The organism is Vogesella lacus (genome assembly GCF_979366295.1).
In genome coordinates this window covers 1-55154 of the sequence record NZ_CEETQT010000012.1, presented here as the reverse complement: position 1 = coordinate 55154, position 55154 = coordinate 1, and the positions used below count along the sequence as shown (strand labels likewise).

Sequence of the window (55154 nt, the reverse complement as noted above, 5' to 3'; positions counted from 1 at the left end):
AGACTGTCTCGACATAACCGAGATCCGCCGCCTGCGCGCGCGTGCGCTGCATGTAGTCGGCCACGCCCGGATATTTGCGGAAGTAGCTGTCGATATAAAGCTGCGCGGCGTCGTTGCTGATGCCCAGCTGCGAGGCGAGGCCGTATTTGCCCATGCCGTAGATCAGGCCGAAGTTGATAGCCTTGGCGGCGCGGCGCTGCTCGCCGGACACCTCGGCCAGTGGCGTGGCAAACACCTCGGCGGCGGTGGCCTTGTGGATATCTTCGCCGCTGGCAAAGGCGGCCAGCATGTTCTCGTCGGCCGACAGGTGCGCCATGATGCGCAGCTCGATCTGCGAGTAGTCGGCGCTCATGATCACAAAACCGGCTGGCGCGACAAAGGCTTCGCGCACGCGGCGACCTTCGGCGGTGCGCACCGGAATGTTTTGCAGGTTCGGATCATTACTCGCCAGGCGGCCGGTAATCGCCACAGCCTGTGCATAATTCGTGTGTACGCGGCCGGTCTGTGGATTAATCAGCGTCGGCAGCTTGTCGGTGTAGGTGGACTTGAGTTTGGCAAGGCCACGGTATTGCAGGATCAGCTTGGGCAGCGGGTAATCCAGCGCCAGTTTTTCCAGCACTTCTTCGTCGGTGGAGAAGCCACCGGAGGCGGTCTTCTTCACGCCCTTGGTCGGGATGCCGAGCTTGCCGAACAGGATTTCCTGCAACTGTTTGGGCGAATTGAGGTTGAACGGCTGACCGGCCAGCTCATAAGCCTGCTGCTCCAGCGCCAGCATCTGGCTGCCCAGCTCGTGGCTTTGTGCGGCCAAGCTGTCGCGGTCGATCAGCACGCCATTACGCTCCATGGCGAACAGCACCTCAGCCACCGGCAGCTCGATATCGCGATACACATGCGCCAGGCCATCGGTCAGTTGCGGCGCGAAAAACTGCGCGAGGCGCAGCGTGATGTCAGCATCTTCGGCCGCATAGTTGGCCGCAACCTCAACGGCCACTTCGTCAAAGCCGATCTGCTTCGCGCCCTTGCCGCAGATGTCTTCGTAGCTGACGGTGGCTTCGTTCAGATGGCGGCGCGCCATATCGTCCATGCCGTGCTTCATATGGCTTTCCACCACATAGGACGCCAGCAGCGTGTCATCGACCACCCCGCGCAGGGTGATGCCGTGATTGGCCAGCACGTGGCGGTCGTATTTGAGGTTCTGGCCGAGCTTCTTCGCGCTGGCGTCTTCCAGCCACGGCTTGAGTGCGGCCAAGGTGGCATCGTAGGGCAATTGTTCCGGTGCGTCCGGCCCGCGATGGGCGAGCGGCAGATAAGCGGCCACGCCCGGCTCGGTAGCGAAGCTCAGGCCGACAATGCGTGCCTGCATCGGGTCGAGGCTGGTGGTTTCGGTATCCACCGACACGACATCGGCTGCGGCCAACCTTTGCAGCCAGTCGGCCAGTTGCGCGTCGGTCAGGATGGTTTCGTAACGGCGCTCGACGGCGACCGGTGCGGGCGTTTCGACCACCGAGCTGGCCAGCCCCGCCGCGTCGGCCGAGGCGCTGTCCATGTCGCCAAACAGGTCGCCGCTGGTATGCATGGCAGGCTGATTATTGGCAGGCGCAAGGTTGGCCGCAGCGCCATCCAGTTTGTCGGTCACTTCGCGCAAGAAGGTGCGGAAGCCGCAGTCGCGGAACAGCACCGCCAGCTGCGCGTATTGCTTGCTGCCGTGGCGCAGGCTGTCCAGCCCTTGCGGCAGCTCGTGGTACAGCTCGACATCGCACTTGATGGTAATCAGCTCGCGGCCCTTAGGCAGCCAGTCGAGCACCGCGCGCAGATTCTCGCCCACTTTGCCGCCAACGCTGTCAGCCTGCTCGATGATGGCCGCCAGCGAGCCGTATTGCTCCAGCCATTTGACCGCGGTTTTCGGGCCGCATTTGTCCACGCCGGGCACGTTGTCCACCTTGTCGCCGATCAGCGTCAGGTAGTCGATGATCAATTCCGGCGGCACGCCGAATTTCTCTTTCACACCGGGGATGTCGAGCAGCTCGTTGGTCATGGTGTTGACCAGCGTGACATCGGGCGTCACCAGTTGCGCCATGTCCTTGTCGCCGGTGGAGATGATGACCTTCATGCCCGCCTCCGCCGCCTGACGTGCCAGCGTGCCGATCACGTCATCGGCCTCGACGCCTTCCACCATCAACAGCGGCCAGCCGCTGGCGCGCACCACGTCGTGCACGGTGGCAATCTGTGCGGCCAACTCGGCCGGCATCGACGGGCGGTTGGCCTTGTACTCGGGGTACAGGTCATCGCGGAAAGTCTTGCCCTTCGCGTCGAATATGCAGGCGCTATAATCGAACTGGACTTCTTTCTCCAGACGGGCCAGCATGTTCACCATGCCGTAAATGGCGCCGGTCGGCTCTCCGGTCGGCGAGCGCAAGTCGGGCATCGCGTGAAAGGCGCGATACAGATAAGAAGAACCATCGATCAGTAACAGGGTTTTCATTTTTCGATAAAAAGGGGGCAGAGATGGGCTTGTCCGATAAATTACCACCAAGCAGTGACCGCTACGCCAGCATGCAGCGTTTCCGCTCGCGCGAAGCCTGGCATGTGATGAAAATTCTGTCGGAATTCGTCGAATCGGCCGAGGAGCTGCAAAACATCAGCCCGGCCGTCAGTATCTTTGGCAGTGCGCGCACGCCGCGCGACCATCCGTATTATAAGCTCACCGAAGACGTCGCCCGCCTGCTGTCCGATGCCGGCTTTGCGGTGATTTCGGGCGGTGGCCCCGGCATCATGGAAGCGGCCAACAAGGGCGCGTTTTATGGCAAGAGCCCGTCTGTCGGGCTGAACATTGTATTGCCGCACGAGCAAAAGCCCAACGAGTATCAGGATCTGAGCATCAAGTTCGACCATTTCTTCAGCCGCAAGGTGATGTTCGTCAAGCATGCACTGGCCTATGTCGTGATGCCCGGCGGCTTTGGTACACTGGACGAAATGTTCGAGGCGCTCACCCTGATCCAGACCGGCAAGAGCCGCAAGATGCCTATCATCCTGTGCGGCAGCCACTTTTGGGGCGGTTTGCTGGACTGGGTGCGCGACAGGCTGGCCGGCGAAGGCATGATCAATCCGGCCGATATGGATCTTCTGCAAGTCATTGATGACCCTCAGGATATTGTCGAGACCATCTTCCGCTTCTACGAGACCCGCGGTTTTGAAGTCCTGCCCGAAGAGCGCGAGCAATTGCTGAACCTGTAAACCCCTACGGGCAGCCGCCAGGCTGCCCCGCACAAGGACAATCAATGTATCGCCTGACCCTGGCCCTGTTGGCCTGCCTGTCTCTTCCTGCGCTGGCAGAAACCCCTGCCACCGTCTTGCCGCCTCCGCCGACCATCGCCGATCAGGGCCTGCCGGAACCGGAAGTGCGCATTACCCGGGATGGCGACAACACCGTGGAAGAATACCGCCTCAACGGCCGTGTCTACATGCTGAAAGTGACGCCAAAGAACGCCCCTGCCTACTACCTGATGGACAAGGAAGGCAATGGCCAGATGCAACGTATCGACCCCGCGCAGCGCCTCGTGGTGCCGCAGTGGGTGTTGCTGAAGTTCTAGGAGCAGGCATGTCGGTTTATACCTCCGTCAGTCAGGCAGATTTGTCGGCCTGGCTGCAGCGTTATGCACTCGGTGATCTGGTCGAGCTCAAAGGCATCGCTGCCGGCATTACCAATACCAATTACTTTGTCACCACCACTCACGGCCGCTATGTGCTGACCTTGTTTGAAGTGCTGCAGCTGGAAGAGCTGCCGTATTTCCTCGAGCTCAAGAGCCATCTGGCGCGTCATGGTGTGGCTTGCCCATCCCCGATCGCCGACAACACCGACAGCTTTGCCTCGCTGCTGGCCGGCAAGCCGGCCTGCCTCGTCAGCTGTCTGGATGGTGCCGATACGGCGACGCCGAACGCCGCGCAATGCCAGGCCGTCGGCGAGATGCTGGCGCAAATGCACAAGGCAGGCAGCACCTTTGCCCGCCGCATGGACAATCCGCGTGGCCCGGCCTGGTGGAGTCGCACTGCGGCCAACCTTTACGACAAGCTGGATGCCGCCGAGGCCGCCAGCCTGCGCGAGGAAGTAGCCTTCCAGGACAGTCACCGCTTCGACCACCTGCCGCATGGCGTGATTCATGCCGATCTGTTCCGCGACAATGTGTTGTTGAAGGGCGATGCGATTGCCGGCTTCATCGACTTCTACTACGCCTGCAACGACGTGCTGCTGTACGACGTGGCGATTGCGGTCAATGACTGGGCGCGCACGGCTGACGACGATATCGATGCCGATCTGGCACGGGCTTTCCTCGCCGGCTATCAGCATGTCCGGCCGCTGTCCGATGGCGAGATTGCCGCCTGGCCGCTGATGTTGCGGGCCGGTGCCTTGCGTTTCTGGGTGTCGCGCCTGCTGGATCTGCATCAGCCGGCCAGTGGCGAGCTGACCTTCACCAAGGACCCGGGCGTGTTCGGCCGTCTGCTGCAAAAGCATCGCAGCCGTCATGACTTCTGGATTTAAGCCATGCGTGTTACATTCCCTCGCAATGAAAACCGATTCGCATAAAGCTTGGGAGTTAGCACAAATGAAACGAGTCCTGATCAGTGGCCTGTTGCTGGCCAGCAGCGTGGCGCTGGCCAATGGCAGCAGCGACGAATATCTGGGTGCCAGCCTGGATGTGGTGCAGCATGGCCTGAAACTGGGTGACAGCAGCTACCCGAGCAAGGGTGAAGACAAGCGTGATACCGGCTACAGCGTCAAGGCCGGTTATTACAGCAGCCCCAACCTCGCCTGGGAGCTTGAATACGCCGACAGCGGCAAGGGCACACGCAATTACGATCGCCCCGGCAGCCCGGATGACAAGCTCGAAGCCCACGTCAAATCCTTCAGCATCAGTGCCAAGGCGCAGCTGCCGATCAATGACAAGCTGAGCGTTTACGGCAAGGCCGGTGTTGCGCGACTGGCTGGTCGCCAGACCTTCCGCTCGGCCGTCTTGCCGGAAGAAGTGCTGGTACAGAAGGCCAACAAGCTGGTGCCGGTATTCGGTATCGGGGCCGAGCTGAAGCTGGATGACAATCTGCGCGCCTTCCTCGAGCTCAGCCAGACCGGCAAGCTCAAGTACGACGCCAACGGAGCCCTGCCTGCCGATACCCAGCAGCTGCGCCGCCTGGGTGCCGGCTTCAGCTATCATTACTGAGCCGCGTACTCATCGCACAAAACGGCAGCCACTAAGGCTGCCGTTTTGTTTGCCCGCGCAGCACACGCCGTCGGCAAAACAAAATTGCTACAATGCCCACCCCGCCCACCACACAGGACACCACCATGAGCCACCCTCACGCCAATGAAGTCAAAGCCTTTTTGCTGGCGCTGCAAGACCGCATCTGCCAGGCGCTGGAACAGGCTGATGGCAGCGCCCGTTTTGTCGAGGATGCCTGGCAGCGTGGCGAAGACAAGGGTGGCGGCATCAGCCGGGTATTGAGTGCCGGCAAGGTATTCGAGCAGGCTGGCGTCAATTTTTCGCATGTGCGCGGCGACTCGCTGCCGGCCTCGGCTACGGCGCATCGCCCCGAGCTGGTTGGCCGCAGCTTCGAGGCCATGGGCGTCTCGCTGGTGATCCACCCGGAAAACCCCTACATCCCGACCAGCCATGCCAATGTGCGCTTTTTCATTGCCGAAAAAGAAGGCGAAGCGCCGGTCTGGTGGTTTGGCGGCGGCTTTGACCTGACGCCTTACTACGGCAATACCGAAGACGTAGTTCACTGGCACCGCGTGGCGCGAGACTTGTGCCAGCCGTTTGGCGAAGCGGTTTACCCGAAATACAAAAAGTGGTGCGACGAGTACTTCTATCTCAAGCATCGCAATGAAGCGCGCGGGGTCGGCGGCCTGTTCTTTGACGACCTGAACGCCCCGGATTTCGCCACCAGCTTTGCCTTCATGCAGGCCGTGGGCAACGGTTTTACCGATGCCTACCTGCCTATCGTCGAGCGCCGCAAAGCCACTGTCTGGGGCGAGCGCGAACGCCAGTTCCAGCTGTATCGCCGTGGCCGCTATGTCGAATTCAATCTGGTGTGGGACCGCGGCACGCTGTTCGGTCTACAGACGGGCGGCCGTACCGAATCCATCCTGATGTCGATGCCGCCGCTGGTGCGCTGGGAGTACGGCTACGAGCCTGAAGCCGACAGTGCCGAAGCCGCGCTTTATCGTGATTTCCTGCCGCCGCGAGACTGGCTGCAGCACTAAACCCCAATGGCCGCGCTCGCGGCCATTTTGTTATCGAAACGCCATCCCCCGGCAGCGTCGCGAAAAGGCAACGCTGTCGCCTCCGGACATCCGTTCTCGTCCGCCTGACTTTTCCGCTCAAAAACGCCGCCAGCATCGCCGGCAACGACTTCTATCGATACTCGACCAACCGGCAAAGCCATCGGCATCCAGAAATGCCTAAACAATATAGTTGGCAGTATATTTCAATGTCTCGGAAATAATGAAATGCAAAAAAACTATTAAAAAAAAGTTGACCTTCAGCGGAACGCAAGTAAATATCCGCAATCTTAAAAAAAGGCGAAAGATATCGCCAGAGGGTCGACACAAGTCGGCACATTCATCCAACATTTAAACAATATATATAACAGGCAAAATTATGATCAAGAAACAGATTCTGCTTGCCACTCTTGCTGCCCTCACACTGGCTGGCCACGCACACGCAACAGACATGAGCAAGACGCTTCGCGTAGCGTTCCCTGCTCCGGAAACCGGTTTCGACCCGGCCAAGACCAACGACCTGTACTCCAGCTCCATCATCGAAAACATTTTCGATACCCTGGTGACCTACGATTACACCGCGCGTCCGGTCAAGCTGATACCTAACACCCTGACCGCCATGCCGACCATTTCGGCCGACGGCAAGGTTTACACTTTCAAGATCAAGCCGGGCATTTTCTTCTCCCCGGACGCAGCCTTTGGCGGCAAGAAGCGCGAGCTGACCGCTGAAGACTACGTGTACTCGATCAAGCGTCATCTGGACCCGACCGTTGCCTCGCAGATCACTACCCTGATCGACGGCAAGTTCGCCGGTGCCAAGGAGCTGGTTGCTGCTGCCGGCAAGGGCAAGCTGAACTACGACACCCCGCTGGAAGGCATCAAGGCGCTGGACAAGTACACGCTGCAGATCACCCTGGCAGACGCCGATCCTAACTTCCTGCCTATCCTGGCAATGAACAACTTCGGTGCCGTGGCACGTGAAGTGATCGAGTCCACCAACAACACCAATGCCAAGCCGGTCGGTACTGGCCCGTACGCTCTGAAAGAATGGCGTCCTGGTAACAAGATCGTTCTGGAAGCCAACCCTAACTTCCGCACCGTGATGCACAACGGCAAGAAACTGCCGAAGGCCGGTCGCGTTGAAGTTTCGATCCTGACCGAAGAACAGCCACGCTGGTTGGCCTTCGTCAACAAGCAGCTGGACTACGTACAGCTGCCACAGACCGCGCTGAAAGAAGCGCTGGTTATCGACCCGGCCAACCCGCTGAAGGTCAGCCTGGCAGCCAAGTACAGCCAGCAAGGTATCAAGCTGAACCGTGCCCGCGACCTGTCGATCACCTACAACTTCTTCAACATGGATGATCCGGTTGTCGGTGGCTACAGCAACGAGAAAATCGCGCTGCGTCGTGCCATCGCCATGTCCTACCCGCGTGGTGAAGTGATTGCCAAGGTATACGCCGGTCAGCGCGTACCGATGCAATACATCATTCCGGAAGGCATCTCCGGCCATAACCCGCAGTTCAAGGGTCAGGCTCGCTTTGACCGCGCTGCGGCCAACGCCCTGCTGGACAAGTTCGGCTACAAGATCGGTGCCGACGGCTTCCGTACCCTGCCGGATGGCAAGCCGCTGGTGGTCGAGCTGGGCAGCGTACCGTCCGGCCTGAGCAAGCAGCTGGATGAATACTGGCAAGAGTCCTTCGACGCGCTGAAGATCAAGCTGAAGTTCAAGTCCGCACAGTGGAACGAGCTGGTTAAAGAAGCTCGCGCCGGCAAACTGCAGATGTGGGGCCTGGGCTGGGGCGCAACCTTCAACGATGGCACTTACTTCATGCAGCTGCTGCATAGCAAGAACATCGGTGACTCCAACCACGCGCGCTTCAAGAACGCCGAGTACGACAATCTGTACAACCAGTCCAAGCTGCTGCCTAACGGCGCTGCTCGCAACAAGCTGTACGACCGCATGAACCAGATTGCTGTTGCACAGCAGCCATGGGTACTGGGTGACTACCGCATGAACACCGTCCTGACTCACGGTTACGTGAAGGACTTCGGTCAGCACCCGTTCATCCGTGCGCCATTCCGCTTTGTAGAAATTACAAAGAAGTAATGCAGCATAGATAATCTGTGCCTTCTTAAGCCAGCCCAGCCCCGGGCTGGCTGTTACGTTTTTCGGGGATAACAATGCTCTCTTACATCATCCGTCGCGTGTTGCAGATGATCCCGACCCTGTTCGGCGTCATGCTGCTGCTGTTCATCCTGTTCAACGGGGTGGGTGGCGACCCGTCCTATATCCTGGCCGGCAAGAGTTTCAGTGAAGAAACCCTGGCCAATATCCGTGCCCAGCTGGGTCTGGATCAACCGCTTTACATGCAGTTCCTGCTCTTCGTCCAGCAGGTCCTGTCGCTGGACTTCGGCACCTCCTGGGCTACCCAGCAGCCGGTGTCGCAGCTGCTGGCTACCCGCGTGATGCCGTCGGTCATGCTGTCCGGCTCCATCATGCTGATCGGCACCACCCTGGCCGTGCTGATTGCCTCCGTGGTGGCTTACTATCGTGGCAGCATGCTTGACCGCAGCGTGACCATGATCTGTACCGTCGCCATGTCGATCAGCTCGCTGATCTACATCATCTTTGGCCAGTTCTTCCTGGCGCACAAACTGCAGCTGTTCCCGATCTTCGGCTGGAGCGACAACTTCTGGACCAACCTGACCGTCTTCCTGCCACTGCCTATCCTCTTGGGCGTGATGGTGAGCCTGGCGCCGGACCTGCGTTTCATGCGCAGCTGCCTGGTTGACGAGATGAACCACGACTACGTGCGTACCGCGCGTGCCAAGGGCCTGTCAGAAACCAAGATCATGCTCAAGCACGTGATGCGCAACGCGATGATCCCGGTGGTCACCGCGCTGATGGCCGGCCTGCCGTTCCTGATTACCGGCGCGATCGTGATGGAGAAATTCTTCGGCATCCCGGGTATGGGTAATGAAATCATTCTGGCGGTAGAGCGCAGTGATTTCCCGGTCATCAAGGCCATTACCATCTACATCGCCCTCGGCGTCATGGTGTTCAACCTGCTGGGTGACATCGTGTACAAGCTGATCGACCCGCGTGTACAGCTGAAGTAAGGAATCGCCATGTCTGCACAAACCCAAACTCTGGCCACTGCGGCCAACGCACAAGAACCGGCATCCCGCAGCCTGTGGCAGCTGGGCTGGCAACGCCTGAAACGCGATCGCATCGGCTTTGTTTCGCTGTGGATCGTGGTCGGCTTCATCCTGCTGGCCATCGGTGGCTGGTCTGGCCTCGTTGCCAGTGACTGGCGCAAGGAAGTCGCCAAGTCCTACGCGCCGCCTACCCTGTTCAAGGAATACGGCCCGGGCTATGTCGAGCTGACTGCCGATAATATCGACAATATGAAGGCCGTTGACGCCGAAGGTATTGCCGAAGCCAGTGCTGCTGCCGGCGAAAACGCCGCCACCGGTCTGAGCGCTGCTGACGACCCGCTGGCAGCCGTAATGGCCGAGGTCAACACCAACGCTGCCCAGTACCAGGTCGAAGAAGTCAAACTGGAAGAAACCCTGCCGTTTGGCGCTGACCAGCGTGGCCGTGACGTCCTGCAAAAAGTCCTGCAAGGCACCTCCACCTCGCTGCTGGTAGGCCTGGTGGGTGCGTTCTGCGCCATCTCCATCGGTACCATCCTCGGTGCTTGCGCCGGCTATTTCGGTCGCCGCGTCGATGACTGCCTGATGTGGTTCTACTCGGTGTTCACCTCGATCCCGAACATGCTGCTGTTGCTGGCGTTTGCCGCCGTACTTGGCCGCGGTATCGAAGTGATCATTATGGTATTCGCGCTGACTACCTGGGACGGTACTTTCCGCCTGGTTCGCGCCGAGTTCATGAAGCACAAGAGCCGCGAGTACGTGAAGGCTGCGGATGCCATCGGCACCCCGCACACCCAGCGTATGTTCCGCCACATTCTGCCTAACATCAGCCACCTGATTCTGGTGCAGTTCTCCCTGCTGACCGTAGGCCTGATCAAGTCCGAAGTGATTCTGTCCTTCCTTGGCTTTGGTGTCGGCGTGACCGAAACCAGCTGGGGCTCCATGCTGGCCGAAGCACCGGGCGAGCTGGTACAGGGCTACTGGTGGCAGATGGTGACCGTGACCCTGTTCATGGCTGTACTGGTAACCGCCTTCAGCATGCTGACTGACAGCCTGCGCGATGCGCTGGACCCGAAAGTGAAATAAGGACGCGAGAACATGACCCAAAATCTGCTGAGCATTCGCAATCTGCGCGTCAATTTCCGCATGGAAAGCGGCGATCGCTTCGAGGCCCTGAAGGGCATCAATATCGAGATTCCGCACAACCGCACCGTGGCGCTGGTTGGCGAATCCGGTTCCGGCAAATCGGTAACCTCCATGGCGGTAATGCGCCTGCTGCCGGAAACCAATACCGAGTATTCGGCTGACAGCCAGATCCTGTTCGAAGGCCGTGACCTGCTGAAGGCCAATGCTAAGGAACTGCGCGAGATTCGCGGCCGCGATATCGCCATGATCTTCCAGGAACCGATGACCTCGCTGAACCCGGTGTTCACCGTCGGCAACCAGATCATCGAAACGCTGGAGCTGCACACCAATCTGAGTGGCAAGGCGGCGCGTGCACGTGCCATCGAGCTGTTGACCGAAGTCGGCCTGCCTGACCCGGCCCGCAAGATCGACAGCTTCCCGCACGAGTTGTCCGGCGGCCAACAGCAGCGCGTGATGATCGCCATGGCGATTGCCTGCGAACCGAAACTGCTGATCGCCGACGAACCGACCACCGCGCTGGACGTCACCATCCAGAAGCAGATTCTGGAGCTGATCTCCCAGCTGCAGAAAAAGCACGGCATGTCGGTACTGTTCATCACCCACGACCTGGGCGTGGTGGGTGAATTTGCCGATGAAGTGGTGGTGATGCGTCACGGCGTGATCCGCGAGCATGGCGACATCCAGCAGGTGTTCGAGCGGCCGAAAGACAGCTACACCATGGCGCTGCTGAACTGCCGTCCGCACCTCGACCGTCGCCCGTCCAAGCTGGCCGTCATCGACGACTTCCTGCAGGACACCCCGTATGTCGAGCCGCCGCATCGTCCGCGCGGCTTCAGCGGCAATGGCGATCTGGTACTGGATGTACAGAATCTGTGCATGGACTTCACCAGCCGCAAAGGCCTGTTCGGCAAGCACGTATTCCATGCGGTGAAAGACGTGTCTTTCCAACTGGAACGCGGCAAGACCCTGGGTATCGTCGGCGAATCCGGCTCCGGCAAGACCACCGTCGGCCTGTGCCTGATGCGTCTGCACGAAGCGACTTCGGGCAAGGCCTTCTTTGATGGCAAGGACATCCTCGCCATGAGCCCGGCCGAATTCCACGCCTACAAGCGTCGCATCCAGATCATCTTCCAGAACCCTTACGCCTCGCTGAACCCGCGCTTCACCGTGGGCGAGATCCTGACCGAGCCGATGACCCTGCACGGTATCGGTGCCAACGAAGCGGAACGCCGCAAGATGGCCGGTGATCTGCTCGAACGTGTCAGCCTGCCGCGCAGCGCCATGGCCAAGTACCCGCACGAGTTCTCCGGCGGCCAGCGTCAGCGTATCGCCATCGCGCGCTGCCTGACCATGAAGCCGGAAGTACTGATCTGCGACGAGTCGGTTTCCGCCCTCGACGTGTCGGTACAGGCACAGGTACTGAACCTGCTGCAGGAGCTGCAGGACGAATTCAACCTGTCCTACCTGTTCATCTCGCACGATCTGTCGGTGGTAAAACACATCTCCGACCAGGTCATGGTGATGCAGCACGGTGTACTGGTCGAGCAGTCCGACTCCGACACCATCTACGACAACCCGAAGCACGAGTACACGCGCAAGCTGCTGTCCTCGATCCCGCAAGGTTGGCCGCGTAACGATACCGCCGCCGCCTGAACGGCAGCACGGTGACGACGCCGACAGCCCCGCGAGCTTTGCCTCGCGGGGCTGTTGTCATTAAGATGCCGGAATATTGCGGCCAACCCTGAAGGAGACAGCAAGATGCAATGCGAACTGTGCCAGCCCCATCCTCACCCGCTGTACCAGGACGGCAAACTGCGCGTGATTCTGGTCGATGATGCCGATTACCCCGGTTTTTGCCGCGTGATCTGGCACGATCACGTCAAGGAAATGAGCGATCTGAACGATCAGGACTGCGCCCACCTGCTGAACTGGGTGATGCGCACCGAACGCGCCGTACGCGCCGTGCTGCAGCCGGACAAGATCAATCTCGCCAGTTTCGGCAATGTGGTGCCACATCTGCACTGGCATGTGATTCCGCGTTTCGGCAACGACAAGCACTTCCCGCAGCCCGTCTGGGGCCAGCCACAGCGCGAGGTGACACCGGCAGTACCGGAGAAGCTGTTCGAACGGCTGCAAGCCGCACTGCTGTCGCGTCAGGACAGCTGAACCCGACATTTGCCGCCCGGCTTATGACAATGTTAAGGTGAGGTTTCGTCCAAAACGGAACCTCTTCCCTGCCGGTCTCGCGGCACAGACCGGCCAGGAAGCGGCTCCCCCATCAAGGAGCAAGCCATGTACACCACGCTGATCAGCGCCGAACAATTGCAGCAACTGGCCACCCCGGCCGTGCTGATTGACTGCCGCTTTGACCTCGCCAATCCCGAATACGGCGCCGCCGCCTGGGATCTGGGCCATCTGCCCGGCGCGCATTTCCTGCATCTCGATTACCACCTGTCCGGCCCGAAAAACGGCCAGAACGGCCGCCACCCGCTGCCCGATGGCCAGCGCCTCGCTGTCACTCTGGGCTCGCTGGGCATCAGCCCCGGCACCCAGGTCGTCTGCTATGACGATCTTGATGGCCGCTATGCCGCCCGCGCCTGGTGGCTGTTGCGCTGGCTGGGCCACGAAGCCGTTGCTGTACTCGATGGCGGCCTGAAAGCCTGGCAGGCGGCCGGCGGCGAGCTGGATCGCGAACCGGCCAGCAAATCCACCACCCGCTTCAGCATCGGCGCACCGCTGGTTGCCCGCGTCACGGCAGACGATATTGCGGCCAACCTGTGCGAGCCGAAATACCTGCTGGTCGACTCGCGCAGCAGCGACCGTTTTGCCGGCCAGAACGAAACGCTGGACCCGGTCGCCGGCCATATCCCCGGTGCACGCAACCGTTTCTTCGGCCTCAATCTGCAGGCCGATGGCCGCTTCAAGCCGGCCGCCGAACTGCGCGCCGAATGGCTGGCGGTTCTCGATGGCGAAAAAGCCAGTGATGCCATCATCTACTGCGGCAGCGGCGTCACCGCCTGCCACAATCTCTTGGCGCTGGAACATGCCGGCCTCGAAGGCGCGCGCCTGTATGCCGGCTCGTGGAGCGAATGGTGCAGCGACCCGCTGCGCCCGGTCAGCACCGCCGTCTGAACCTTGCGGCCAACCTTTGACAAGCACTGACAGGAAACCCCATGCACGTCGCCATCATCACCCTGGACGGCTTTAACGAGCTGGATTCGCTGATTGCCCTCGGCATCCTCAATCGCGCGGCCGGCCTGCGCGTGTCGCTGGCCACCCCTACGCCGCAGGTCACCTCGATGAATGGCGTCACCCTGCATGGCCATATCACGCTCGAAGAGGCCGCCAGTGCCGATGCGGTACTGGTCGGCAGCGGCAAGCGCACGCGCGAGTTCCTGCAGGATGAGGCCCTGCTGGCGCGGCTGCAGTTCGACCCCGCCCGCCAGCTGTTGGCCGCACAATGCTCCGGCACCCTGCTGCTGGCAAAACTCGGCCATCTGCCGCAAGGCATCGCCTGCACCGACCTGATCAGTGCACCGTGGCTCAGCGAAATGGGCTTGCAGCCGCTGGACAAGCCGCTGCATGTCCAAGGCAGGGTCGCCACCGCCGGTGGCTGCATGGCCTCGGCGTATCTCGCGGCCTGGCTGCTGTGGCAACTGCTCGGCGAAGACAGCGCACGAGCTGCCCTGCACTACGTCGCGCCGGTCGGCGAGAAAGAGCGCTATGTCGAACAGGCGCTGGCGGCGCTGCAGGCTGCCTGTCAGTAAGCCCTGAAGGACTCCAGCCACAAAAAATGCCGCATTCGCGGCATTTTTTGTTAGTCCAGCATCAGCTGCTGGATCAGCCTTTGCCCGGCCTTCCAGTCGCGCAGGCCGCTATGGCTGCCCATATGACCGGCATTGCCGGCGTCCAGCAGCTTCACGCCCCACGCTGCCGCCATGCGTTCGCTCTCGGCCCAGTCGCAGAACAGGTCATCATGACTGGCCACCATGCGTACCGGCACCGGCAAGCGCAGTTCGCGCAAGCTCTCGAAGCCGGCAAAATCCGGCACGGCGGCACCAGCCGGCAGCTCCCCACTGGCCAGCGCGCGCTCCGGCGTAATCGGCAGGGCCGGAGGCGCCACCAGCAGCAGACCCTTGATCTTCTTCTGCTCGATGAGGCTTGCCTGCCCCAGCCACGCCACTGCGGTATGACAGCCCAGGCTGTGTGCGGCCAACACCACCTTGCCGCTGCAGCGCCGGATGGTTTCGTCGAGCCGCTTCACCCAGGCATCGCGCTGCGGATACAGCCAGTCGTCCTGCTCGGCACGCATGGCCAGCGGGTACAGCACTTCCCAGTAGCTTTGCCAGTGCTGCGGGCCGGAATTGCCCCAGCCCGGTACCGTCACCAGAAACACGTCATCATCATCCAGCATCAGCGGCTCCAGTCGTAGTCCACGGTCAGCGGCGCGTGGTCGGAGAACTTCTCGTCCTTGTAAACGTTGGCCGCACGCGCCTTGGCCATCAGCGCCGGGCTGACGATGTGGTAGTCGATACGCCAGCCCACATCCTTGGCATAGGCCTGGCCGCGATTGCTCCACCAGGTGTAGCCGGGCTGTTCCGGATACAGGCGACGCCACACATCACACCAGCCATCAGCCAGCAACTGCGTCATCCAGGCGCGCTCTTCCGGCAGAAAGCCCGAGTTTTTGAGATTGCCCTTCCAGTTTTTCAGGTCGATCTCGTTGTGGGCGATATTCCAGTCACCGCAGATCACCACCTCGCGGCCCTGTGCGGCCAAGGTGTCCAGATGCGGCTTGAACACGTCAAGAAAGCGGAACTTCACGTCCTGGCGCTCTTCCGAGCTGGAGCCGGACGGCAGATACAGCGAGATCACCGACAGATTGCCGTAATCGAGCTGCAGATAGCGGCCTTCGGCATCGATCCAGTCAACGCCAAGGCCGGTAATCACTTGATCAGGCTCATGTTTGCTGTAGATGCCGACACCGCTGTAGCCCTTCTTCTCGGCATAATGGAAAAAGCCCTTGAGCGGCCCCGGCGCACGCATCAGCGGCGACAGGTCGGCCTCTTGCGCCTTGAGCTCTTGCACGCAGACAAAATCGGCTTCATGTTTGGCCAGCCAGTCAAAAAAGCCCTTCTTGTCAGCAGAGCGAATGCCATTCAGATTGGCAGAAACGATTCGAAGCATGGGGTCTCCCGTGGTATCCTTGCCGCGTTTTTTTCAGCCACGTCAAAGTGTTATTTCAAGAGGTAAGGGAAATGAGCGATTTTCGTCAGGATTTTATTCGTTTTGCGCTGAGCAAGCAGGTATTGCGTTTTGGCTCCTTCGTGACCAAGGCTGGCCGCAACTCGCCCTACTTCTTCAATGCCGGTCACTTCAATGACGGCGAAAGCATTCTACAGGTTGCCCGCTTTTTTGGCCGCTCGATTCAGGATAGCGGCGTTGAGTTTGACATGATTTTCGGGCCGGCCTACAAAGGGATCATCCTTGCTGCTGCCGCATCGATGGCGCTGGCCGAAAACGGCCGCAATGTGCCGTATGCCTACAACCGCAAGGAAGCCAAGGACCACGGCGAAGGCGGCACCTTGGTGGGCGCACCGCTGAAAGGCAAGATCCTGATCATCGACGACGTGATCTCGGCCGGTACCTCGGTACGCGAGTCTGTCGAGTTGATCCGCGCCGCTGGCGCCGAGCCGGCCGGTGTGGCGATCATGATCGACCGCATGGAACGCGGCCAGGGCGAGTTGTCGGCAGTACAGGAAGTCGTGCGCGACTTTGGTATTCCGGTTGTGGCGATTGCCAACCTCAACGACCTGTTGGGTTTCCTTGAAGGCAGCCCGGAGCTGGCAGAAAACCTGGAAGCGACACGTGCTTATCGTGCCCAGTATGGAGTCAACAGCTAAATGAAAACCGCCCTGCCCGTGCTGCTGTGCTGTCTGCCACTGATGTTGCAGGCCGCGCCACTGTACAAGTGGAAAGATGCCAACGGGCGGGTGTTTTACAGTGACTACCCGCCGCCGGTCAGCCAGCCTGGCGGGGTCACCCAGCTTGATCGTCAGGGGCAGGTCATCAAGAAAGGCGAGTCCGCCGAGGAGATCGCCGCCCGCGAGGCGGCCAATCGCGCCAGACTCTCGCAACAGCAACAACAGCTGCAGCAGCAAAGAACTGACATGCTGCTGCAAGAGCGCTATCAGAGCGAACGCGACGTTCTCCGGGATCGCGACAAGCAACTGGCACAACTCGAGCCCGGACTGCGACTGCTGCTTGAGCAGGAGAAAAAGCTGCAAGGCGATATCGGCAAACTCAGGCAGGAAGTTGCCAAAGCAGGCGGCACTAACAGCCGGACAACAGAAGGCCTGCAAAGCCAGCTGCAAGTCCAGCAGGCGATGCTGCGTGAAAACCAGCAACAGCAAAAGATACGCCGCGCCGAAATCAGCACCATCCAGCAACAGGCTGAACTGACCAGCCAGCGCTTGCGTCAACTCAAGGGGCTGACCGCCTCTGCGCCGGCAGCAAAGGCCCCTGCGGCACAATAGCCACACACATTCGGCCGGCTATCCGACGCGAACCCTGTCGCCCTGCAGGCTTGCAGCCATCAAATCAAACTGGGGCTCAGGGTTTGGCATCGCGTTGTTGCCACACCTGCATCAACACCTGCTGCGCCTGTTGCATCGCATTCTCGGCCTCGACCAGCGCACGATCGGCATTCTGTGCGGCCAACTGTGCCTGTGCCAGTTGCTGCTGCAACTGGGCAAGCCGTTGCTCGGCCTGCTGACGTGCCTCATCAGCTTGCTGTTTCTGGCGCTGAGCCTGCTGCAGACGGCTATCCGCCTGCTGATAGGCCATCTGTGCGGCCAACAGCATCTGCTCTACCGTCTGCGCCTGTGCCACGCCGATTGTCAGTACGCCACACAGAGCTACCGCCATGAGCTTGACCATTTTTCCTCCGTTTTGCCGGGGCTTATCGCCCCGGCTCATTCATCAATCATCCAGCGCGCCGGCAAACTTCGGCACATCAAGTGCCGCCACCCGCGCCCGCAAATGCCACAGCATATACAAGCCCGGCAAAGCCATCACCGTCGAGAACAGGAAGAACGACGGCCAGCCTATGCTTTCGGTCAGTACACCGGCCATTGGCCCTACCCAGACACGGCCGATGGCCGCAAAAGCAGACAGCAGCGCAAACTGGGTCGCAGTGAACTTCTGGTTACACAGCGCCATCAGGAAGGCAACAAAAGCCGCCGTGCCCATACCGCCAGACAGGTTCTCGATAGCCACCGCAAACAGCAACAGGTAATCGACCTGTGATGCCTCTTTCAGTTGCACGATCAGCCAGTCGAAGGCCGGCATTTCAAAGCCGCCCCACGCGCCCTTGCCCTCGACCGCCACCAGCCAGAAGCCAAGGTTGGACACCAGCTGCAACACGCCAAACAGCATCAGCGAACGATACAGGCCCAGCCGCATCATCAGCGCACCACCAAGCAAGGCACCAACGATGGTCAGCCAGATACCGATCACCTTGTTGACCACGCCGATTTCAGCCTGGGCAAAGCCTACGCCCTTGAGCAGGAAGGTGGTTGTCAGCGCACCGGCGAAGGCATCGCCAAGTTTGTAGAGGATGATCAGCGCGAGGAAAGCGCCGGCCGCCTCCATGCTGAAATAATTGCCCAGCGAGCGATTCAGCGTTTCAAATCGCGCCAGTTTGGCCGCCCACCACGCCAGCGGCAGGGTGAAGGCTACGCCCATCAGCAAAGACAGCAAGTCAGCCCAGCGCTTCTTGTTCGGATTGTCCTTTTTACCTTCATCCTTCTTGGCCTCTGCCGGTTTGGCATCAGCCGGCTTGCTGTCGGCCGGCTTGGCTTCTGCAGGTTTGATCTCGGCAGGCTTGGCGACAACAGCCGTTGCCGGCGCAGAGTTGGCCGCAGGCGCCGCCGGCGCTTCTGCCACCGGCGGGAACAGCGGCGTAACGATGCTGTCGGCCAGCGGCGTCGCGACACGGGTAGTGAACTGGTAACCGATCACCACCGCGATCAGCAGCGCGGCAAAGCCCATCAGGTCGTTGCGTGCCTCGCTTTGCGGGGCAACATTGTTCTTGGGCACGGCTGGTACCAGCAGCAGCGAGATCACCGCCGCCACCAGCATGATGCCGGCCATTACCTGATAAACCGTGTTCCAGTTCCAGCCATTGCCGTTTACCGGATCGGCCCACACCATGGCGATACCGCCAGACAGGATCATCGCCAGACGATAGCCGAAGACGCCGAGCGAAGACGCCATGCCGCGCTCTTCCGGTGCCACCACATCAGTACGGTAAGCATCAATCACCACGTCTTGCGAGGCCGACAGGAAGGCAATCAGCACCGCCAGCAAGGCAAAGGCCTGTACATCCTGAGCCGGCGACACGCCTGACATCGCAAACAGCGTGGCGGCCAAGCCCAGCTGGGTCAACACCAGCCAACCACGACGACGGCCGAGAAACGGCGGCTCGAAGCGGTCCATCAACGGTGCCCACAAGAATTTGAAGGTATACGGCAAGCCCACCAGACTCAGAAAGCCGATGGTGGCGATGTCGATGCCATCCACCGTCAGCCACGCCTGCATTGCCGTACCCGACAAGGCCAGCGGCAAACCGCTGGCAAAGCCGAGTATCCAGATCATCAGCAGGCGCCAGGCACCGTGCTGTCTAAAATCCGCCATTGAAACATCCCCCAAGATTTTTATGCTGCCGCCTGCTGGCGGCCGCTGTTATTTGCCGACGCGGTAAAACGCCAGACTGCCCCGCAGATTCGGCAGGAAGTTGACCGGCTTGCCGCCCGTCATCACCACCCGCTGCAGGATGCGGATGCCGTTCTTGGCGCACAGTGCCTCAAAGTCACCCAGCATGCACCAGTGGATATTCGGTGTGTTGTACCACTGGTAAGGCATATCGTCGGAAACCGGCATATGGCCTTGCAGGATCTGCAGGCGGTTTTGCCAGTAGCCGAAATTGGGGAAGGTCACGATTGCCTCGCGGCCAACCCGCAGCATTTCATTCAGGATCTCTTCGGTGTGACGCATGGCCTGAATGGTCTGCGACAGCACCACATGATCGAAACGCTGGTCGCCAAACTCGGCAAGACCGGCCTCGAGGTCACCCTGAATCGCATTGACGCCGGCGGCAGTACAGCGCACCACATTGGCGACGTCAAAGTCCACGCCGTAACCGGCAACACGCTTGTTGGCCTGCAGCCAGGCCAAGAGCTGGCCGTCGCCGCAACCGAGGTCGAGCACGCGGCTGTCAGGCTTGATCCACTCGGCAATACACTGCAGGTCAGCGCGCAAAGTCAGGTTCTGGCTCATGCGTTCACCTCCGCAGCAACACGATCAAGATAGGCATACATCAGGTCTACATAAGGCTGGTCCAGCATCAGGAAGGCATCGTGGCCGTGCACCGACTCGATCTCGCCGTAGCTCACGCGCTTGCCGGCGGCAATCAGTGCCTTCACCAGCTCGCGCGAACGCTCGGGCGAGAAACGCCAGTCACTGGTGAAGCTCGCCACCAGGAAATTGGCACTGGCTTTTTGCAGCGCCGTCACCAGATCGCCGCCGTAATCCTTGGCTGGGTCGAAATAATCGAGCGCCTTGGTCATCAGCAGATAGGTGTTGGCATCGAAATAATCGGAAAACTTGTCGCCCTGATAGCGCAGATAGCTCTCGATCTCGAATTCGACATCAAAACCGAATTTGTACTCGCCCGAACGCAGCATGCGGCCGAATTTCTCGCCCATACCGTCATCCGACAGATAGGTGATATGGCCAAGCATGCGTGCCAACCGCAGGCCGCGCCGCGGCACCGTACCTTGCGCGTAAAAGTCGCCGCCGCAGAAATCCGGATCAGTAATGATGGCCTGACGCGCGACATCATTAAACGCAATATTCTGTGCCGACAACTTGGGGGCCGAGGCGATCACCAGCGCATTGGCCACGCGCTCGGGGTAGTCGATGCTCCACTGCAGCGCCTGCATGCCGCCCAGCGAGCCGCCGATCACCGCCGCCCAGCGTTCGATGCCGAGGCGGTCAGCCAGACGGGCCTGTGCGGTGACCCAATCGGGCACGGTCACCACCGGGAAGCGCGAGCCCCAGGGTTGGCCGCAAGACTCATCGATACTCGACGGGCCGCTACTGCCATGACAGCCGCCCAGATTATTGACGCCGACCACAAAGAACCGATCCGTATCGATAGGCTTGCCGGGGCCGACCATATTGTCCCACCAGCCGGCGGCTTTTTCGTCGACGTGATGACGGCCGGCTACATGATGGTGGCCGGACAGGGCATGACAAATCAGGATGGCATTGCTGCCGGCCGCATTCAGCGTGCCGTAGGTTTCGAATGCCAGACGGTAGGCAGAAAGCTCCTGCCCGCATTTCAATAAAAGCGGCGTGGAAAAATCCGCATGCTGTGCGGACACGATTCCGACTGAGCCGGGTGTTTTTCGGGACATAAATGCCTCTATATTGCTGGCCATCGGGTGCTTTATGGCGGTCTTTGCGACTCTGCTTCACCCGCTTATCAAGGCTGCTCCTGGTAAGCAGCAAGCTTAACGTGCTGCTGGCCGCTTGCACAGATGGCCAAGCGCCCGAATAATCATTCTTTTGCCATTTTCTGCCTGCCCATCATGATCGGTCGCCTGTTTCGCCTGTTCCTGCTGTTTACCGTGCTGATCATGCTGCTGCGCTGGCTGTTCAACCGCGACCAACGCCAGACGCTGCACCAGTTTGTCAGCACACTGGCCATCGCCCTCCTGGTCAGCTCCATCCTCATGGCGGTGCTGATCTGGTTTGGCGTGCATATCTGAATCAGGACCAAGCATGCACCCTGTCCTGCCCTTGCTGATAGCACTGGAGCGCGAGCTGCAAGGCACGCCAGCACAATCACGCGTTGCCACACTCTTGCACCCCGAGTTTCGCGAGTTCGGCTATTCCGGCAAACAGTACGACCTGGCGGGTGCGCTGGCGCTGTTTCCGCCGGATGGCGAGCTTGCCGTGGCTGCACCCGATATTCACAGCCAGGACTTCTGCGCCACCGAGCTGGCAAACGGGCTGATCCAGCTTTGCTACCTGAGCTGCCATCTGGCCGCTGACGGCAGCAGCCACCGCCACGCCAGACGCAGCTCGCTGTGGCAGTGGCATGAAGAGCGCTGGCGCATGCGCTTTCACCAGGCCACGCCCTGCCCGCCCTTCCGCAGCTAGCCACAACTTGCGGCCAACCTTGCCACTTGCTACAACTCGGCTGTCAGATTTGCCGGCCAGCGCCGACCAAGGCGTATACCTGCAAGGAGTTTGCCATGTTGATCCAGCGTGCCCGCGACATCCTGTCGTCCGAAATCACCCCCGAGTCGGTTTACCTCAACCGTCGCCAGTTCATGCTGGGCAGTGCCGGTCTGCTGTTGCCGGTCGCCGGCATTGCCGCCCTGCCCAAGGCCGGCAAGAGCCCGTACTCGACCAGCGAAAAGGCCAACAGCCTGCAGGAAATCAGCAGCTACAACAATTACTACGAGTTCGGCGTCGGCAAGGATGAACCCGCAGTCAACGCGCAGCGACTGAAAACCAGCCCGTGGCAAATTACGGTGGCAGGCGAAGTCGGCAAACCACGCACTTTCGGGCTGGAGGAGCTGCTGAAATTCCCGCTGGAAGAACGCATCTACCGCCTGCGCTGTGTGGAGGGCTGGAGCATGGTGATTCCGTGGATAGGCATTCCACTGGCCAGCCTGTTGAAACAGGTGGCGCCGAATTCGCGTGCCAAATATGTCGCCTTCGAAACCGCCCTACGTCCCGGCGAAATGCCTGGCGTCGCACGCCGAGTGCTTGACTGGCCCTACCGTGAAGGCCTGCGCATAGACGAGGCGATGCATCCGCTGACCATTCTCGCGGTCGGCCTGTACGGCGATATGCTGCCGAAACAGAACGGCGCACCGGTGCGCCTCGTCGTACCGTGGAAATACGGCTTCAAGAGCATCAAGTCGATCAGCCGCATCACCCTGACCGAAAAACAGCCGCCGACCAGCTGGAATATGGCCAATGCACAGGAGTACGGTTTCTATTCAAACGTGAACCCAGAAGTGGATCATCCGCGCTGGAGCCAGGCCAGCGAGCGACGTATCGGCGAATTCTTCAAGCGCAAGACGCTGATATTCAATGGCTATGGCGAGCAAGTCGCCGGCCTGTATCGCGGCCTTGATTTGCGGAAGAACTACTGATGCTGACTACCCTCTCGCTGCCGCGTCTGGCAGCCAAGCTGGTGCGGCCAACGGCTGGCCAGATTGACTGGCTGAAACGACTGTTGTTCTTGCTGTGCCTGTTGCCGCTGACGTTTACGGCGTGGCAGGTCGCCGCCGGCCACAGCGTCAACCCGGTGGAAACTATGACCCGCGCCAGTGGCGAGTGGGCGCTGAAGATGTTGTGGCTGACGCTGGCACTCACGCCGCTGCGCATTCTTGGCGCGCCGGGCTGGATTTTGCGCCTGCGCCGCATGCTGGGGCTGTATGCGTTTTTCTACGCCAGCTTGCATCTGGCGATTTATCTGTGGCTGGACCAGTTTTTTGACTGGCAAGGCATTGTCCACGACATCATGAAACGGCCTTTCATCACCGTCGGCTTTGCTGCCTTCGTGCTGATGTTGCCGCTGGCGGTTACCTCCACCGATGGCTGGCTGCGCCGGCTCAAACGCAACTGGGGCAAGCTGCATCGTCTGGTCTACCCGCTGGCCATTCTTGCCGCTACCCATTACTGGTGGCTGGTGAAGCGCGATATCCGCGAACCGGCGATCTATGCCGCGATACTGGCGCTGCTGCTGTGCCTGCGCTTGTGGCAACGCTTGCGGCCAACCTTGGCATCCGGCGTAAAATAGCGCTTTTGCAAGATATCGAGATCGGCATGTCCAAGGAAAAAGCGCCGGTGACCCAGGCGATTCGCGTACTGCGCGAACACAAGGTGGCCTATAGCGAACACCTCTACAAATACGAAGAAAAAGGCGGCACCCGCGTGTCCTCGCGCGAGCTGGGCGTGGATGAGCACGCAGTGATCAAGACGCTGGTGATGGAAGACGAAAACCGCAAGCCGCTGATCGTACTGATGCATGGCGATTGCGAAGTCGGCACCGGCATGCTGGCCAAGCAGATCGGCGCCAAGAAGATCAACCCTTGTGATGCCAAGACCGCCGACAAGCACAGCGGCTATCAGGTCGGCGGCACCAGTCCTTTCGGCACCCGCACCGCCATGCCGGTGTACATGGAAGAAAGCATCGCCGCCCTGCCGCGCATTTATATCAACGGCGGCAAGCGCGGCTTTCTGATCGGCATGGACCCGCAGGACTTGCTCAGGGTATTAGCACCCGTGCCGGTTCAGGCGGCGGTGGCAGATTGATCGTCTGCATGCTGGCCCGCTTCAGCCCGTCAAGGCTGCCATTGGCCGTCAGCCGGGCAATCGCGGCATTGATACGCTGAAGCAGCTGCGCACTTTCCGGATAGTGGCGGGACACCAGCAGTGACAGTTCGGCAGCATGCTCCAGCGGATAGGGATAGCTGGCAAAGCTGGCTGATTCCTTGCCGTATTGCCGCTGAATCAGGTACCAGCCCTGATAGTAATTGAGCAGGGCGACATCACCGCGACCATGCTTCAGCAGACGTAATTGCTGCGCTTCATCGTTGGCAAACAGCAAAGGAATGCGCGCGCGGGCAAAGGCCGGCTCATACCAGTACCCCTTGGCTGAAGTTACCCGCAAGCCGGCAAGATCGGCGATGCTGTGCAGCTCGGGCAAGCTTGGCCGCAAGGGCCGGTAATAAAACAGATAGCTGGCACCCGCCGGCAGGAATGCCGTGGAAAAGTCGAAAGCCTTGTCGCGCTCTGGCGTTTTCAGATAGGGGAAAGCGGCAAACACTTCGCCCTGTCTGACCATCGCTTCGGCTCGCGGCCAACTCTCCAGCTTGATCTGCAACTCGAGCCCGGCCTCGGCCAGCACCTTGCGCACCAGCACAGTGCTGGCCCCCTGCCCCGGCAAGTCTGCCGAGACATACGGTGGCCACTCCCCGCTGACCAGCAACAAAGGCTGAGCCTGCAAACGCAGGGAAAACAGCCCTGTCAGCAGCAGAATCCAGTACCAGATGCGCATTGCCCGCTCCGGAAGTCAGCACTTCCTGAGTTATGGCAAAGCGTCTGTTAACTCGCCAGTTTTCTGCGATCCAGCCGGTAGCGGTAATAAGTGCGCAGGACGAAACCAAGCAAGAGGAAGCCGGCCATGGTCAGCGTCAGATTCTGTACCGAGCCCCACACCAGCGGAGCCACCACCCCGGCCAGCAGGGTCGACATCATGGTCTGGATAAAACCCTGCACCGACGACACCGTGCCACGCAGATGCGGAAACTGGTCCATCAGCACAATGGTAATGGCCGGCGCGGCCAACGACATGCCCGTGGTGTAGAGCGCCAGTGGCAATACCGCCCACGGCAGCGCCGCATGACTGGTATAGGCCTGCAACAGGTTGGCCGCAGCCGCAACAAACATGATCACATAGGCCACATTGACCTGTTCGCGCGCGCTGAAATGGCCAGCCAGACGACCGGACAGAAAAGCGCCCAGCATGATGCCGCTAACCGCCGGGCCGAACATCCAGATAAAGCCGTTATGTCCCAGCCCCAGATGCTGCATGACGAACACCGGTGCCGACGGGATATAGACAAAGAAACCGGCAAAGTTGAAGGACACCGCCCAGGCCAGCAGTTGGAAGTCACCCTTCTTGGCGACTTCCAGATAGTTTTTCAGCAATTGTCGCCAGGCAAACGGCGAACGCGACTCGGGCGCGTGGGTTTCTGGCATCACTCGCCAGCAAGCCAGAAACAGCACCAGCCCCAGCACCGCCATGAAGACAAAGATCGAACGCCAGCCAAAAGCGCCAAACAGCAGGCCGCCAATAATGGGCGCAACCGCCGGTGACAGCGAGAACAGCATGGTGACCTGCGACATCATGCGCTGGGCATCCGCGCCGGCAAAACGGTCCCGGATAATGGCGCGGCCAACCACCAACCCCGCCCCGCCGCACAGACCCTGCACACCACGGAAGAACAACAAGGTGCCAAGATTCGGCGCCAGTGCACAACCGACCGAAGCAATCGCGAACACCACCAGCGTCACCAGCACCACCGGCCGGCGGCCAACGGCATCAGAAATGGCACCGTGCCACAGCATCATCAGGCCATAGCAGAACAGATAAATGGAAAGTGCCTGCTGGATCTCGATCGGCGTGGCATCAAGCGCGCGACCGATCTCGCCCATGGCTGGCAGAAAGGTATCAATGGAGAATGGCCCGAGGGTGGCCAGCGCCGCCAGTAACAGCGCCAAGGCACCATGCTGGCGACGGAAGGATTGCGACATGGTAGCGGCATTCATTTCAGGATAAGCTGTTTACCATAGCAGCAAAACAACAGACTGGCGAACAACAGTCTGTTCAACAACAAGACCATATTGGCAGAAAGCACCCCGTACATGATCCATTTTTATCACAACCCGCGCTGTTCCAAATCCCGCGAAGCACTAAAGCTGCTGCAAGACCGTCAGGCCGATATCCAGGTCATCGAATACTTGAAAACCCCGCCATCCGATAGCGAGCTGCAACAGCTGCAGCAGGCACTGGGCCTGCCGCTGCGCGAGATGATGCGCCGCAAGGAAGACGATTATCAGCGCCTGCATCTGGATGATGTGACGCTGGAGGACAAGCACCTGCGTCAGGCTCTGCTGGATTATCCGCATCTGCTGGAGCGCCCGATTGCCGAACAGAATGGCAAGGCCGTGATTGGCCGCCCGCCGGAGAATGTGCTCGCCCTGCTTGCTTGAGCGGCACTTGCCAAAACAAACAGGCCGCTTGCGCGGCCTGTTTGTTTTTGACGATCAGAACAGCAGTTCTCTGACGTTTTCGGTGACATCCTGTGCCGGTGCAACCGGCTCACTGCTGGCCTCTGCCGTTTCCGGGGCATCACTACCCGGCACCTTGCCGGAATTATTGATCCGCAGCTCCGGATTAGTACGCTGGAACTCCTCCAGATAGTACTCATCGCTGCCACGAAGGCCCGCACCCTGACGCACGGCAATGCCGGGCGGAATCGGCAACTCGATATCCGGCACACCTTTCAGTGCCTGATTCATGTAGTTGATCCAGATCGGCAAAGCTGCGGTACCGCCATAGCCATAACGCCCAAGACTGCGCGGCTGGTCAAAACCGACCCAGGTAATGGCAACCAGATTCGGATTGAAACCGGCAAACCAGGCATCACGGAAATCATTGGTAGTACCGGTCTTGCCTGCCAGATCGCGACGACCCAGCACCATGGCACGGTTGGCAGTACCCACCCGTACAACATCCTTCAGCATGCTGCTCACGATAAAGGCATTGCGCGGATCAATCGCTTGCGGGGCATTCTGACCGGCAACATTGGGTACCGTGCGGGCAAGCAGGCGGGAGTTGAAGTCTTCGATACGGTCAATGAAATAGGCCTTGGTACGATAGCCGCCATTGGCAAATACGGCATAGCCTTCTGCCATATCCAGTGGTGTCGCGGTACCGGCCCCCAGCGCCATGGTCAGATACGCCGGGATATTCTGTGGCTGGAAGCCGAATCTGCCGACGTATTGCTGAGCATAGTCGGTACCGATGGCCATCAGGATACGGATGGATACCAGGTTTTTCGACGATGCCAGGGCGCGGCGCACACTGATCATGCCCGAATAACGATTGTCATCGTTTTTCGGCTCCCAACGTTGGCCGCCGATGGTTTCCGGGTCTACCCAGATCGGTGCATCGTTGATCATGGTAGACGGCGTAATGCCACGCTCGATACCGGCCGAGTAAACAAAAGGCTTGAAGGTGGAGCCGGGCTGACGAATAGCCTGGGTCACATGGTTGAAGTTGCTGCGGTTGAAGTCAAAACCGCCAACCAGCGAGCGAATGGCACCATTTTTCGGATCAAGCGAAACGAATGCACCTTCTACCTGAGGCATCTGCACGATGCTGGCACCCTTGTCGCCCTCGATTACCCGCACTACGGCGCCGCGACGGATGCGTTGCGCCGGGGTTACCCGTTCGGACAAGGCACTGCGTGCGAATGCCAGCCCCTGACCCGAGATATCGATCTTGCGCCCGCCGCGCAGATAAACCTGAACCCGGCCAGCCGAGGCCTGCAAGACGATTGCCGGCTGCATGGTGCCACTGTCGCGCAACTCGGACAGAGCCTCGTCCAGCATTTCATCCAACTCGCCCTCGGCAGCCTTTTCCAGATCCACAAAGGACTCGGGACCACGATAACTCTGGCGACGGTCGTAATCCATCAGGCCGGCTCGCATGGCATCGAACGCCCACTGCTGGTGCTGGCTATCGATCGTGGTATAGACACGGAAGCCTTCGGTGTAGGCTTTGTCCTTATAGCGTTCGTACATGGCCTGGCGGACCATTTCCGCCACATACTGCGCAGGCAGCGTGCTGTCCAGATTGCGCGTAGCCAGGCGCATAGGCTCGGCCAGCGCTGCATCCAGCTGCTCTTTGCTGATGAACTTCAGCTCATGCATGCGACGCAGCACATATTGCTGACGCAGCTTGGCGCGCTGCGGATTTACGACAGGGTTGTAACTGGATGGTGCCTTGGGCAAACCCGCCAGCATCGCCATTTCTGCAACAGTCAGTTGCTCGAGCGGACGGCCATAGTAAGCTTGTGCCGCCGCAGAAAAACCGTAAGCACGCTGACCGAGATAGATCTGGTTGAAATACAGCTCCAGAATCTGGTCTTTACTCAGGGTATGTTCGATCTTGAAAGAAAGCAGCGCTTCGTTAAACTTTCTGGTAAAAGTCTTTTCACTGGACAGGAAGAAGTTCTTGGCGACCTGCATGGTGATCGTACTCGCGCCCGAATGGGCACGGCCAGAGACGACGTTACCTACGGCAGCACGCATCACGCCGATGTAATCAACACCGCCATGCTGGTAGAAACGTTCATCCTCCGCGGCCAGTACTGCCTGCTTCATCAGCTGTGGCACATTGTCGATACGGACAAAGGAACGGCGCTCTTCGCCGAACTCACCAATCAAAACCTTGTCCTGGGTATAAACCCGCAACGGAATTTTCGGGCGATAATCGGTGAGAATATCCAGATCCGGCAAACGTGGATAAGTCAGCAGAATGGCAATGATCAACAAGCCCGCCAGCAGGATTGCCGCGCCGGTGATGATGCCGGCTGAAATGCTCAGGATTCGTGACAGCATGATGATGAGATTGAACTTACCGCCGGGTGAAAAGAAAACGCATTATACCTTTTTCGACTCTGGCCGATATGCAGATACGACACGTTAGCTAGCCAAGCCAGCTACAATAAGAAAACTAACCCTTGCATGACAGGAGGTTGGCCGCAATCGTTTATCACACGATTGCGGCCAATAATAATGTTCGAAAAGAAGAACGGATTGGATCTTGAGGGCCTCAAACAGTCACTGCGCCGCTTTATCCCGGGGCAGGAGCATGCCATTCTTGGCATGGACATCAGTTCGACTGCAGTCAAGATTGTCGAGCTCGGTGCCAATGGCCACTCCCCGCATCTTGAACGCTACATTATTCACCCTCTTCCCAAAGACGCTGTCAATGAAGGCAGTATCCAGAATATGGAAGCTGTCGCTGACGCCATTCGTGCTGCCAGAAAAAAACTGGGCTCATCAGCCAAACGCGTGACGCTGGCCCTGCCTACTTCCATGGCCATTTACAAGAAAGTCCTCGTCCCGGCGGCACACAATAGTGATGACCTGGAAATTCATATCGAGAATGAAGCAAACCAATACATTCCATTCCCGTTGGAAGAAGTCAACCTCGATTACCAAGTCCTCGGCCCATCACAAATCAACGCCAATGACCTCGACGTCATGATCTGCGCTGCCAGAAAAGAAAAAGTCGAAGAGCGAGTTGCCGTCGCCGAAATGGCAGGGCTTAAAGTCGACATCATGGATATCGATGCCTTTGCCATGCTTACATCGTTCGAGCAGATCCAGCAGCAGCTACCCGATCAGGGCATGAACCAGACTTTTGCCTTGTTCGACATTGGCGCCACCAGCATTCACTGCTCGGTAATCAGAAATAACCAGCAGCTTTACTACCGCGAACAGGCATTTGGTGGTGCACAGCTGACTCGGGATATCCAGCGCCGCTATGGCTACTCTCATGAAGAGGCCGAGTCAGGAAAGCGCACAATGTCGCTGCCAGAAGGTTACGAGTACGAGTTGCTACACCCCTTTGTGGACTCTCTAGCTCAGGAGATTCAACGCGCGCTCCAGTTCTTCTACACATCGGTCAGCCTGTCACAATACCTGCGGGTTGATTACATTCTGCTAGCAGGTGGCTGCAGCATGCTGGCGGGGCTTGATGATGCCGTCCTTGCCAGAACGCAGATCAGCACCATGATTGCCAACCCCTTCACCACCATGACGCACTCCAGCTCCATCGATCTGAAAGAGCTGCTACTGGATGCACCTTCATTATTAGTGGCATGCGGCCTCGCACTGCGGAGGTTTGACTGACATGTTGCGCATCAATCTGCTGCCCCATCGTGAAATCAAACGGGCCAAACACCGTCAGCGATTCCAGTCATTACTGGTTGCCTCCGTGTTAACCGCTCTTCTGATGACATACGCCGGATATAGCTATCACGTTGCACTGCTAGAGGAGCAACAAGCAAGAAACCAGCAACTACAAGACGCCATCAATACACTCAACTCCAAACTATCGAATGTTGAAAATTTACGAAACCGTCGTAATGCCCTGCTTGAGCGCAAACGGCTGGTAGAGCAACTTCAATACAGCCGTACCGAAGCAATTCAAGTCATGGATCACCTTCGTCATGTCTTGCCGGAAGGCGTGTTCATCAAAGACTTCAGGCAGTCTGGAAACTCCATCTCTATCAGTGGAACCGCACTCTCGAGCGCCCGTATCTCGGCATTTATGAGAAATCTGAATGAATCTGAAGTATTTACCGCCCCGGTATTGATAGAAGTAAAGTCAACTATTGTCGATCGCGTGCGCGCCAATGATTTCAGTATGAATATCAACTTGAAACCGCCCGCTGCAAATCAAAATGGGGAGGCTCCGCAATGACACTTGATGAGCTCCGCAGCGTTGACTTCAAGGACTTGCCTAATCTGACACTCAAAGTACAGATGATCAGCTTGGCACTCATGCTGTTACTGATTCTGATTGCGGCGCAATTTCTCTTATTCTCCGGTCAGCAAGATGAGCTCTCGGCACTTGAGCAGCAAGAGGTGCAGCTGCGGGAACAGTTTCTGGACAAGAAAAAACAAGCCAACAATCTGGCTGCACTTGAGGCACAGCTAACCCAGATCGAATCTTCATTTGGCACGCTCCTGAAGCAGCTACCATCTCGCTCCGAAATGGATGCCTTGCTGACCGAAATCAACCAGGCTGGCATAGGCCGCGGCCTGCAATTCGAACTATTCCGCCCCGGTTCCGAAATTCCAAACGAACAAATGGCGACTCTGCCAATCCAGATCAGGCTTAGTGGTAGCTATGAAGAGCTATCGACATTTGTACATGATGTTTCGCGACTATCACGAATCGTCACCATCCACGACATATCGCTAACCCCCGCAGGCAAAGCCGGCGAGGACAAGTTAGTCATGATGGCAACGGCCCGAACCTACCGCTCGCTGGATGCCAATGAGCAAACTGCAAAAGTGGGCGCTCAATGAAAAAAGCATTCGCCTGCCTGCTGTGCATCAGCAGCCTTACATTGACAGGCTGCCTGGGTGGCCCGGAAAAAGAAGACTTGGGACAATGGATGCAGAGCTCATCAGCAGGGCTCCACGGAAAAGTAGAACCACTGCCTGAGCTACTAGCCTATCAGCCATATGACATACAATATGCATCTGCCGGATCACCATTTGCCCCCCAGCGCCTGGAAGAGGCAAGAAAAAAGGCACAGGGCAACAGACCTAATACCAATCGTGTTCGAGAACTCCTCGAGAACTACGAGCTGAACCAGATCAGACTCACCGGCACAATTAAACAGAACCAGCAGTACTTCGGTCTGATACAAACCCCGGATGGCGCCATCTATCGAGTCAAACCCGGCAACTATATCGGCCCCAATTTTGGTGTAGTCAAACGCATAACAGAAACCGAACTGGTGCTTGAAGAAACCGTCGAAGACATTAATGGTGAATGGATTCAACAGGAAACATCGTTGTATCTGCTGCAGCAAGATCAAGGACAAAAACCGTGAAAAAGAACAGCCTGACAAAACTGAGCTTCAGCATCCTGACAGCATTCATGCCTCTGTGCGTTTTGGCCAGCAATAACATCACCGCAATCGAGTTGCAGGGCAGCGATCCGGACAATCAGACTCTGGCTATTACTTTTGATCAACCGCCTTCGGAGCCAAGCAGTTTCTCGATCAGCAATCCTCCTAGGATTGCCTACGATTTCAAGGAAACAAGGAATCAGACCGGCAAGTCTCAGCTGCAATTTGCCAATTCACAACTGCAAAGTGCCACGATCGTAGAGAGTGTTGATCGCGCCCGCCTGATATTGAATCTCAACAAGAGCATTGCGCACAAGGCTACGATCAGCAATAACCAGCTGCTGATTAATCTGGGAAACCCTGCCAGAGCTGACACAGCTATCGCCAGCTCCAAGGTATCGGCCCCGATCGAAAAACCCTCTCCATCCGTTATTCAAGCCAGTACGCCTCTGGGCGGCATGATTCGGAATGTGGAATTCAGACGTGGTGCCAAAGGCGAGGCCCGCATTGTCATTGATACGCCTAGCGACAGCACACCTTCCGAGATTAAACGTGAAGGCAACAACCTGGTAGTTAATCTGTCAGGAGTAAATCTGCCCAGACATCTCGAACGCAGACTTGACGTCACCGACTTTGCCACCCCGGCCAGCCGAGTGGATGCCACCAATCAAGGTAGCAATAGCCTGATTACCATCCAGTCTGCCGGTAATTGGGAATTTTCGTCTTATCAGACAAACAAGCAGCTGGTCATCGAAGTTCGTACCATTACCGATCAGGAAGCAGAAGCCAACCTTCAAGCACAAGGCAAGAGCAGCTACAAGGGCGAGCGACTGTCGCTTAACTTCCAGACAGTGGAAGTACGCTCTCTCTTGCAGGTAATTGCCGAATTTACCGGGCTCAACATTATTACCAGTGATAGCGTCAGCGGCACACTCACCTTGCGCCTTAACGATGTGCCATGGGATCAGGCTCTCGATCTGATTCTGGAACAGAAGAATCTGGAAAAACGCGCCGTGGGCAATGTGATCAGAATTGCCCCTCGCAATGAAATCATCGAAATTGAAAAACAAGCCGCGGAAGCCCGCAAACAGAAAGTTAATGCAGAGCCGGTCATCACAGAAACAGTCACGATCAAATACCGCGCTGCAGAAGAAATCAAGGCTGCAATACAAGATCTGACCCGAAGGGTTACCGAGCGTACGACTGCCGGCGATACAACCACAACCAACAGCAATGACTCTGCCATTCTGGTGGACTCACGCTCCAACCGGCTGATCATTCGTGAGCGGGTTTCCGTATTGGAGGAAATCAGGCGTGTAATCGAGATTCTCGATGTACCACTACGTCAGGTACTCATAGAGGCACGAATTGTCGAAGCCAAAGATAACTTCCAGCGTGACTTGGGCGTGAAGCTTGGCGTCACCAAGCTTGGCGGCGACACTGCCATCGGTAACTGGAGCCAGCTCGGCACGGGCATGCCAGTGCCAGGAACTGGCACACAACTCCCGATTCCGACAACCTGGGCACCTAACGTCAATCTGCCAGCCTCTTTAGGTGGTGGGGCAATTGGCGCCATTTTCAAGAATACCAGCACGCTGATAGGACTCGAGCTGTCAGCCATGCAGGCCGAAGACCAAGGCAAGATCGTTTCAAGCCCGCGCATTCTGACTGCCGACCGCACCAAGGCCATGATTACCGAAGGTACTGAGATCCCTTATCAAAGCGTTGACGATAACGGCAAAGCATCGACCACCTTCAAGAAGGCCAACCTGAGCCTCGCTGTCACGCCACAGGTGACCCCGGAGGACGATATCATCATGGATCTTGATATCTCGAAAGACACACCCAATACCAAGCTGACACTGAGTGCAGGCCCAGCCATCGACAACAAGACGGTAAAGACCCAGGTAAGGGTTGAGAATGGTGGCACAGTCGTGATTGGTGGCATTTACGTACAAGACCAGAACAATGTCGAAAACAAGATTCCTCTTCTTGGCGACATCCCGGTGCTTGGCCACCTTTTCCGTAATAAGTCTGTCAGCAATAACCGTCGGGAGCTGCTGATTTTCATCACGCCGCGCATCGTCGAGAACGAGCTGATTGGCCGCTAATGACAGGACAGCACCTGGCTATTCATTTACAATGCCCAGCATGAAATTTGCAGGCAATATCTATCTGATCGGGCTAATGGGGGCGGGCAAAACAACGGTTGGCCGCACCTTGGCAAGGCATTTCGGCAAACAGTTCTACGACTCGGATCATGAAATCGAGAAGAGAACCGGCGTGCGGATTACCACCATCTTTGATATCGAAGGCGAGCACCGCTTTCGCGAACGCGAACGCGATACCATCGCCGAACTCTGCCAGATGCCGAATATTGTCCTCGCAACAGGTGGCGGCGCTATTCTTGCAGCCGAAAATCGTGAGTGGTTAAAAAGAACTGGCACAGTCATCTATCTGCGAGCCAGGATTGACGACATCCTGGCCAGAACCCAGCACGATAAAAGCCGCCCCCTGCTGCAAACGGCCGACCCCCGCGGCAAGCTTGAACAACTCTTCACGATCCGTGACCCTCTTTATCGGGAGGCTGCGGATCTGGTCGTTGATACCTCCAATCAAAATATCAATATCCTGGTAAATCGGCTGGAGCGTCAGCTGGCAGATTTCCAGCACAATAAGCCTGCATAGCCATGAGAACACTGGACCTCGTACTGCCTGATACTCGCTACCCCATTCATATCGGCCAGCAACTGCTGACAGATGCCAGTCTTATCACCCCTCATCTCAAACAATCGAATGTTGCGATTGTCACCAACACCACCGTTTCCGCACTCTATCTCGAACCGCTGATGCAGACGCTGCAAGCTGCCGGCATCAATTGCCTGCCTGTCGTACTGCCGGATGGTGAGGATTTCAAGACCTGGGAAACACTCAACAGTATTTTTGACAGCCTGCTGAAAAATCGGGCCGAGCGTGGCATTACCCTGATTGCGCTCGGTGGTGGTGTGATCGGTGATATGACTGGCTTTGCCGCTGCCTGCTACCAACGCGGCGTCCCCTTCATCCAGATTCCGACCACCCTGCTTGCACAAGTTGACTCGTCAGTCGGCGGCAAGACTGCGATCAACCACCCGCAAGGCAAAAACATGATCGGGGCGTTCTATCAGCCCAAAGCGGTGATCGCCGATATGGATCTGCTGGACACCCTGTCGCCACGAGAACTCTCGGCTGGCCTCGCAGAGGTGATCAAATACGGCCTGCTGGGTGACAGACGGTTCATCGACTGGCTTGAAGAGAACATGGCTGCACTGCGTCGTCGCGACAAGACTGCGCTGGCGTATGCCGTGGAACACTCGTGCAAGATGAAGGCGGAAATCGTTTCCCAGGATGAAAAAGAATCCGGCGTTCGCGCCTTGCTGAATCTGGGACACACATTCGGCCATGCGATCGAGGCTGGTCTCGGCTATGGCACCTGGCTACATGGCGAGGCCGTCGGTATCGGCATGCTGCTTGCGGCCAAGGCATCGCAATTGTCCGGCTGGTTAAGCCCGGCCGATGTCGACAGGGTTGCCAACTTGCTGGTGATGGCCGGCTTGCCCTGCAAGGCCCCGGATCTTGGCGAACAGCGCTGGGTCGACCTCATGAGCCATGACAAGAAAGTAGTACAAGGAGAAATCCGCTTCGTTCTGCTCGAGAGCCTTGGTCATGCTGTTGTCGCAAAACTACCGCCAGCAATACTCAGCGCAACGCTGAACTCGGAATTTATCGATAAGTCTGCGGATTGATACTTAAGCATTTCTACGGATTGAGACATCTGCGCAGCTTGCCGACAATGTAGATACCTAATCAGGGGGATCAACATGTTACGCATGCTCGCAGATGTAGCCAAAGCCGTTGGCAAAATTCCGTCCGCTAACGAAGTGGTATTCAAGCTTCGTTTCACACCTGCCCACAAGCGCAATATTGATCCGGTTGGCGAAGCCGAGGTCTATCTGTTTTACCAGCAATACGCCAAAGCCGAGCACGTCCTGCAAAAAGCCCTGCAGGACCAGCCTGACAATCTGGATGCCAAGCTGCTTCTGCTACAGATTCATGTACGCACAGGCGCAACACAGGCTTATTGCGATCTGGCTGGCCAGCTGCAATCCGAAATCATCCATACCCGTTACTGGCAGCAAGTTTGCAAGGATGGCCATGCACTGGCCCCTGACCATCCCTTGTTTTCGCGCCAATTCGACATGCTGGGCTCGACCACCCGGCACTAGGCCAGTGTCAGCATCACCGGGGTGTGGTCGGATGGACGCTCCCATTTACGCGGCAGCTTGTCGATGATGCAGGCTTGAGCCTTGGGCTTGAGCAGGTCCGAGATCAGGATGTGATCGATCCGGACGCCGAGATTCCGGCGGAACATCATGCCGCGATAGTCCCACCAGGTGAATTGCTTCTCTTCCTGATTAAACAAACGGAAGCTGTCATGCAAACCCAGTGACAGCAAGTCGGCAAAGACCTGGCGTTCCGGTGTACTGCAAAGCACCTGCTCACGCCAGCCTTCCGGGTCATAAACGTCACGGTCCTCAGGTGCAATATTGTAATCGCCCAATAGTGCCAGCGCCGGATGTGCCGCCAACTGATCACGCACATAGCCATACAATGCGGCCAACCATTGCAGCTTGTACTGGTACTTCGGCGAGTCGACCGCCTCACCATTCACAAAATAGGCACAGATGACGCGGACGCCATCAACGGTAGCCGCAATCACCCTGCGCTGCTCATCCGCATAGCCCGGAATCCCCTGCTGGACATCGGTCACCTGGCAACCGTTTTTGACCAGAATCGCCACCCCGTTATAGGTTTTCTGGCCAAACCAGAATGGCTGATAACCCGCCGCTTCAATTTCGGCCACCGGAAAGTTCGGCTGGTCGAGCTTCAGCTCTTGCAGACACAAGACCTCAACCGGATTGTCACTCAGCCATTGCAAAACCTGCGGCAAGCGTACTTTCAGAGAATTGACGTTCCAGGTAACCAGGCGCATTTACACATTCCTCAATATCAGCAATTGCCGACACCATAGCCCCTCACCAGCATTCAGGCAAAGGTTGGCCGGAAAAAAATAAACCCCCGGTGTCATCCACCGGGGGTCAAAGCAATCAGTTCTCTCATTGCATGCAACCGCAGATTAAGAATCTGTCATCAGCATGAAGTTCCACGCCATCAGCAAAAAATTCACCATCGGGAAAGCCATCTCAAAACAGCTCAGCACATCTCCCGCTTGGCCGCGCATCTGCTACAGCTGCCGCCCGGCCACAGACACAACATTTCACCGTCAGTTAATAACCAGACCAAAGTCGGCCGTCGTCTTTTTGTACTCCTGCACCTGCCGCTTTACATACGCATCGAGCGCTGCGCCTGTCATGCTGAACGGGAACAAACCGCGACTATCACGCAGCTTGGCAAAATCAGGCTTGCTCATCGCCGTGCGGAAAGCCTCTTCCCATGCCCGGTAATCCGCATCGCTGACTTTCGGCCCGACATAAAACCCGCGGATGATGGGCCAGACCAGATCATAGCCCTGCTCTTTAGCCGTCGGAATCGTCGCCAGTGCACCATTCAGCCGTTTATTGGCCAAGATAGCCAATGCGCGGACTTTTCCGCTGCGCAACATTTGCGAGGCCTCGCTCAAGTCTCCTGAGGCGACCTGAATATGCCCGCCAAGCAAGGCTGTAGTCGTCTCGCCGCCCCCCTCGAATGCCACGTATCGCACCTGCTCATGAGCAATCCCCGCCTGACGGGCAATCAGCACCGCCTTCAGCCAGTCCTGGCTGCCGATGGTACCGCCAACGCCAATCGTGATATTGGCCGGGGACTGACGCCAGGCAGCCACAAGATCTTTCAGTGTGCGAAAAGGCGAATCAGCCCGCACATAAAAGATGCCGTAATCCACACCGACAGCCGCCAGCCAGCGCACATCGTTCACGCTATACTTGCCGTATTTTCCTTGGGCAAGATTCATCAACGTTCCGCCGGAAAACGCCACAATGGCACTGCTATCGGCAGGCCGCTGCGTCACCATGACATTAAATGCGACCGCACCGATGGCGCCGGGCAAGAAAAGCGTTCGCATCGGCTTGTCTATCTGCGCGGCCTGCAGCAAGGACAGGCTGGCCAGCTGACAAGACAGATCAAAGCCGCCGCCAGGGCGGGCCGGTGCGATACACTCGGTACGATCGGGTGGGGCCGCCATCACCGGGCTACCGGTCGCACAGCCTGCGGCCAACAGCAGCGTACTGACGAAACGGCGGTTCAATGCCATTGTTTGCTCTCCTGATACCGGTCAACGATTGATTGTGCCCTTGCAAGCGCGCATCACGCCGGCAGCTGAGACAGACCCTGCATGCCCAAGGCAAGTTCAAAATCACGACTATTGTAAAGACAAGCTGAAATCCATGCGCATCATCCTGATCGAAGACGAAACCGAGCTGGCTCGCTGGCTAGGCAAGGCATTGACGGCAGCAGGTTACGCCGTAGATATTTTTCACGATGGCATCGAAGGCGATATGGCCTTGCAAAGCGAAGAGTACTCTCTGGCCATCCTCGACATGAACCTGCCACGCATGGGCGGCGAACACGTACTGCAACGCTTACGTGCACGCCACCAGACACTGCCGGTACTGATTCTGACGGCGCGTGGCGAGGTCTCCGACAAGGTCAAGGGACTGGAAATGGGTGCCGATGACTATCTGGTCAAACCCTTCGAACTGGACGAACTGGAAGCCCGACTGAAAGCCTTGCTGCGCCGACACCAGGGCCACGAGAACCCCTGGCTGCAATGCGGCCCGCTGCGCTATCACAAGCAAAACCAGCATTTCGAGCTCGATGGCCAGATTCTGGTCCTGACCCGACGCGAACAAGCGGTGCTGGAAGCACTTATCCGCCGCAGCGGCCAACCCTTGAACCGCGAGCGGCTGTTCAACCAGGTCTTCACCCTGGATGACGAGGCCAACCCCGAGGCCATCGAAGTCTACATCCATCGCCTGCGCAAAAAGCTAGATGGCAGTGGCGTTGCCATCACCACCTTGCGCGGGCTGGGCTATCTGCTGGAGCACAAGCATGCCGGCATCCAGGCTGATTAGTGGCCACAGCCTGCTTGGCCGTTTTGTCCGCTGGCTGGTTATCCCCCTGTTGCTGCTCTGGGCAGCCAATGCCGTTATCGGTTACCAGATCAGCAGCAATGCGGCCAACCTGGCCTACGATCGCACCCTGCTGGCCTCGGCCCGCATCATTTCCGACCAGACCGGCGTGGAAAACGGCAAAATCCATGTCGAAGTGCCATACTCGGCGCTCGACAACTTTGAATATGACAACCGCGGCCAGATGTTTTACCGGGTCAGTGACTTCGAAGGCCGCTTCATTGCCGGCTATGCCGATCTGCCACGTATGCCAGCCGGTACACCGCGTACCGATATTTATCCGGCACTGGTTCACTTTCACGACAGCACCTATCGCGGCAAACCGGTACGCATGGCCACGTTTTTCAAGCCGCTGATCGAAGGTGGCCTGCAGGGCATGGTTCGCATCGAGGTCGCCGAGACCATCCAGGCACGTCAGTTCATTGCCCTGCGCGTGCTCAAATACACCGTATTGAGCCAGGGTTTGCTGGTGCTGTTTGCCTTGGTGCTGGTGGCCTTCGCCTTGCGCCGCATCCTGCAGCCGATACGTGTGCTGGGTGATGAGGTCAAACAACGTGCCCCGGATGACTTCAGCGATCTGCACGCCAGCAAGACACACAGCGAACTGCAGCCCCTGATAGACGCGATCAATGAATATCGCCATCGCCTTGGCGGTCTGCTCGCCCGTTATCGCCGCTTTGCCGCCGATGCCTCACACCAGCTGCGCACACCGCTGGCCGTGATGACGACGCAGACCGAGCATGCATTGCGCGACGGCAGCCCCGAAGTGATGCGCGAGAGCCTGCAGGCCCTGAAACAAAGCCTGCGCCGTACCACACGACTGACCAATCAGCTGCTCTTGCTGGCACGCATTGATGCCGGCAGCCACAAACTGCCCGCCGGTCAACCTTATCCGCCATTTGATCTGGATGCCATGGTCGAGAAAGTCATCCTGTCCAGGCTGGAAATGGCCCGCGGCAAGGACATTGATCTTGGCGTGGACAGGCGCTCGCGCAAGGTTGGATTGCAATTGCGCGGCAACGAGGTGCTGATAGAGGAAGTACTGTTGAATCTGCTCGACAATGCCATCCGCCACAGCCCGCAACATGGTGTAGTGACCTTGCGCCTGCTGGATTGCGCGCGCTATCCGGACGGTATCGAAATCGAGATCGAGGATAATGGCCCCGGCATTCCGGCCGAGGCGCGCGAACGGGTTTTCGAACGCTTCTGCCAGCTGCCCGATGCTGCCCCCGGCGGCAGCGGCCTCGGGCTCGCGATTGTGCGCGACATCTGTCGCCTGCATCAGGCCGACATCAACCTGCACGATGCGGCCAATGGCGGCCTGCTGGTGAGGCTGACCTTCCGCCCCTGAACGTTGACCGCAAGACTTGCGGCCAACCTTGCCAGCGATTTGCCACCATTCAGCGGACGCTACGCACCAGAAAGTCAGGCTGCTTGCAGCTGCGTACTTCGGCGGCCTGCATCTGCGCCGAACAGGCGCGAGCCTGCTTGCCCGCCTTGTCGACACACAAACGCACCTCCTGCAAAAAACGACCGCCGCCGCTGCAAGACAGCGAAATCGCCTGCTTGCTCAGCCACGGGTTGCTGGCTTGCAGCGCCTGCTTGAGCGCCTCGCGGTCAAAACGCAGCGGCTGTTCCGGTGCCTTAAGCTGTGCCGGCACAACAAAACGCTGTTTCAACTGCGCCGACAGCTGATGGTAGCCCTGCTGATCCAGTCCGCTGCAGCTGCCATGTTTCTGCCACTCGTGCCGGAACAGCTTGCGACTCGGATAAAGACCGGCAAAGCGCTGCAGCATCGCAGGATCCAGCGGCTCGGCCGTGCAATCTGCCGGATAGCCCCGCTCGTACTGCGGCCACAAACCATGCAAGACAAAGCCGAAGCGGCGGCCGCACTGCTCGCCATCCTGCGGCCGGCTAGCACAGTAATCTGGCGACCAGGACAGCGACAACACATAAAAATCAAAACGACCCGGCACATCGGCGGCCTGGGCCAGCGGGGATAGACACAAGGCCAGCAAGGCCGCTTTCAGCAATTTCATCTTTGCCTCACTCATTTCATGATTCGGTATTCGACGGTGTGCACTTCACCGGATATGATTTTCGCATTAAATACGGAGTCATATTCATGCAACCTTCCGAGGACCTGTGCAGCCTTCTCGCCGCCATCCGGCAACAGCATATCAGTGCCGAATCTGCCTGCGAGCACTATCTCGAACGCATTCAGCGCCTGAACCCGCAACTGAACGCGCTGATTCATGTCGATGCGGTACAGGCCTTGGCCGCAGCACGTGCCCTCGACAGCCGTATCCGTGCCGGCGAGCCCATCCCTGTGCTTGCCGGCGCACCGATCAGCATCAAGGATGCCTTTGCCACCTCGGACATGCCCACCAGCAGCAGCCACCCGCCACTGCGTGGACACCAGCCCGAGCACGATGCCACGCTGATCGCCCGTCTGCGCGCTGCGGGTGCCATTCTGCTGGGCAAAAGCAATCTACCCGAACTGGCCGGCGACCCGCAGTGCTGGAGCCCCCTGCATGGCCCGACTCACAACCCGTGGCAGCTCGACCACACCCCGGGTGGCAGCTCGGGCGGCAGTGCTGTGGCGATTGCTGCCGGCCTCTCGGCACTGGAGCTTGGCAGTGATCTGGCCGGTTCCATCCGCATTCCGGCTGCCTATTGCGGCATTGTCGGCCACAAGGCTACAGAGAACCGCCTGCCGCGGACCGGCCATATTCCGCATCTGCCACAACAGGGGCGCTCGGTCTGGCATTGCCTGAGTTTTGGTGCGCTAGGGCGACGGGTGCGCGATGTCCGGCTGGCCTTCTCGGTACTGCATGGTGCTGACGGGCTGGACAGCACCGTGCCGCCGCTGCCTCTGCAGGAAGTCGCACCGCTGACACGCCGGCCACGCATTGCCTGGTGGGACGACTTTGCCGGCTTGCCGCTATGCCAGCGCACCCGACAGGCCCTGAAACAGACTGTCGCCAGCCTTGAGGCCGCCGGCTGCGAGCTGGTTCGCGCCCAGCCGGACGGTTTTGATGTTGGCCGCTGCTGGCAGGCATTCGGCATTCTGGCCGGCGGCGAAGTCGGGCTCGGCATGCCCCGCAGTCAAAGCCAGGCCTTGCGCTGGCTGTCACTGCTGCTGCCCGCCCGCATGGGCATCCTGAAAGCGCTCGGCCGCGGTGCGCGCTTTGACCTTCAGGCCTACAACCTTGCGCTGCAATGGCGCGAAGAACAGATCCACAGCCTCGAACAGCATCTGCAGCATTTTGATGCCTGGCTATGCCCGGTGGCCCCGACTACCGCCTATCCGGCCCGGCCGATCACCAGCCCATGGCAACAACCGCCTGACATCACGGTTGACGGCCACGCCCTGCCTTACTTCGAGGCGACCATCAGCCTGACGGCACCGTTCTCCCTGACCGGCCATCCGGTTGTCAGCCTGCCGGCCGGCATCTTCGATGGCTTGCCCGTCGGGCTGCAGCTGGTCGGCGCACGCTGGCAGGATGAAAAACTGCTGGCGCTGGCCGAGGTGCTTGAGAGCCACCTGCCAGCCAGACAATGGCCGGGGTTGGCCGCAGCCGGTTGAGCCAGCATAAAACAAAACGCCTTGCCGACGATGGGCAAGGCGTTTTTGCGTGGGCAGGCGCTGATCACCTGCCGGCAAGCCGGCTTATTTCTTCACGCCCAGTTCGCGCAGACGCTCATCGAGATAGCTGCCCGCGGTGTAACGCTCGGACAGCACCACCTCGTCACGCGGATGCAGGAACAATGGCAGCGAGATACGGCTCTTGCTGGCACCTTCTCCGGTCGGGTTGACCACGCGATGGATGGTCGACGGGTAGTAACCGCGCGACGCCTCCTGCAGCATGTCGCCGATATTGATGATCAGCATGCCGAAGTCGCAAGGCACATCCAGCCAGTTGCCATTCATGTCTTGCACCTGCAGGCCCGGCTCGTTGGCCGCCGGCAGAATGGTCAGCAGATTGATGTCGCCATGTGCCGCTGCACGGATGGAGCCCGCCGGCTCGTCACCACGCAGAGGCGGGTAACGCAGCACGCGCAGCAGTGTCTTCTGGCTGCCCTTGATCATGCCGGACAGCGGCTCGCTGTAGTTGGCCGCAATCTCGGCCGGGGTGTACTGCTCGACCCAGGTCAGCAGCTGCTGTGCCAGCGCATTGGCGGTGTCGTAGTAGCGCATGGCGTCGTCTTTAAGCTGCGCCGGCACCCGACCCCACGGGTAGATGTGGAAGTATTCCTTGATGTCCTTCTGGGTATGACCTTTGGCGGTCTCGGAGATTTCCGGCGAGAAGTAACCATCCTGCTTTTCGGCCGAAAAAGCAAAATCATGCTTTTCATCGGTACCGAAGAACTCAAGCCAGTTGCTGTAAATGCTCTCGACCAGATCCTGCGGGATCGGGTGATTCACCAGCACGCCAAAGCCGGTCTCGTGCAGGGAACGGGTAAATTGCTCGGCAGCATCTGCGGCACAGTAATCAACAACACGGATTTTCATGATTCAGCCCTTACTTGCTTATTATGACAATGACTTTGCCATTGTTTTTAATCAGGAGGCGGATTCTACGCCGCCTCCGCACATTGCTCCAGAAAAAACAAATGACATTGCCAATGGCATTTTGGTAAAAACATCGTCGCGACAAGAACAATCATGCCATCAAGATTGATCACACACGCATCAGCACATGATCAATCAAGCCATTGATAAATAAACCGTTTCCAGAAGGCACACTGCAAACAGTTAAGCAGAATCGCAAACTTGCCATCACCATGAAAAAAGGCAGACTGTCGTCTGCCTTTTTCTACACCCGCTGATCCATATCCCGCGCCGGCATGCCGGGGCAGAGCTGGGCGACCACCCTCGCCGGTACGCCTGCTACCGTGGTATGTGCCGGCACATCATCCAGCACCACGCTGCCGGCACCCACCTTGGCACATTCACCGACATGAATATTGCCCAGAATCGCCGCGCCAGCACCGATCATCACGCCATCGCCGATTTTCGGATGGCGATCACCACGCTCCTTGCCCGAGCCACCCAGCGTCACGCCATGCAGAATCGACACATTATTGCCGATTACCGCCGTCTCGCCGACCACGATGCCGGTGCCGTGATCCAGCATCACGCCATGGCCGATTTTCGCAGCCGGGTGAATATCGGCACCCATTACTTCGGAAATGCGGTTTTGCAAGAAATACGCCAGTGTCTTTCTGTTGCCATTCCACAACCAGTGGGTAATCCGCTGGCTCTGGATCGCATGAAAGCCCTTGAAATACAACAAAGGCATGGAATAACTGTCACAGGCCGGATCGCGCTCGTAACAGGCTTCGATATCGGCACGCACCGCCGCGATGATCTCGGGGTTGGCCGCAAAGGCTTCGCGGAACAACTCCATCAAGGCACGGGCATCCATCACCGGGCTAGCCAGCTTGCTGGACAGGTGAAACGCGAGGACATCCTCCAGAGTGCCGTGTCGCAACACGGTCATATGCAGAAAACTGGCCAGCAGCGGCTCATCCCTGACGGCCAGCTCTGCTTCCTGCACGATGGCGAGCCACAAGGCGTCGCTGTTCTGATTCATTTTCTTGCTCCAAACCACCACCCTCTTCATCTGGCGGCATGAGGGTGTCACTACAACAATACGATATCAAACTGTTCCTGGCTGTAACTGCTCTCGACCGACAGCGAGATCGGCTTGCCGATAAAGTCGATCAGCATCGCCAGGCTTTGCGACTCTTCGTCCAGCAGCATATCGATCACGCTCTGGGCGGCCAGAATGCGGAAACCCTTGGCATCAAAGCGACGCGACTCACGCACGATCTCGCGCTGGATCTCATAGCAGACCGTCTGCGCTGTCTTGATCTCGCCACGGCCCTGACAGACCGGACACGGCTCGCACAGCACGTGCGCGAGGCTCTCGCGCGTGCGCTTGCGGGTTACCTCAACCAGACCCAGGCTGGTAAAGCCGTTCAGCGTCACGCGGGTACGGTCGCGCGCCAGCGCCTTGGCCAGCTCGGTCAGCACTGCGTTGCGATGCTCTTCGCTATCCATGTCGATGAAGTCGACAATGATGATGCCGCCCAGATTACGCAGTCGCAGCTGGCGAGCCAGCGTCAGCGTGGCTTCCAGATTGGTCTTGAAAATGGTTTCGTCGAAATTGCGATTGCCGACAAAGCCACCGGTATTCACATCGATGGTGGTCATGGCCTCGGTCTGATCGATGATCAGATAACCGCCAAACTTCAGATTCACCCGACGCGACAGCGCTTTTTCGATTTCTGTTTCGATACCGTGCAGCTCGAACAGTGGCCGCTCGCCGCTGTAGCGCTCGATTTTTTCTACCGCAGATTGCACATAGGCCTCGGCAAACTCCACCATCTTGCCGTAGTTTTCGGTCGAGTCGACGATGACCTTTTCGGTATGGTCGCTGACCATATCGCGCAACACCCGCACCGCAAGCGGCAGGTCGTCGTACAGCAGGCTCTTGGCCGGCAGGGTCACCGACTTTTGCTTGATGTCCGACCACAGCTTGGACAGATACTCGACGTCGGCGCGCAACTCGTCATTGGTCGCAGTCTCGGCGCTGGTACGGATGATGTAGCCACGCGGGCCATCCTTGGGCAGCACGCTTTCCAGCCGAGACTTCAGGCTCAGGCGGTCGGCTTCCAGCTCGATTTTCTGCGAGATGCCGATATGCTCTTCCTGCGGCAGGTGCACCAGGAAACGGCCGGCCAGACTGATCTGGGTCGACAGCCGCGCACCCTTGGTACCGATCGGGTCCTTGATCACCTGCACCAGCACAGTCTGGCCTTCGAACAGCATCTTTTCGATACGCTGCGGCTCGGACGGATGCTGGCGCTGTTCCAGCACATCAGCAATGTGCAGGAAGGCGGCGCGCTCGAGGCCGATCTCGATGAAGGCACTCTGCATGCCCGGCAGAACGCGCTTGACCTGGCCCAGATAGATATTGCCGACAATACCGCGGCTGGCCGAACGCTCGATGTGCAACTCTTGCACGATCGCGTCTTCCAGCACGGCAACGCGGGTTTCCTGCGGGGTGATATTGACGAGGATCTGCTCTTTCGGCCGCGGAATATCACGCGGCAGGGGAATCGGTTGATGCAGCATCTGGCTCTTTCAAATCAGGGTAACTGGATATCGAAGGCGGCCAACAGCTGCGCCGTCTCGAAAATAGGCAGGCCGACCACGCCACTGAAGCTGCCGGCAATGTGCGAAACAAATACCGAGGCCATGCCTTGAATACCGTAGGCGCCGGCCTTGTCGAAAGGCTCGCCGGTATCCAGATAGCGTTCGATTTCCTGCTCGCTGAGAGTCTTGAAGGTGACATCCGTCGTGCTGCTGATCACCTCGGTACGATCGCCCAGCCGCACGGCCACGCTGGTCACCACCTGATGGGTACGGCCGGAGAACGCCTGCAGCATGCGCATCGCATCTGCCGCATCCAGCGGTTTGCCGAAGATTTCGCCATCGAGCACCACGGTAGTATCAGCCGACAACAAAGGACGCGGCGTCAGCTCCAGTGCCATCGCCACGCGCCAGCCGGCAGCGGCTTTCTCGCTGGCAAGACGACGGGTATAGCTGACCGCATCCTCACCAGGCAGCACGCTCTCATCAATGTCGGCATGGACGCGCTCGGGCAAAAAGCCGAGCGATTCGAGGATTTCACGACGACGGGGACTGCCGGAGGCAAGGTAGATTCGGACTTTACGCGGATTCATGGGATGGAAGGCGGATTGAAAAGGTTGGCTGCAAGATTACCAGAGCCGTGAGGCCAAGGGTATGCGCCATGCCAAAGCATTGCCACATTTGTCATGCGACCAACCTTTGCACGCTTATTGTGCGGTCCAGCCGCCGTCCACCGGCAGGGCCACACCGGTCAGATTGTGCGCCCAGTTGCCGCACAGCATGGCGACCGCTTCGGCGATATCTTCGGGCTGACTCATGCGGCCGGAAGGCTGTTTCTCCAGCACCAGATCGCGCATGCCGGCCTCGCGGTCGCCGGCAAAACGTTCGGCTCGCAGCTGGATTTGCGGCTCGATCAGCGCGGTCTCGACCCAACCCGGGCAAATCGCATTCACCGTCACGCCCTTGCCTGCGGTCTCCAATGCAACGGCCTTGGTCAGGCCGATGATGCCGAATTTGCTGGCCACATAAGGCGCCTTGTTGACCGAGGCCACCAGCCCGTGCACCGAAGCAATATTGATGATGCGTCCCCAGTTTGCGGCCAACATGCCAGGCAGCAAGCCCTGGATCAGATGAAATGCCGCCGACAGATTCACCGCGATGATGTTGTCCCACACGCCCGCCGGCATCTCCGTGATCGGCGCGGTGTGCTGCATGCCGGCATTATTGACCAGAACATCAACCCTGCCCTGCCATGCCAGGGCTTCGGCAATCAGCGCGCCAATCGCCGCGCCATCGCGCAAATCTGCGGCGATATACAAGACATCCCGCGCGCCAGCCTCGCGCATCTGTTGCGCCAAGTTTTGCCGCAAAGCCTGATCTGCCAGACCGTGCAGGATCAGGTAATGCCCTTGTGCTGCCATCTTGGCGGCAATGGCGAGGCCAATGCCGCGATCCGCACCGGTAACCAGAACAACCTTGTTCATCTCCATCAAGTTCTCCCTCTTTATTCATATACTTGCCAAGCCACATTAATGACATTAACAAGGCAATAAGATATAAACACTACTCTGGAATTTTTATTGAAATACAAATTTATAGAGCATCAACCCGGCCAACCCTTACCAATCTAGCTGAAGAAAATAATGCGCATCAAAACCAGACTGATCTGCCTGTTTTTGCTTTTGAACACGCTGACTATCGCGGCCTTCACCTGGCACACCTGGCAGCGAGCTTCCGAGCAAGCCATCACCCAGATAGACACGCGGCTGAATGCCGCAGCGCGCGCCGTCCCTTCCCTGCTGGGTAATCAGTTTCTGGCGAAGATGCTCGTCAGCGGCAGTGTAACGCCTGCCGAAATGCTGCAGAACGCCAAAACCCTGGACGACTACGCCCGTCAGTTCAACGTCAAATATCTCTATATCCTTGGCCAGCATAGTGGCCAGGTAGTCTACCTTGCAGATGGTGCCGGCCAGAGCGAGCGGGATAGCGACCACTTCGGCCATCACATGGAAGCCTACGAAGCCAGCGATGGCGTGAAGGCAGCCTTTGCCCAGCGTCAGGTGCAGTACGATGAATACACCGACAAATTCGGCACCTTCCGTTCCATCTTCCTGCCGATGCGGGTCAATGACCAAGTCGTACTACTGGGTGCTGATATCACGCTCAGCGAGATGCAGGCTTCGCTGAATGATGTACTGAAAGAGACCTTGCTGCTGGGCGCCATCTCATTGCTGATCGGCACCGCCCTCGCCTGGCTGCTGGCCAGCGGTATTGCCCGTTCGATCACCCGCATAACCAACCATATCACCAGACAAGCCGAAGAGCATGATCTGGGCAATCATCTGAAAACGCGTGGCAATGATGAAATCAGCCAGATGGCAAATCGTTTCAACCTGCTGTGCAGCTCGGTCAACGATGCATTGCTGGATGTCAGCTATAACGCCGGCCTGACCAGCAAGAGTGCCGAGGCCATTCGTGGCAGCACCGGCCAGCTACAGTTGTTTGCCGCGCAAAGTCAGTCCAGTCTGCGCAATATGGATGAGCATAGCCGCCACATTGCCTCGCTGTGCGCCGAAAGCAAAAGCCATCTGGGCGAGGCATCCGGCAAACTTGGAGAGGTTGGCCGCGAGCTGAGCGCGGCCGGTGGCGAAGCTGCCTGTATGGGCAGCGGCATGCAGGCCCACGTCAGCAGCAACCGTACACTGGCCAGCGGTTTTGAGGCACTGGCACATGATGTGCAAAGCATCACCAATATCCTGCAGCTGATCTCTGGCATCTCGGAGCAGACCAATCTGCTGGCCCTGAATGCCGCCATCGAAGCTGCCCGCGCCGGTGAAAGCGGCCGCGGCTTTGCGGTAGTGGCCGACGAGGTACGCAAACTCGCCAGCAAGACTCAGCAAACGCTGGGCGAGACCGATCACTTTGTCGCCAAACTGCTGGCCACCATCCAGCAAACTGCCGATTCAATCAACCATCACGCCGATGAGGCCGACACGCTGGCGCGTCAGTCAGCACAAATCGGCAAGGCCATCAGCCAGACCAGCGCACTGCTTGATTCGCTGCAATCGACCTTCGACACCAATGTCAGACAGAGCCAATCCATCCTGGATGATGTACAACTGATGCATGGCAATATCGTCGAACTGCATGGCTCGATAGACAAGAATGAACAGGAAGCACAACAGCTGGATCTGCAAGCTCACGAGCTGGAACAAACGGCAACAAAGCTCAGGGACACCCTGCAGATCTTCCGCCTGCAAACCAGCTGAGCCGGTGATCAAGCCACTCACCGCGCGCAACAGCAAGGTCATGCTGCTGCTGATCCTGCTGTTGCCGCTGACGTTGGCCGCACGGCCGCTGATCATGGCTGTCGGGCTTGCCAAGCCACCATATATTGAGGGAGATGGCCATAGTGGCCTGGAGGTTGCCATCAGCCTCGCCGCACTTCAGGCCGCAGGGCTGACCGCCTTCATCGAACAAATGCCGCAAGCACGTGCCCTGCAGAGCCTGAAGCAAGGCAGTGTCGACATCATGCTGGGTACTACACCGGGTCTGCTGTCCGAGCGCTGCTACTCGATGCCTTTGCTGTTCTACCGTAATCGCGCCATTTCTCTCAGCGAGAGAAAGCTCAACATCCGCCAGATAGCCGATCTCGCCCCGCTGCGCATTGCCGCCTTCCAGAATGCCAGCAAACTGCTTGGTGATGAGTTCGCCCGGGTCTCGCGGCTATCGCCCAATTACAGCGAACACGCGGATCAGGACACCCTGAACAAGCTGCTGCTGAACGAGCGCGTCGATGTCATCATTTCCGACGAGCTGATTTTCTTTGCCAACCCGACCCAGGCGGACAGGTTCGGTCATACCCATGCCACTAGCAGAAGCGCGCTGTTTGGCGACTCGCCACGACATGCAGCCTTTCTCGACCCTCAGGCCTGCAAGCAATTCAGTCTTGGCCTCAGCTATCTGCACCAGAGCGGCGAATACCGGCGCATCGTGCAGGAGTACCGCGCGCGCTACCAGCTCCCCGATTTTTAGACTTTCTTGCGCTTGATGCCGGCCAGTTCGTTCAGCACATAAGACGCGGCAAACAGGCCGAATGTCGCCGTGACGACCATGCCCGCGCCAAAACCTGCGCAGGATAGCCCCTGAGGGCCGCTGGCGACATCACAGCTCTCGCTTTTCGGGTAAGTCAGCGGCTCGGTTGAATACACGCAAGGGACGCGCATCTTCTGTCCCGGCTCGCGTGTAAAAGCATGATGGCGGCGCAAGTTATAGCGCAACTTTGATAGCAAGGGGTCTTCCGTAACGAGCGCAAGATCAGCCATGGCAATCCGGCTCGGATCCATCTGCCCGCCGGCCCCGCCTGACACCACAAACTTCTGGCGCTTGCGAACACACCATGCGGCAATCGCAGTTTTGATACGCAAGCTATCAATACAATCCACGATAAAGTCGAACTGCTGGCCCAGCATGTCATCCAGGTTCTCTTCAGTGACAAAATCCTCGATCTCGTTTACTTTGCATGCCGGATTGATGGCGATGACACGCTCGGCCAGTGCCGTCACCTTGGCCATGCCGTAATGCGGATCAAGTGCCGGCAGCTGGCGATTGGTATTGGATTCGGCAATATTATCCAGGTCGATCAGGGTGAGCTGACCGATACCGCTTCTTGCCAGAGCCTCGACCACCCACGAGCCGACGCCGCCAACGCCAATGACGCAGACATGAGAAGATGAAAAACGTTGTAAAGCAGCCTCACCATACAATCGCGCAATCCCGCCAAAACGTCTTTCCAGATCTGCCTGCATTATCTTGACCATTACCATGACAAAAAACCGGTAGAGCATACCGAAGCAAACAATCTACGCCAAGCAATTCGCTTTGCTTCGCCTTCAATAACTGCTAAACCAAATACAGCACATTTATTTGCCATGTGCTCCCAGGCCAAGGAGAGCAAATTGACAACGACCAAATTCCGCAATCGCTCAGCAGAGGAACTGGCCAGCTTTATCCGTTTCAATGAAAACATCAAACAGGTGGTGCTGGTCGCATTTCATATCAACATCATGGCGCTGAATGCCATCTTGCTGGCACAACGCGCAGGGGCGGTTGCCGTCGGTTTTGGTGTCATTTCCAAAGAGCTGCGCGTGATGTCGGTCGATCTGACCAACCAGATGAATCACCTGGCTGTAGATGCCTACAGGACTGTTGGCCTCATCTCGGACCAATTACGCCAAAAAAGAAGATTCGGATTACTGGAAAAAGCAGCCAATCAATTGCCTTCCAAGAATGACCACATGAAGACCACATTGCAGCAGCGCCAGCAGGTGCTGGCTCAGGTCGACAAGCGGGTCAGACAGATTCGCAAGCAATTACTGGAACAACTGGAAGAAACCAGAAAGCTTTGTCAGTTTGGTACAGCCATCTCGCGTTCTGCGAAGATTGAAGCCGCCTACGGCAGCGAATTCAGCCGCTCGCTGGCAGAGGTAAGTCAACAGTTTGATGAAGAAATCCAGCGGATACTACCCGCAATCGAAGCACTTTGCCTGGAGATGCAGACTCGATGAAAAAAGCCCATGTGATCTATCAGAATGGCGACCACCGCTGGGTGATGATAGCCCGCGACCCTGACAAACAAGGGTACATCATCGACACCAATGAATACCTGATCTGTAGTGACGATGACACTTTGCTGACCGATCCGGGCGGTAGCGAGATTTTCCCTTCGGTTTTTGCCGCACTGTCGACGGTTACCGATCCGCTCAAGATCAACCGCCTGTTTGCCTCTCATCAGGATCCGGACATCATTTCGTCGCTGGCACTCTGGCTCGACTGTACGCCCAATCTGAAGTGCTATATCAGCCGCTTGTGGTCTACCTTCGTCCCCCACTTCGGCGGTGATGACGAGTCGCTGGTGCCGGTTCCGGACGAAGGTATGACTTTGCCGCTGGGCAGCCGCCATGTCCAGCTGATGCCCGCGCACTTCTTGCACTCATCGGGCAACTTCCACCTGTATGACCCGGATGCCAAGCTGCTGTTTACCGGTGACGTCGGCGCGGCCATGTTGCCAGTTGATGACAACAGTCTCTACGTCAAAGACTTCGACAGTCATATCAAGCATGCAGAAGGCTTTCACCGTCGCTGGATGGGCTCGGCTGAAGCCAAGCGCGACTGGTGTGATCGCGCCTCCTCCATGAGCATCGACATGCTCTGCCCGCAACACGGTGCCATTTATCAGGGTAATGATGTGATGCGCTTCATCAACTGGTTTTCCGAATTGCCGGTAGGCCTGGCGGCCATGAAACGCAGAGGCTGACAACGCAGTTGCCAATACAAGTCATTGATCTATATTGATTAAACGGCAGCCCGTCCGGGCTGCCGTTTAACATTTAAGGAGCTGGAAGGATGAAAATGCCGCGCTTTGATATCGATCTGGACAAGCATTACAAGGCAACTGTAGTCATCGACTGCCCCGATTGCGGACGGGAAACACGCCAACATCTGGCCAGCCTTGGCCCCGATCAGCCACTTAACTGCCAGTGTGGTGCTGACATTTCGATGTCAGCCATCGCCGTGCAACAAGCCCAGCAAAAAGCCGAATCAATCCGCTCCGCCTATCGCGTCCACTAGACAGCAGAACACACTGATCAATTTTTCACTCCCTCAGGCTTTCACCTGACTGGCACAATAAGCCATTATCCAGAGCGCGTACCACCTACCGGTGGTACGCCACCCTACGGAGCAATGGCATGACCCTGATTGACCTTCGCAGTGACACCGTTACCCATCCGACACCCGCCATGCGTGAAGCAATGGCTAATGCCCCCGTAGGCGATGATGTGTATGGCGATGACCCAACCGTTCTGCAGCTGGAACAGTTGGCCGCAAGCATGCTTGGCAAAGAAGCAGCCCTGTTTGTCCCCAGCGGTAATTTTGGCAATCAACTTGCGCTGCTGACACATTGCCAGCGTGGGGACGAGGTTATTCTGGGTGACGACTGCCACATTGTCTGGCACGAAACTGGCGGCGCTGCCGTTATCGCCGGCGTGCAATTACGCACCATTGCCAGCAATGACGGCGCACTCGATGCCGAAGAAGTCCGCAAACGCATCCGGGATGGCGAAGACATCCACTGGCCACGCACCGGCCTGATCTGCCTGGAAAACGCGCATAGCAACGGCAAGGTGATTCCGCAACAGAACATGGCTGCCGTATGGGAAGTGGCACAGCAGTATCAGGTGCCGGTACATCTGGATGGTGCGCGCGTATTCAATGCAGCAACCCATCTGGGCTGCGATGTACGCGACATCACCCGCTATTGCGATACGGTGATGTGCTGTCTGTCCAAAGGGTTGGCCGCACCTGTAGGCTCCATTCTGGCTGGCTCGGAATCCTTCATTCGCAAGGCTCGCAAGAATCGCAAGATGATGGGCGGCGGCATGCGTCAGCTTGGCGTGCTGGCAGCCCCTGGCATACTGGCACTCAAGGAAATGAGCACGCGCCTGCATGAGGATCATGACAATGCGCGCTTTCTGGCAAATGCGCTGCAGGCACTGCCGGGTATCAAAGTCGACCTGGATAGTGTCCATATCAATATGGTGTGGTTCGAGCTACCTGCCTCGCTTGATACAGAGCGATTGATGAGCGCCTTGTCAGCAAACGGCATCAAGGCGAATCCGCCTGAAAATAAGCTGATGCGACTGGTTACCCATTGGCAGGTTGGCCGCAAGGAGCTTGAAAAAGTGATCGATACCTTCCGTCAGGTACTGACGGCATGACACTCTGGATCGCCGTCACCCTGTTCACGGCGGCCTTTGCCGCCGGCCTGCTTAATGCCGTCGCCGGCGGTGGTACCTTGATCACCTTCCCGGCACTGGTTGCCTCTGGCGTCCCGCCAATTATTGCCAATGCCACCAGCTCGGTTTCGCAATGGCCAGGCTATGTTGCCAGCTCGATCACCCTGCGCAAGGAGATTCGCGGCCAACCGCGGCTTTCTGCCATAAGCCTCTACAGCATTGCTGGCGGCATCATCGGCGGCTGGTTGGTAACCATCGTCTCTCCGCGCCTCTTCGACCTGCTGATCCCGTGGCTCATCCTGCTGGCCACCGCCATGTTCGCCTTCAGCAGCACACTGACGCGCTGGATGTCACACCATGCCATTGATGCCAGACAACATACTGGCTTGTTACTGTTCAGCCAGCTACTTGTGTCAATTTACGGAGGTTTTTTTGGTGGGGGCATGGGCATCATGATGCTTGCCCTTTACAGCCTGTTCTCTCTGGACACGCTGACGAGAATGAATGCCCTGAAAACATGGCTATCCGTGCTGATCTCCGGAGTAGCCGTACTGACGTTCATTGTTGCAGATCTGGTTGACTGGCCCGCAGCGTTGGTCATGCTGCTTGGCACGATTCTTGGCGGTGTCTCAGGAGCACGATTGTCGCAACACCTGCCGGCTCTCTGGCTCAAGCGCCTGGTTATTGCACTTGGCAGCCTGCTCACTCTGGTATTTTTCTGGAAAGTCTATCTGCCGGCATAGGCCATCTGCTGGCGAGTAGGTAGAGACAAACGGGAATCTGAATCAAAAAGAGTCGAGAGAAAGTCTTCTTTCGACTCAGGGTCGTCAGTCTCTTCATACGAATACAAAGTCCCTGCGTCATTTTCCTGATGCTGAAGATCACCAGAATAGCTAAACATCTTAAATAGTTAGCCGCAGGGCGAATACTGGAGTTGGTCCGAGATGGCGGCAAGGCGGATGCTGGATCTAGCTGGAAGTGGAATTGGCGGGACAGATGCCGGTCGGCATCGTTTTGGCGGGGAGATTGCCTTGCTTCACCCGGCACAAAGCACAAAGCCCGACTCATAGAGTCGGGCTTCCGTGGGGGAGTCTGGCGGTGTCCTACTTTCACACA

58 protein-coding genes (1 of these 58 running past the window's edge) are annotated in these 55154 nt (G+C 58.1%); 39 read left to right on the top strand and 19 right to left on the bottom strand.

Annotated features, from left to right (window positions below; genetic code table 11):
* A protein-coding gene (gene polA, locus ACZ9W6_RS15530) for a DNA polymerase I (protein WP_465192085.1) crosses the window boundary here: on the bottom strand, positions 1-2482 show its 5' portion. The gene continues 332 nt to the left of window position 1, outside the view; 2482 of the gene's 2814 nt are visible here — the first part of the coding sequence; it begins with the start codon at positions 2480-2482; the stop codon falls past the left edge of the window.
* Between the two features lie 23 nt (positions 2483-2505).
* On the opposite strand from polA, the gene ACZ9W6_RS15525 reads away from it, so the two are divergent.
* The 12 genes from ACZ9W6_RS15525 to ACZ9W6_RS15470 all read left to right on the top strand — a co-directional run bounded on the left by ACZ9W6_RS15525 (position 2506) and on the right by ACZ9W6_RS15470 (position 14343).
* A complete protein-coding gene (locus tag ACZ9W6_RS15525; protein WP_465192084.1) occupies positions 2506-3234 on the top strand; it encodes an LOG family protein in 729 nt (242 codons plus the stop codon).
* A gap of 44 nt (positions 3235-3278) precedes the next feature.
* Positions 3279-3590, top strand: a complete 312-nt coding sequence (locus ACZ9W6_RS15520; protein ID WP_465192083.1) for a DUF2782 domain-containing protein — start codon at positions 3279-3281, stop codon at positions 3588-3590.
* Between the two features lie 8 nt (positions 3591-3598).
* The gene (gene thrB, locus ACZ9W6_RS15515; protein WP_465192082.1) at positions 3599-4537 is read left to right on the top strand and encodes a homoserine kinase; all 939 of its coding nucleotides are present in this window, start codon (positions 3599-3601) and stop codon (positions 4535-4537) included.
* A 64-nt stretch (positions 4538-4601) separates the two neighbouring features.
* Positions 4602-5213 carry an outer membrane beta-barrel protein gene (locus tag ACZ9W6_RS15510; RefSeq protein ID WP_465192081.1) on the top strand — a complete coding sequence of 204 codons (612 nt, stop codon included), beginning with the start codon at positions 4602-4604 and terminating at the stop codon, positions 5211-5213.
* A 125-nt stretch (positions 5214-5338) separates the two neighbouring features.
* Positions 5339-6256: an oxygen-dependent coproporphyrinogen oxidase gene (gene hemF, locus ACZ9W6_RS15505; RefSeq protein ID WP_465192080.1), complete on the top strand. Its 918-nt coding sequence runs from the start codon at positions 5339-5341 to the stop codon at positions 6254-6256.
* A gap of 469 nt (positions 6257-6725) precedes the next feature.
* A complete protein-coding gene (locus ACZ9W6_RS15500) occupies positions 6726-8381 on the top strand; it encodes an ABC transporter substrate-binding protein (protein WP_465192079.1) in 1656 nt (551 codons plus the stop codon).
* Positions 8382-8455: 74 nt separating this feature from the next.
* Positions 8456-9394, top strand: a complete 939-nt coding sequence (locus ACZ9W6_RS15495) for an ABC transporter permease (RefSeq protein ID WP_465192078.1) — start codon at positions 8456-8458, stop codon at positions 9392-9394.
* Between the two features lie 9 nt (positions 9395-9403).
* On the top strand, positions 9404-10516 hold the full coding sequence (locus ACZ9W6_RS15490) for an ABC transporter permease (RefSeq protein WP_465192077.1): 1113 nt from the start codon (positions 9404-9406) through the stop codon (positions 10514-10516).
* A gap of 12 nt (positions 10517-10528) precedes the next feature.
* Positions 10529-12229 carry an ABC transporter ATP-binding protein gene (locus ACZ9W6_RS15485; protein ID WP_465192076.1) on the top strand — a complete coding sequence of 567 codons (1701 nt, stop codon included), beginning with the start codon at positions 10529-10531 and terminating at the stop codon, positions 12227-12229.
* A gap of 105 nt (positions 12230-12334) precedes the next feature.
* The gene (locus tag ACZ9W6_RS15480) at positions 12335-12742 is read left to right on the top strand and encodes an HIT family protein (RefSeq protein WP_465192075.1); all 408 of its coding nucleotides are present in this window, start codon (positions 12335-12337) and stop codon (positions 12740-12742) included.
* Positions 12743-12868: 126 nt separating this feature from the next.
* Positions 12869-13708, top strand: coding sequence for a sulfurtransferase (locus tag ACZ9W6_RS15475; RefSeq protein ID WP_465192074.1), 840 nt, complete (start codon positions 12869-12871; stop codon positions 13706-13708).
* Positions 13709-13749: 41 nt separating this feature from the next.
* Positions 13750-14343: a DJ-1/PfpI family protein gene (locus tag ACZ9W6_RS15470; protein ID WP_465192073.1), complete on the top strand. Its 594-nt coding sequence runs from the start codon at positions 13750-13752 to the stop codon at positions 14341-14343.
* A 50-nt stretch (positions 14344-14393) separates the two neighbouring features.
* Here ACZ9W6_RS15470 and ACZ9W6_RS15465 read toward each other — a convergent pair whose 3' ends face one another.
* Both ACZ9W6_RS15465 and ACZ9W6_RS15460 read right to left on the bottom strand, forming a co-directional pair.
* Entirely contained in the window at positions 14394-14990 is a 597-nt protein-coding gene (locus ACZ9W6_RS15465; protein ID WP_465192072.1) for an RBBP9/YdeN family alpha/beta hydrolase, read from the bottom strand.
* On the bottom strand, positions 14990-15763 hold the full coding sequence (locus tag ACZ9W6_RS15460; RefSeq protein WP_465192071.1) for an exodeoxyribonuclease III: 774 nt from the start codon (positions 15761-15763) through the stop codon (positions 14990-14992). The genes ACZ9W6_RS15465 and ACZ9W6_RS15460 overlap by 1 nt, the downstream gene beginning before the upstream one ends.
* A 71-nt stretch (positions 15764-15834) precedes the next feature.
* Between ACZ9W6_RS15460 and pyrE the strand changes: the two genes are divergently transcribed.
* Both pyrE and ACZ9W6_RS15450 read left to right on the top strand, forming a co-directional pair.
* On the top strand, positions 15835-16479 hold the full coding sequence (gene pyrE / locus ACZ9W6_RS15455) for an orotate phosphoribosyltransferase (protein WP_465192070.1): 645 nt from the start codon (positions 15835-15837) through the stop codon (positions 16477-16479).
* Positions 16480-17112 carry a DUF4124 domain-containing protein gene (locus tag ACZ9W6_RS15450; protein WP_465192068.1) on the top strand — a complete coding sequence of 211 codons (633 nt, stop codon included), beginning with the start codon at positions 16480-16482 and terminating at the stop codon, positions 17110-17112. It begins immediately after the preceding gene.
* A gap of 76 nt (positions 17113-17188) precedes the next feature.
* On the opposite strand, the gene ACZ9W6_RS15445 is transcribed toward ACZ9W6_RS15450, so the two are convergent.
* From ACZ9W6_RS15445 to metX, 4 genes are read right to left on the bottom strand one after another with little or no spacing between them, the layout of a single operon-like run.
* Complete coding sequence (locus ACZ9W6_RS15445; RefSeq protein ID WP_465192067.1) at positions 17189-17515, bottom strand: hypothetical protein; 327 nt, start codon at positions 17513-17515, stop codon at positions 17189-17191.
* Positions 17516-17557: 42 nt separating this feature from the next.
* Complete coding sequence (locus ACZ9W6_RS15440; RefSeq protein WP_465192066.1) at positions 17558-19273, bottom strand: AmpG family muropeptide MFS transporter; 1716 nt, start codon at positions 19271-19273, stop codon at positions 17558-17560.
* 48 nt (positions 19274-19321) lie between these two features.
* Positions 19322-19915 (bottom strand): methionine biosynthesis protein MetW, encoded by a 594-nt coding sequence (metW, locus tag ACZ9W6_RS15435; RefSeq protein ID WP_465192065.1) that lies wholly within the window; start codon positions 19913-19915, stop codon positions 19322-19324.
* A complete protein-coding gene (gene metX / locus ACZ9W6_RS15430) occupies positions 19912-21057 on the bottom strand; it encodes a homoserine O-succinyltransferase MetX (RefSeq protein WP_465192064.1) in 1146 nt (381 codons plus the stop codon). The genes metW and metX overlap by 4 nt, the downstream gene beginning before the upstream one ends.
* A 123-nt stretch (positions 21058-21180) precedes the next feature.
* Here metX and ACZ9W6_RS15425 point away from each other — a divergent pair, with 123 nt between their 5' ends.
* The 5 genes from ACZ9W6_RS15425 to ybaK all read left to right on the top strand — a co-directional run bounded on the left by ACZ9W6_RS15425 (position 21181) and on the right by ybaK (position 23977).
* Complete coding sequence (locus ACZ9W6_RS15425) at positions 21181-21411, top strand: protein MIGRI (RefSeq protein WP_465192063.1); 231 nt, start codon at positions 21181-21183, stop codon at positions 21409-21411.
* Positions 21412-21424: 13 nt separating this feature from the next.
* Positions 21425-21805: a nuclear transport factor 2 family protein gene (locus tag ACZ9W6_RS15420; protein WP_465192061.1), complete on the top strand. Its 381-nt coding sequence runs from the start codon at positions 21425-21427 to the stop codon at positions 21803-21805.
* Positions 21806-21900: 95 nt separating this feature from the next.
* Positions 21901-22812: a protein-methionine-sulfoxide reductase catalytic subunit MsrP gene (gene msrP / locus ACZ9W6_RS15415; RefSeq protein ID WP_465192059.1), complete on the top strand. Its 912-nt coding sequence runs from the start codon at positions 21901-21903 to the stop codon at positions 22810-22812.
* Positions 22812-23462 (top strand): protein-methionine-sulfoxide reductase heme-binding subunit MsrQ, encoded by a 651-nt coding sequence (locus tag ACZ9W6_RS15410; RefSeq protein ID WP_465192058.1) that lies wholly within the window; start codon positions 22812-22814, stop codon positions 23460-23462. The genes msrP and ACZ9W6_RS15410 overlap by 1 nt, the downstream gene beginning before the upstream one ends.
* 26 nt (positions 23463-23488) lie before the next feature.
* On the top strand, positions 23489-23977 hold the full coding sequence (gene ybaK, locus ACZ9W6_RS15405; protein WP_465192057.1) for a Cys-tRNA(Pro) deacylase: 489 nt from the start codon (positions 23489-23491) through the stop codon (positions 23975-23977).
* On the opposite strand, the gene ACZ9W6_RS15400 is transcribed toward ybaK, so the two are convergent.
* A complete protein-coding gene (locus ACZ9W6_RS15400; RefSeq protein WP_465192056.1) occupies positions 23931-24722 on the bottom strand; it encodes a substrate-binding periplasmic protein in 792 nt (263 codons plus the stop codon). The two genes, ybaK and ACZ9W6_RS15400, sit on opposite strands and share 47 nt — an antisense overlap.
* 47 nt (positions 24723-24769) lie before the next feature.
* Positions 24770-25981, bottom strand: a complete 1212-nt coding sequence (locus ACZ9W6_RS15395) for a multidrug effflux MFS transporter (RefSeq protein ID WP_465192055.1) — start codon at positions 25979-25981, stop codon at positions 24770-24772.
* A gap of 111 nt (positions 25982-26092) precedes the next feature.
* Here ACZ9W6_RS15395 and arsC point away from each other — a divergent pair, with 111 nt between their 5' ends.
* A complete protein-coding gene (arsC, locus tag ACZ9W6_RS15390) occupies positions 26093-26440 on the top strand; it encodes an arsenate reductase (glutaredoxin) (protein ID WP_465192054.1) in 348 nt (115 codons plus the stop codon).
* A 54-nt stretch (positions 26441-26494) separates the two neighbouring features.
* Here arsC and ACZ9W6_RS15385 read toward each other — a convergent pair whose 3' ends face one another.
* The gene (locus ACZ9W6_RS15385) at positions 26495-28855 is read right to left on the bottom strand and encodes a penicillin-binding protein 1A (RefSeq protein WP_465192053.1); all 2361 of its coding nucleotides are present in this window, start codon (positions 28853-28855) and stop codon (positions 26495-26497) included.
* A 177-nt stretch (positions 28856-29032) separates the two neighbouring features.
* Between ACZ9W6_RS15385 and ACZ9W6_RS15380 the strand changes: the two genes are divergently transcribed.
* The 8 genes from ACZ9W6_RS15380 to ACZ9W6_RS15345 all read left to right on the top strand — a co-directional run bounded on the left by ACZ9W6_RS15380 (position 29033) and on the right by ACZ9W6_RS15345 (position 36155).
* Entirely contained in the window at positions 29033-30154 is a 1122-nt protein-coding gene (locus ACZ9W6_RS15380; RefSeq protein WP_465192051.1) for a pilus assembly protein PilM, read from the top strand.
* A 1-nt stretch (position 30155) separates the two neighbouring features.
* Positions 30156-30728 (top strand): PilN domain-containing protein, encoded by a 573-nt coding sequence (locus ACZ9W6_RS15375; protein ID WP_465192050.1) that lies wholly within the window; start codon positions 30156-30158, stop codon positions 30726-30728.
* Positions 30725-31339: a type IV pilus inner membrane component PilO gene (locus ACZ9W6_RS15370; protein ID WP_465192049.1), complete on the top strand. Its 615-nt coding sequence runs from the start codon at positions 30725-30727 to the stop codon at positions 31337-31339. Before ACZ9W6_RS15375 ends, ACZ9W6_RS15370 begins: the two co-directional genes overlap by 4 nt.
* Complete coding sequence (locus ACZ9W6_RS15365; protein WP_465192048.1) at positions 31336-31872, top strand: pilus assembly protein PilP; 537 nt, start codon at positions 31336-31338, stop codon at positions 31870-31872. The genes ACZ9W6_RS15370 and ACZ9W6_RS15365 overlap by 4 nt, the downstream gene beginning before the upstream one ends.
* Positions 31869-34001, top strand: a complete 2133-nt coding sequence (gene pilQ, locus ACZ9W6_RS15360) for a type IV pilus secretin PilQ (protein ID WP_465192047.1) — start codon at positions 31869-31871, stop codon at positions 33999-34001. The genes ACZ9W6_RS15365 and pilQ overlap by 4 nt, the downstream gene beginning before the upstream one ends.
* Positions 34002-34032: 31 nt before the next feature.
* On the top strand, positions 34033-34578 hold the full coding sequence (aroK, locus tag ACZ9W6_RS15355; protein WP_465192046.1) for a shikimate kinase AroK: 546 nt from the start codon (positions 34033-34035) through the stop codon (positions 34576-34578).
* Between the two features lie 2 nt (positions 34579-34580).
* Positions 34581-35675: a 3-dehydroquinate synthase gene (aroB, locus tag ACZ9W6_RS15350; RefSeq protein WP_465192045.1), complete on the top strand. Its 1095-nt coding sequence runs from the start codon at positions 34581-34583 to the stop codon at positions 35673-35675.
* 75 nt (positions 35676-35750) lie between these two features.
* Positions 35751-36155, top strand: coding sequence for a type IV pilus assembly protein FimV (locus ACZ9W6_RS15345; RefSeq protein WP_465192044.1), 405 nt, complete (start codon positions 35751-35753; stop codon positions 36153-36155).
* On the opposite strand, the gene xth is transcribed toward ACZ9W6_RS15345, so the two are convergent.
* Together xth and ACZ9W6_RS15335 are read right to left on the bottom strand one after the other, a co-directional pair.
* Complete coding sequence (xth, locus tag ACZ9W6_RS15340; RefSeq protein ID WP_465192043.1) at positions 36152-36922, bottom strand: exodeoxyribonuclease III; 771 nt, start codon at positions 36920-36922, stop codon at positions 36152-36154. The two genes, ACZ9W6_RS15345 and xth, sit on opposite strands and share 4 nt — an antisense overlap.
* A gap of 291 nt (positions 36923-37213) precedes the next feature.
* Positions 37214-38011, bottom strand: a complete 798-nt coding sequence (locus ACZ9W6_RS15335; RefSeq protein WP_465192042.1) for a tripartite tricarboxylate transporter substrate binding protein — start codon at positions 38009-38011, stop codon at positions 37214-37216.
* A 322-nt stretch (positions 38012-38333) separates the two neighbouring features.
* Here ACZ9W6_RS15335 and ACZ9W6_RS15330 point away from each other — a divergent pair, with 322 nt between their 5' ends.
* A complete protein-coding gene (locus ACZ9W6_RS15330) occupies positions 38334-39020 on the top strand; it encodes a response regulator (protein ID WP_465192041.1) in 687 nt (228 codons plus the stop codon).
* The gene (locus ACZ9W6_RS15325) at positions 38998-40428 is read left to right on the top strand and encodes a sensor histidine kinase (RefSeq protein ID WP_465192040.1); all 1431 of its coding nucleotides are present in this window, start codon (positions 38998-39000) and stop codon (positions 40426-40428) included. Before ACZ9W6_RS15330 ends, ACZ9W6_RS15325 begins: the two co-directional genes overlap by 23 nt.
* Positions 40429-40477: 49 nt before the next feature.
* On the opposite strand, the gene ACZ9W6_RS15320 is transcribed toward ACZ9W6_RS15325, so the two are convergent.
* Positions 40478-41116: a ribonuclease T2 family protein gene (locus tag ACZ9W6_RS15320; protein ID WP_465192039.1), complete on the bottom strand. Its 639-nt coding sequence runs from the start codon at positions 41114-41116 to the stop codon at positions 40478-40480.
* An 86-nt stretch (positions 41117-41202) separates the two neighbouring features.
* Between ACZ9W6_RS15320 and ACZ9W6_RS15315 the strand changes: the two genes are divergently transcribed.
* A complete protein-coding gene (locus ACZ9W6_RS15315; RefSeq protein WP_465192038.1) occupies positions 41203-42666 on the top strand; it encodes an amidase in 1464 nt (487 codons plus the stop codon).
* Positions 42667-42750: 84 nt separating this feature from the next.
* Here ACZ9W6_RS15315 and ACZ9W6_RS15310 read toward each other — a convergent pair whose 3' ends face one another.
* Positions 42751-43593: an isopenicillin N synthase family dioxygenase gene (locus ACZ9W6_RS15310; protein ID WP_465192037.1), complete on the bottom strand. Its 843-nt coding sequence runs from the start codon at positions 43591-43593 to the stop codon at positions 42751-42753.
* Here ACZ9W6_RS15310 and ACZ9W6_RS15305 point away from each other — a divergent pair.
* Positions 43592-43762: a hypothetical protein gene (locus tag ACZ9W6_RS15305; protein WP_465192036.1), complete on the top strand. Its 171-nt coding sequence runs from the start codon at positions 43592-43594 to the stop codon at positions 43760-43762. The genes ACZ9W6_RS15310 and ACZ9W6_RS15305 overlap by 2 nt on opposite strands.
* 135 nt (positions 43763-43897) lie before the next feature.
* Here the strand turns inward: ACZ9W6_RS15305 and cysE are convergent, their stop codons facing one another.
* The 4 genes from cysE to ACZ9W6_RS15285 all read right to left on the bottom strand — a co-directional run bounded on the left by cysE (position 43898) and on the right by ACZ9W6_RS15285 (position 47726).
* Positions 43898-44677, bottom strand: a complete 780-nt coding sequence (gene cysE, locus ACZ9W6_RS15300; protein WP_465192035.1) for a serine O-acetyltransferase — start codon at positions 44675-44677, stop codon at positions 43898-43900.
* Between the two features lie 50 nt (positions 44678-44727).
* Positions 44728-46224 (bottom strand): ribonuclease G, encoded by a 1497-nt coding sequence (rng, locus tag ACZ9W6_RS15295; protein ID WP_465192034.1) that lies wholly within the window; start codon positions 46222-46224, stop codon positions 44728-44730.
* 14 nt (positions 46225-46238) lie between these two features.
* Positions 46239-46835, bottom strand: a complete 597-nt coding sequence (locus tag ACZ9W6_RS15290; protein WP_465192033.1) for a Maf family protein — start codon at positions 46833-46835, stop codon at positions 46239-46241.
* A gap of 114 nt (positions 46836-46949) precedes the next feature.
* Complete coding sequence (locus ACZ9W6_RS15285; protein WP_465192032.1) at positions 46950-47726, bottom strand: 3-hydroxybutyrate dehydrogenase; 777 nt, start codon at positions 47724-47726, stop codon at positions 46950-46952.
* Between the two features lie 159 nt (positions 47727-47885).
* Here ACZ9W6_RS15285 and ACZ9W6_RS15280 point away from each other — a divergent pair, with 159 nt between their 5' ends.
* Both ACZ9W6_RS15280 and ACZ9W6_RS15275 read left to right on the top strand, forming a co-directional pair.
* Positions 47886-49511, top strand: coding sequence for a methyl-accepting chemotaxis protein (locus ACZ9W6_RS15280; RefSeq protein WP_465192031.1), 1626 nt, complete (start codon positions 47886-47888; stop codon positions 49509-49511).
* A gap of 4 nt (positions 49512-49515) precedes the next feature.
* Positions 49516-50277 carry a substrate-binding periplasmic protein gene (locus tag ACZ9W6_RS15275; RefSeq protein ID WP_465192030.1) on the top strand — a complete coding sequence of 254 codons (762 nt, stop codon included), beginning with the start codon at positions 49516-49518 and terminating at the stop codon, positions 50275-50277.
* Here the strand turns inward: ACZ9W6_RS15275 and ACZ9W6_RS15270 are convergent.
* Positions 50274-51050, bottom strand: a complete 777-nt coding sequence (locus ACZ9W6_RS15270; RefSeq protein ID WP_465192029.1) for a tRNA threonylcarbamoyladenosine dehydratase — start codon at positions 51048-51050, stop codon at positions 50274-50276. The genes ACZ9W6_RS15275 and ACZ9W6_RS15270 overlap by 4 nt on opposite strands.
* Positions 51051-51200: 150 nt before the next feature.
* On the opposite strand from ACZ9W6_RS15270, the gene ACZ9W6_RS15265 reads away from it, so the two are divergent.
* The 5 genes from ACZ9W6_RS15265 to ACZ9W6_RS15245 all read left to right on the top strand — a co-directional run bounded on the left by ACZ9W6_RS15265 (position 51201) and on the right by ACZ9W6_RS15245 (position 54781).
* Positions 51201-51809 (top strand): hypothetical protein, encoded by a 609-nt coding sequence (locus tag ACZ9W6_RS15265; RefSeq protein ID WP_465192028.1) that lies wholly within the window; start codon positions 51201-51203, stop codon positions 51807-51809.
* The gene (locus ACZ9W6_RS15260) at positions 51806-52558 is read left to right on the top strand and encodes an oxygen-binding di-iron domain-containing protein (RefSeq protein WP_465192027.1); all 753 of its coding nucleotides are present in this window, start codon (positions 51806-51808) and stop codon (positions 52556-52558) included. Before ACZ9W6_RS15265 ends, ACZ9W6_RS15260 begins: the two co-directional genes overlap by 4 nt.
* 89 nt (positions 52559-52647) lie before the next feature.
* On the top strand, positions 52648-52872 hold the full coding sequence (locus ACZ9W6_RS15255) for a hypothetical protein (protein ID WP_465192026.1): 225 nt from the start codon (positions 52648-52650) through the stop codon (positions 52870-52872).
* Positions 52873-52991: 119 nt separating this feature from the next.
* A complete protein-coding gene (ltaE, locus tag ACZ9W6_RS15250) occupies positions 52992-54020 on the top strand; it encodes a low-specificity L-threonine aldolase (protein WP_465192025.1) in 1029 nt (342 codons plus the stop codon).
* Positions 54017-54781 carry a sulfite exporter TauE/SafE family protein gene (locus ACZ9W6_RS15245; RefSeq protein ID WP_465192024.1) on the top strand — a complete coding sequence of 255 codons (765 nt, stop codon included), beginning with the start codon at positions 54017-54019 and terminating at the stop codon, positions 54779-54781. Before ltaE ends, ACZ9W6_RS15245 begins: the two co-directional genes overlap by 4 nt.
* Positions 54782-55154 lie beyond the last annotated feature (373 nt).

Coding starts and splice junctions, on each gene's coding strand:
- ACZ9W6_RS15525 (WP_465192084.1), top strand. CDS start 2,506: ATGGGCTTGTCCGATAAATTACCACCAAGCAGTGACCGCTACGCCAGC.
- ACZ9W6_RS15520 (WP_465192083.1), top strand. CDS start 3,279: ATGTATCGCCTGACCCTGGCCCTGTTGGCCTGCCTGTCTCTTCCTGCG.
- thrB (WP_465192082.1), top strand. CDS start 3,599: ATGTCGGTTTATACCTCCGTCAGTCAGGCAGATTTGTCGGCCTGGCTG.
- ACZ9W6_RS15510 (WP_465192081.1), top strand. CDS start 4,602: ATGAAACGAGTCCTGATCAGTGGCCTGTTGCTGGCCAGCAGCGTGGCG.
- hemF (WP_465192080.1), top strand. CDS start 5,339: ATGAGCCACCCTCACGCCAATGAAGTCAAAGCCTTTTTGCTGGCGCTG.
- ACZ9W6_RS15500 (WP_465192079.1), top strand. CDS start 6,726: ATGAGCAAGACGCTTCGCGTAGCGTTCCCTGCTCCGGAAACCGGTTTC.
- ACZ9W6_RS15495 (WP_465192078.1), top strand. CDS start 8,456: ATGCTCTCTTACATCATCCGTCGCGTGTTGCAGATGATCCCGACCCTG.
- ACZ9W6_RS15490 (WP_465192077.1), top strand. CDS start 9,404: ATGTCTGCACAAACCCAAACTCTGGCCACTGCGGCCAACGCACAAGAA.
- ACZ9W6_RS15485 (WP_465192076.1), top strand. CDS start 10,529: ATGACCCAAAATCTGCTGAGCATTCGCAATCTGCGCGTCAATTTCCGC.
- ACZ9W6_RS15480 (WP_465192075.1), top strand. CDS start 12,335: ATGCAATGCGAACTGTGCCAGCCCCATCCTCACCCGCTGTACCAGGAC.
- ACZ9W6_RS15475 (WP_465192074.1), top strand. CDS start 12,869: ATGTACACCACGCTGATCAGCGCCGAACAATTGCAGCAACTGGCCACC.
- ACZ9W6_RS15470 (WP_465192073.1), top strand. CDS start 13,750: ATGCACGTCGCCATCATCACCCTGGACGGCTTTAACGAGCTGGATTCG.
- ACZ9W6_RS15465 (WP_465192072.1), bottom strand. CDS start 14,990: ATGCTGGATGATGATGACGTGTTTCTGGTGACGGTACCGGGCTGGGGC.
- ACZ9W6_RS15460 (WP_465192071.1), bottom strand. CDS start 15,763: ATGCTTCGAATCGTTTCTGCCAATCTGAATGGCATTCGCTCTGCTGAC.
- pyrE (WP_465192070.1), top strand. CDS start 15,835: ATGAGCGATTTTCGTCAGGATTTTATTCGTTTTGCGCTGAGCAAGCAG.
- ACZ9W6_RS15450 (WP_465192068.1), top strand. CDS start 16,480: ATGAAAACCGCCCTGCCCGTGCTGCTGTGCTGTCTGCCACTGATGTTG.
- ACZ9W6_RS15445 (WP_465192067.1), bottom strand. CDS start 17,515: ATGGTCAAGCTCATGGCGGTAGCTCTGTGTGGCGTACTGACAATCGGC.
- ACZ9W6_RS15440 (WP_465192066.1), bottom strand. CDS start 19,273: ATGGCGGATTTTAGACAGCACGGTGCCTGGCGCCTGCTGATGATCTGG.
- metW (WP_465192065.1), bottom strand. CDS start 19,915: ATGAGCCAGAACCTGACTTTGCGCGCTGACCTGCAGTGTATTGCCGAG.
- metX (WP_465192064.1), bottom strand. CDS start 21,057: ATGTCCCGAAAAACACCCGGCTCAGTCGGAATCGTGTCCGCACAGCAT.
- ACZ9W6_RS15425 (WP_465192063.1), top strand. CDS start 21,181: ATGGCCAAGCGCCCGAATAATCATTCTTTTGCCATTTTCTGCCTGCCC.
- ACZ9W6_RS15420 (WP_465192061.1), top strand. CDS start 21,425: ATGCACCCTGTCCTGCCCTTGCTGATAGCACTGGAGCGCGAGCTGCAA.
- msrP (WP_465192059.1), top strand. CDS start 21,901: ATGTTGATCCAGCGTGCCCGCGACATCCTGTCGTCCGAAATCACCCCC.
- ACZ9W6_RS15410 (WP_465192058.1), top strand. CDS start 22,812: ATGCTGACTACCCTCTCGCTGCCGCGTCTGGCAGCCAAGCTGGTGCGG.
- ybaK (WP_465192057.1), top strand. CDS start 23,489: ATGTCCAAGGAAAAAGCGCCGGTGACCCAGGCGATTCGCGTACTGCGC.
- ACZ9W6_RS15400 (WP_465192056.1), bottom strand. CDS start 24,722: ATGCGCATCTGGTACTGGATTCTGCTGCTGACAGGGCTGTTTTCCCTG.
- ACZ9W6_RS15395 (WP_465192055.1), bottom strand. CDS start 25,981: ATGTCGCAATCCTTCCGTCGCCAGCATGGTGCCTTGGCGCTGTTACTG.
- arsC (WP_465192054.1), top strand. CDS start 26,093: ATGATCCATTTTTATCACAACCCGCGCTGTTCCAAATCCCGCGAAGCA.
- ACZ9W6_RS15385 (WP_465192053.1), bottom strand. CDS start 28,855: ATGCTGTCACGAATCCTGAGCATTTCAGCCGGCATCATCACCGGCGCG.
- ACZ9W6_RS15380 (WP_465192051.1), top strand. CDS start 29,033: ATGTTCGAAAAGAAGAACGGATTGGATCTTGAGGGCCTCAAACAGTCA.
- ACZ9W6_RS15375 (WP_465192050.1), top strand. CDS start 30,156: ATGTTGCGCATCAATCTGCTGCCCCATCGTGAAATCAAACGGGCCAAA.
- ACZ9W6_RS15370 (WP_465192049.1), top strand. CDS start 30,725: ATGACACTTGATGAGCTCCGCAGCGTTGACTTCAAGGACTTGCCTAAT.
- ACZ9W6_RS15365 (WP_465192048.1), top strand. CDS start 31,336: ATGAAAAAAGCATTCGCCTGCCTGCTGTGCATCAGCAGCCTTACATTG.
- aroK (WP_465192046.1), top strand. CDS start 34,033: ATGCCCAGCATGAAATTTGCAGGCAATATCTATCTGATCGGGCTAATG.
- aroB (WP_465192045.1), top strand. CDS start 34,581: ATGAGAACACTGGACCTCGTACTGCCTGATACTCGCTACCCCATTCAT.
- ACZ9W6_RS15345 (WP_465192044.1), top strand. CDS start 35,751: ATGTTACGCATGCTCGCAGATGTAGCCAAAGCCGTTGGCAAAATTCCG.
- xth (WP_465192043.1), bottom strand. CDS start 36,922: ATGCGCCTGGTTACCTGGAACGTCAATTCTCTGAAAGTACGCTTGCCG.
- ACZ9W6_RS15335 (WP_465192042.1), bottom strand. CDS start 38,011: ATGCGAACGCTTTTCTTGCCCGGCGCCATCGGTGCGGTCGCATTTAAT.
- ACZ9W6_RS15330 (WP_465192041.1), top strand. CDS start 38,334: ATGCGCATCATCCTGATCGAAGACGAAACCGAGCTGGCTCGCTGGCTA.
- ACZ9W6_RS15325 (WP_465192040.1), top strand. CDS start 38,998: ATGCCGGCATCCAGGCTGATTAGTGGCCACAGCCTGCTTGGCCGTTTT.
- ACZ9W6_RS15320 (WP_465192039.1), bottom strand. CDS start 41,116: ATGAAATTGCTGAAAGCGGCCTTGCTGGCCTTGTGTCTATCCCCGCTG.
- ACZ9W6_RS15315 (WP_465192038.1), top strand. CDS start 41,203: ATGCAACCTTCCGAGGACCTGTGCAGCCTTCTCGCCGCCATCCGGCAA.
- ACZ9W6_RS15305 (WP_465192036.1), top strand. CDS start 43,592: ATGATTCAGCCCTTACTTGCTTATTATGACAATGACTTTGCCATTGTT.
- ACZ9W6_RS15310 (WP_465192037.1), bottom strand. CDS start 43,593: ATGAAAATCCGTGTTGTTGATTACTGTGCCGCAGATGCTGCCGAGCAA.
- cysE (WP_465192035.1), bottom strand. CDS start 44,677: ATGAATCAGAACAGCGACGCCTTGTGGCTCGCCATCGTGCAGGAAGCA.
- rng (WP_465192034.1), bottom strand. CDS start 46,224: ATGCTGCATCAACCGATTCCCCTGCCGCGTGATATTCCGCGGCCGAAA.
- ACZ9W6_RS15290 (WP_465192033.1), bottom strand. CDS start 46,835: ATGAATCCGCGTAAAGTCCGAATCTACCTTGCCTCCGGCAGTCCCCGT.
- ACZ9W6_RS15285 (WP_465192032.1), bottom strand. CDS start 47,726: ATGAACAAGGTTGTTCTGGTTACCGGTGCGGATCGCGGCATTGGCCTC.
- ACZ9W6_RS15280 (WP_465192031.1), top strand. CDS start 47,886: ATGCGCATCAAAACCAGACTGATCTGCCTGTTTTTGCTTTTGAACACG.
- ACZ9W6_RS15270 (WP_465192029.1), bottom strand. CDS start 51,050: ATGCAGGCAGATCTGGAAAGACGTTTTGGCGGGATTGCGCGATTGTAT.
- ACZ9W6_RS15260 (WP_465192027.1), top strand. CDS start 51,806: ATGAAAAAAGCCCATGTGATCTATCAGAATGGCGACCACCGCTGGGTG.
- ACZ9W6_RS15255 (WP_465192026.1), top strand. CDS start 52,648: ATGAAAATGCCGCGCTTTGATATCGATCTGGACAAGCATTACAAGGCA.
- ltaE (WP_465192025.1), top strand. CDS start 52,992: ATGACCCTGATTGACCTTCGCAGTGACACCGTTACCCATCCGACACCC.
- ACZ9W6_RS15245 (WP_465192024.1), top strand. CDS start 54,017: ATGACACTCTGGATCGCCGTCACCCTGTTCACGGCGGCCTTTGCCGCC.